This window comes from Cryobacterium sp. TMT4-31, from assembly GCF_004403385.1.
Lineage (GTDB): Bacteria > Actinomycetota > Actinomycetes > Actinomycetales > Microbacteriaceae > Cryobacterium > Cryobacterium zongtaii.
Window position 1 is genome coordinate 57,393 of record NZ_SOGI01000063.1, and the last position, 56,820, is coordinate 114,212.

At 68.3% G+C, this 56,820-nt stretch carries 54 protein-coding genes, 1 tRNA gene and 1 other RNA gene (2 of these 56 running past the window's edge); 41 read left to right on the forward strand and 15 right to left on the reverse strand.

Going from position 1 to position 56,820, the window contains the following annotated elements; all coding sequences use genetic code 11:
• The 8 genes from E3T19_RS14600 to E3T19_RS14635 form a co-directional block, all read left to right on the forward strand.
• A protein-coding gene (locus E3T19_RS14600; RefSeq protein ID WP_134409175.1) for a LacI family DNA-binding transcriptional regulator crosses the window boundary here: on the forward strand, positions 1-216 show its 3' end. The gene continues 798 nt to the left of window position 1, outside the view; only the last 216 of its 1,014 coding nucleotides appear in the window; its start codon lies off the left edge, out of view; the stop codon is at positions 214-216.
• Positions 217-347: 131 nt separating this feature from the next.
• Positions 348-2,687 carry an alpha-xylosidase gene (yicI, locus tag E3T19_RS14605; RefSeq protein ID WP_134409176.1) on the forward strand — a complete coding sequence of 780 codons (2,340 nt, stop codon included), beginning with the start codon at positions 348-350 and terminating at the stop codon, positions 2,685-2,687.
• The gene (locus tag E3T19_RS14610; RefSeq protein WP_134409177.1) at positions 2,684-4,141 is read left to right on the forward strand and encodes a GH1 family beta-glucosidase; all 1,458 of its coding nucleotides are present in this window, start codon (positions 2,684-2,686) and stop codon (positions 4,139-4,141) included. The genes yicI and E3T19_RS14610 overlap by 4 nt, the downstream gene beginning before the upstream one ends.
• Before the next feature lie 97 nt (positions 4,142-4,238).
• Entirely contained in the window at positions 4,239-6,254 is a 2,016-nt protein-coding gene (locus tag E3T19_RS14615; RefSeq protein WP_134409178.1) for a beta-galactosidase, read from the forward strand.
• A gap of 77 nt (positions 6,255-6,331) precedes the next feature.
• On the forward strand, positions 6,332-7,624 hold the full coding sequence (locus E3T19_RS14620; protein WP_166788889.1) for an extracellular solute-binding protein: 1,293 nt from the start codon (positions 6,332-6,334) through the stop codon (positions 7,622-7,624).
• Positions 7,621-8,580 carry a carbohydrate ABC transporter permease gene (locus E3T19_RS14625; RefSeq protein WP_134409180.1) on the forward strand — a complete coding sequence of 320 codons (960 nt, stop codon included), beginning with the start codon at positions 7,621-7,623 and terminating at the stop codon, positions 8,578-8,580. Before E3T19_RS14620 ends, E3T19_RS14625 begins: the two co-directional genes overlap by 4 nt.
• Positions 8,580-9,530 (forward strand): carbohydrate ABC transporter permease, encoded by a 951-nt coding sequence (locus tag E3T19_RS14630; protein ID WP_134409181.1) that lies wholly within the window; start codon positions 8,580-8,582, stop codon positions 9,528-9,530. The genes E3T19_RS14625 and E3T19_RS14630 overlap by 1 nt, the downstream gene beginning before the upstream one ends.
• Before the next feature lie 2 nt (positions 9,531-9,532).
• Positions 9,533-11,878, forward strand: coding sequence for a glycoside hydrolase N-terminal domain-containing protein (locus E3T19_RS14635; protein WP_134409182.1), 2,346 nt, complete (start codon positions 9,533-9,535; stop codon positions 11,876-11,878).
• A 12-nt stretch (positions 11,879-11,890) separates the two neighbouring features.
• Here the strand turns inward: E3T19_RS14635 and E3T19_RS14640 are convergent, their stop codons facing one another.
• Both E3T19_RS14640 and E3T19_RS14645 read right to left on the reverse strand, forming a co-directional pair.
• Positions 11,891-12,103, reverse strand: coding sequence for a twin-arginine translocase TatA/TatE family subunit (locus E3T19_RS14640; RefSeq protein WP_103459695.1), 213 nt, complete (start codon positions 12,101-12,103; stop codon positions 11,891-11,893).
• 48 nt (positions 12,104-12,151) lie between these two features.
• Complete coding sequence (locus E3T19_RS14645) at positions 12,152-15,034, reverse strand: glycoside hydrolase family 3 C-terminal domain-containing protein (RefSeq protein ID WP_134409183.1); 2,883 nt, start codon at positions 15,032-15,034, stop codon at positions 12,152-12,154.
• Positions 15,035-15,262: 228 nt separating this feature from the next.
• Here E3T19_RS14645 and E3T19_RS14650 point away from each other — a divergent pair, with 228 nt between their 5' ends.
• From E3T19_RS14650 to E3T19_RS14665, 4 genes are all read left to right on the forward strand, one after another.
• Positions 15,263-16,915 (forward strand): extracellular solute-binding protein, encoded by a 1,653-nt coding sequence (locus tag E3T19_RS14650; RefSeq protein ID WP_134409184.1) that lies wholly within the window; start codon positions 15,263-15,265, stop codon positions 16,913-16,915.
• A gap of 9 nt (positions 16,916-16,924) precedes the next feature.
• Positions 16,925-17,920, forward strand: a complete 996-nt coding sequence (locus E3T19_RS14655; RefSeq protein ID WP_134409185.1) for a sugar ABC transporter permease — start codon at positions 16,925-16,927, stop codon at positions 17,918-17,920.
• Positions 17,917-18,849 (forward strand): carbohydrate ABC transporter permease, encoded by a 933-nt coding sequence (locus tag E3T19_RS14660; RefSeq protein ID WP_103479835.1) that lies wholly within the window; start codon positions 17,917-17,919, stop codon positions 18,847-18,849. Before E3T19_RS14655 ends, E3T19_RS14660 begins: the two co-directional genes overlap by 4 nt.
• Positions 18,850-18,942: 93 nt before the next feature.
• Positions 18,943-19,962 carry a LacI family DNA-binding transcriptional regulator gene (locus tag E3T19_RS14665; protein ID WP_134409186.1) on the forward strand — a complete coding sequence of 340 codons (1,020 nt, stop codon included), beginning with the start codon at positions 18,943-18,945 and terminating at the stop codon, positions 19,960-19,962.
• 52 nt (positions 19,963-20,014) lie between these two features.
• Here E3T19_RS14665 and E3T19_RS14670 read toward each other — a convergent pair whose 3' ends face one another.
• Positions 20,015-20,860, reverse strand: a complete 846-nt coding sequence (locus E3T19_RS14670; protein ID WP_134409210.1) for an NAD(P)-dependent oxidoreductase — start codon at positions 20,858-20,860, stop codon at positions 20,015-20,017.
• A 190-nt stretch (positions 20,861-21,050) separates the two neighbouring features.
• Between E3T19_RS14670 and E3T19_RS14675 the strand changes: the two genes are divergently transcribed.
• The 15 genes from E3T19_RS14675 (at position 21,051) to E3T19_RS14735 (ending at position 31,985) form a co-directional block, all read left to right on the forward strand.
• The gene (locus E3T19_RS14675) at positions 21,051-22,205 is read left to right on the forward strand and encodes an ROK family transcriptional regulator (protein WP_241980256.1); all 1,155 of its coding nucleotides are present in this window, start codon (positions 21,051-21,053) and stop codon (positions 22,203-22,205) included.
• Between the two features lie 230 nt (positions 22,206-22,435).
• On the forward strand, positions 22,436-23,713 hold the full coding sequence (locus E3T19_RS14680; RefSeq protein ID WP_241980258.1) for a multidrug effflux MFS transporter: 1,278 nt from the start codon (positions 22,436-22,438) through the stop codon (positions 23,711-23,713).
• Positions 23,714-23,960: 247 nt separating this feature from the next.
• Entirely contained in the window at positions 23,961-24,713 is a 753-nt protein-coding gene (locus E3T19_RS14685; RefSeq protein WP_134409188.1) for a phosphatase PAP2 family protein, read from the forward strand.
• Positions 24,714-24,750: 37 nt separating this feature from the next.
• Positions 24,751-25,230, forward strand: coding sequence for a hypothetical protein (locus E3T19_RS14690; RefSeq protein ID WP_134409189.1), 480 nt, complete (start codon positions 24,751-24,753; stop codon positions 25,228-25,230).
• A 3-nt stretch (positions 25,231-25,233) separates the two neighbouring features.
• Positions 25,234-25,644 carry a hypothetical protein gene (locus E3T19_RS14695; RefSeq protein WP_134409190.1) on the forward strand — a complete coding sequence of 137 codons (411 nt, stop codon included), beginning with the start codon at positions 25,234-25,236 and terminating at the stop codon, positions 25,642-25,644.
• Positions 25,641-25,910 carry a hypothetical protein gene (locus tag E3T19_RS14700; RefSeq protein WP_134409191.1) on the forward strand — a complete coding sequence of 90 codons (270 nt, stop codon included), beginning with the start codon at positions 25,641-25,643 and terminating at the stop codon, positions 25,908-25,910. The genes E3T19_RS14695 and E3T19_RS14700 overlap by 4 nt, the downstream gene beginning before the upstream one ends.
• Positions 25,911-25,991: 81 nt before the next feature.
• On the forward strand, positions 25,992-27,269 hold the full coding sequence (locus E3T19_RS14705) for a saccharopine dehydrogenase family protein (RefSeq protein ID WP_134409192.1): 1,278 nt from the start codon (positions 25,992-25,994) through the stop codon (positions 27,267-27,269).
• A 143-nt stretch (positions 27,270-27,412) separates the two neighbouring features.
• Positions 27,413-27,850, forward strand: a complete 438-nt coding sequence (locus E3T19_RS14710) for a DUF805 domain-containing protein (RefSeq protein ID WP_088455116.1) — start codon at positions 27,413-27,415, stop codon at positions 27,848-27,850.
• Between the two features lie 47 nt (positions 27,851-27,897).
• A complete protein-coding gene (locus E3T19_RS19090; protein WP_166788890.1) occupies positions 27,898-28,041 on the forward strand; it encodes a hypothetical protein in 144 nt (47 codons plus the stop codon).
• 84 nt (positions 28,042-28,125) lie between these two features.
• Positions 28,126-28,557 (forward strand): DUF805 domain-containing protein, encoded by a 432-nt coding sequence (locus tag E3T19_RS14715; protein ID WP_134409193.1) that lies wholly within the window; start codon positions 28,126-28,128, stop codon positions 28,555-28,557.
• Between the two features lie 43 nt (positions 28,558-28,600).
• On the forward strand, positions 28,601-28,981 hold the full coding sequence (locus tag E3T19_RS14720) for a tetratricopeptide repeat protein (RefSeq protein ID WP_134409194.1): 381 nt from the start codon (positions 28,601-28,603) through the stop codon (positions 28,979-28,981).
• A 20-nt stretch (positions 28,982-29,001) separates the two neighbouring features.
• Positions 29,002-29,163: a hypothetical protein gene (locus E3T19_RS19095; protein WP_166788891.1), complete on the forward strand. Its 162-nt coding sequence runs from the start codon at positions 29,002-29,004 to the stop codon at positions 29,161-29,163.
• A gap of 105 nt (positions 29,164-29,268) precedes the next feature.
• Positions 29,269-29,712, forward strand: a complete 444-nt coding sequence (locus E3T19_RS14725; RefSeq protein ID WP_088455119.1) for a DUF805 domain-containing protein — start codon at positions 29,269-29,271, stop codon at positions 29,710-29,712.
• Positions 29,713-29,751: 39 nt separating this feature from the next.
• The gene (locus E3T19_RS14730; RefSeq protein WP_134409195.1) at positions 29,752-31,125 is read left to right on the forward strand and encodes an FAD-binding oxidoreductase; all 1,374 of its coding nucleotides are present in this window, start codon (positions 29,752-29,754) and stop codon (positions 31,123-31,125) included.
• Between the two features lie 77 nt (positions 31,126-31,202).
• Positions 31,203-31,985 (forward strand): GNAT family N-acetyltransferase, encoded by a 783-nt coding sequence (locus E3T19_RS14735; RefSeq protein WP_134409196.1) that lies wholly within the window; start codon positions 31,203-31,205, stop codon positions 31,983-31,985.
• 45 nt (positions 31,986-32,030) lie between these two features.
• Here E3T19_RS14735 and E3T19_RS14740 read toward each other — a convergent pair whose 3' ends face one another.
• Positions 32,031-32,585, reverse strand: a complete 555-nt coding sequence (locus tag E3T19_RS14740; RefSeq protein ID WP_103459712.1) for a hypothetical protein — start codon at positions 32,583-32,585, stop codon at positions 32,031-32,033.
• 179 nt (positions 32,586-32,764) lie between these two features.
• On the opposite strand from E3T19_RS14740, the gene E3T19_RS14745 reads away from it, so the two are divergent.
• From E3T19_RS14745 to E3T19_RS14755, 3 genes are read left to right on the forward strand one after another with little or no spacing between them, the layout of a single operon-like run.
• Positions 32,765-34,132, forward strand: coding sequence for a TrkH family potassium uptake protein (locus tag E3T19_RS14745; protein WP_174776278.1), 1,368 nt, complete (start codon positions 32,765-32,767; stop codon positions 34,130-34,132).
• Entirely contained in the window at positions 34,125-34,838 is a 714-nt protein-coding gene (locus tag E3T19_RS14750; RefSeq protein ID WP_241980260.1) for a TrkA family potassium uptake protein, read from the forward strand. Before E3T19_RS14745 ends, E3T19_RS14750 begins: the two co-directional genes overlap by 8 nt.
• Entirely contained in the window at positions 34,835-35,071 is a 237-nt protein-coding gene (locus E3T19_RS14755) for a ferrous iron transport protein A (RefSeq protein WP_088455122.1), read from the forward strand. The genes E3T19_RS14750 and E3T19_RS14755 overlap by 4 nt, the downstream gene beginning before the upstream one ends.
• Positions 35,072-35,167: 96 nt before the next feature.
• Here E3T19_RS14755 and E3T19_RS14760 read toward each other — a convergent pair whose 3' ends face one another.
• The 4 genes from E3T19_RS14760 to E3T19_RS14775 all read right to left on the reverse strand — a co-directional run bounded on the left by E3T19_RS14760 (position 35,168) and on the right by E3T19_RS14775 (position 38,723).
• Positions 35,168-36,511 carry an RNA polymerase sigma factor gene (locus E3T19_RS14760; protein WP_103479827.1) on the reverse strand — a complete coding sequence of 448 codons (1,344 nt, stop codon included), beginning with the start codon at positions 36,509-36,511 and terminating at the stop codon, positions 35,168-35,170.
• Positions 36,493-36,870, reverse strand: a complete 378-nt coding sequence (locus E3T19_RS14765; protein WP_088455124.1) for a YciI family protein — start codon at positions 36,868-36,870, stop codon at positions 36,493-36,495. Before E3T19_RS14765 ends, E3T19_RS14760 begins: the two co-directional genes overlap by 19 nt.
• A gap of 159 nt (positions 36,871-37,029) precedes the next feature.
• Positions 37,030-38,451, reverse strand: a complete 1,422-nt coding sequence (locus E3T19_RS14770) for an MFS transporter (protein WP_241980262.1) — start codon at positions 38,449-38,451, stop codon at positions 37,030-37,032.
• A gap of 184 nt (positions 38,452-38,635) precedes the next feature.
• Positions 38,636-38,723: transfer RNA gene (locus E3T19_RS14775), tRNA-Ser, on the reverse strand.
• A gap of 120 nt (positions 38,724-38,843) precedes the next feature.
• Here E3T19_RS14775 and ffs point away from each other — a divergent pair.
• The 7 genes from ffs (at position 38,844) to E3T19_RS14810 (ending at position 46,941) form a co-directional block, all read left to right on the forward strand.
• An RNA gene (gene ffs / locus E3T19_RS14780) (signal recognition particle sRNA small type) lies at positions 38,844-38,940 on the forward strand.
• Positions 38,941-39,107: 167 nt separating this feature from the next.
• On the forward strand, positions 39,108-41,579 hold the full coding sequence (locus E3T19_RS14785) for a phosphoketolase (RefSeq protein WP_103459713.1): 2,472 nt from the start codon (positions 39,108-39,110) through the stop codon (positions 41,577-41,579).
• A 2-nt stretch (positions 41,580-41,581) separates the two neighbouring features.
• Entirely contained in the window at positions 41,582-43,798 is a 2,217-nt protein-coding gene (pta, locus tag E3T19_RS14790; protein ID WP_088455127.1) for a phosphate acetyltransferase, read from the forward strand.
• Entirely contained in the window at positions 43,795-44,988 is a 1,194-nt protein-coding gene (locus tag E3T19_RS14795) for an acetate/propionate family kinase (protein ID WP_103432747.1), read from the forward strand. The genes pta and E3T19_RS14795 overlap by 4 nt, the downstream gene beginning before the upstream one ends.
• 181 nt (positions 44,989-45,169) lie before the next feature.
• The gene (locus tag E3T19_RS14800) at positions 45,170-45,586 is read left to right on the forward strand and encodes a YccF domain-containing protein (protein WP_134409197.1); all 417 of its coding nucleotides are present in this window, start codon (positions 45,170-45,172) and stop codon (positions 45,584-45,586) included.
• Positions 45,587-45,757: 171 nt separating this feature from the next.
• A complete protein-coding gene (locus E3T19_RS14805; RefSeq protein ID WP_088457841.1) occupies positions 45,758-46,081 on the forward strand; it encodes an ATP-dependent DNA ligase in 324 nt (107 codons plus the stop codon).
• Positions 46,082-46,221: 140 nt separating this feature from the next.
• A complete protein-coding gene (locus E3T19_RS14810) occupies positions 46,222-46,941 on the forward strand; it encodes a hypothetical protein (protein WP_134409198.1) in 720 nt (239 codons plus the stop codon).
• Between the two features lie 111 nt (positions 46,942-47,052).
• On the opposite strand, the gene E3T19_RS14815 is transcribed toward E3T19_RS14810, so the two are convergent.
• From E3T19_RS14815 to E3T19_RS14845, 7 genes are all read right to left on the reverse strand, one after another.
• Positions 47,053-48,021: a manganese catalase family protein gene (locus E3T19_RS14815; RefSeq protein WP_088455131.1), complete on the reverse strand. Its 969-nt coding sequence runs from the start codon at positions 48,019-48,021 to the stop codon at positions 47,053-47,055.
• Positions 48,022-48,077: 56 nt separating this feature from the next.
• Entirely contained in the window at positions 48,078-49,145 is a 1,068-nt protein-coding gene (locus E3T19_RS14820) for a YihY/virulence factor BrkB family protein (protein ID WP_241980264.1), read from the reverse strand.
• A gap of 47 nt (positions 49,146-49,192) precedes the next feature.
• Positions 49,193-49,771, reverse strand: a complete 579-nt coding sequence (locus E3T19_RS14825) for a DUF3618 domain-containing protein (RefSeq protein ID WP_088455132.1) — start codon at positions 49,769-49,771, stop codon at positions 49,193-49,195.
• Positions 49,768-50,184 (reverse strand): phage holin family protein, encoded by a 417-nt coding sequence (locus E3T19_RS14830; protein ID WP_103479822.1) that lies wholly within the window; start codon positions 50,182-50,184, stop codon positions 49,768-49,770. Before E3T19_RS14830 ends, E3T19_RS14825 begins: the two co-directional genes overlap by 4 nt.
• A complete protein-coding gene (locus E3T19_RS19570) occupies positions 50,177-50,905 on the reverse strand; it encodes a hypothetical protein (RefSeq protein WP_166788888.1) in 729 nt (242 codons plus the stop codon). The genes E3T19_RS14830 and E3T19_RS19570 overlap by 8 nt, the downstream gene beginning before the upstream one ends.
• A gap of 233 nt (positions 50,906-51,138) precedes the next feature.
• Positions 51,139-51,321: a hypothetical protein gene (locus E3T19_RS14840; RefSeq protein ID WP_134409200.1), complete on the reverse strand. Its 183-nt coding sequence runs from the start codon at positions 51,319-51,321 to the stop codon at positions 51,139-51,141.
• An 81-nt stretch (positions 51,322-51,402) separates the two neighbouring features.
• Complete coding sequence (locus E3T19_RS14845) at positions 51,403-52,392, reverse strand: LacI family DNA-binding transcriptional regulator (RefSeq protein ID WP_088457843.1); 990 nt, start codon at positions 52,390-52,392, stop codon at positions 51,403-51,405.
• 205 nt (positions 52,393-52,597) lie between these two features.
• Here E3T19_RS14845 and E3T19_RS14850 point away from each other — a divergent pair, with 205 nt between their 5' ends.
• From E3T19_RS14850 to E3T19_RS14865, 4 genes are all read left to right on the forward strand, one after another.
• Entirely contained in the window at positions 52,598-53,548 is a 951-nt protein-coding gene (locus E3T19_RS14850; RefSeq protein ID WP_088455136.1) for a carbohydrate ABC transporter permease, read from the forward strand.
• A gap of 1 nt (position 53,549) precedes the next feature.
• The gene (locus E3T19_RS14855; protein WP_121678465.1) at positions 53,550-54,497 is read left to right on the forward strand and encodes a carbohydrate ABC transporter permease; all 948 of its coding nucleotides are present in this window, start codon (positions 53,550-53,552) and stop codon (positions 54,495-54,497) included.
• Positions 54,498-54,577: 80 nt separating this feature from the next.
• Positions 54,578-55,930, forward strand: a complete 1,353-nt coding sequence (locus E3T19_RS14860; protein ID WP_088455137.1) for an ABC transporter substrate-binding protein — start codon at positions 54,578-54,580, stop codon at positions 55,928-55,930.
• An 81-nt stretch (positions 55,931-56,011) separates the two neighbouring features.
• Positions 56,012-56,820 carry the 5' portion of an alpha-N-arabinofuranosidase gene (locus E3T19_RS14865; protein WP_198415684.1) on the forward strand. 724 nt of this gene lie beyond the right edge of the window, so 809 of the gene's 1,533 nt are visible here — the first part of the coding sequence; its start codon is at positions 56,012-56,014; its stop codon lies off the right edge, out of view.

Consider the following 56,820-nt stretch of genomic DNA (forward strand, 5'->3'; position numbering starts at 1 on the left):
CCGAACGACCTCTCGGTCATTTCGGCCTGCTCCAGCTTCTCCACCGACCATCTCAACCCGCCGCTCGACGTGATCCCGCTACCCGCTGACCAGTCCTGCACCCGAGCAATCGAGCTCACGATGGCCCAGTTCGCCGGAGACGCCGAGCCCCACGTCGAGTACATCGAGCCGACCTACGTCGAGCTCGGGTCGACCGCCCCCGGCCCGCATCGATAGAACCTCGGAAATACCCTCAGAGTCTTCGCGCCGTCGAAACGTTTCGAAATGCGATCGAGAACCGTAGAGCCCAGCAGCACCACCCAACGCACCCTCACCAGGGGCATCACCGCAGGAGCAGTCAAGTAGACATGAAATTCACCGATGGTTTCTGGCACACCCGTCCCGGCGTCACCGCGTTCTACGCGCAGGAGGCCTACGACATCGAACAGGTGGGTGCCGCCCTGCGGGTCTCCGCCCCGACGAAGGTGATCGAACGTCGCGGTGATGTGCTCAACCGCGCCATGCTCACCGTGACGCTCTCGTCGCCGCTGGAGGGCATCGTCAAGGTGCGCGTGGAACAGCACACCGGGACCACAACCGGCCCGGGTTTCGAGCTCGTCGGCGCCGAGCCGGATGCCGGCGACATCGCGATCGACGCCACCGGCGGCACCCTCACGGCCGGCCCGCTCACCGCACGCATCGCCCCGGGTGCTCCGTTCAACCTCAGCTTCGAGGCCGACGGCCGCACCCTCACCGAGAGCGGCCACAAGTCGATAGGGCACATGCAGCTCGCCCCCGGGGCCCCCATCGCCGCCGAACCGGCCGGCGTCTCCGGCGTCACCACCACCGGGCTCGCACCGGCACCCAGCTACACGCACGCACAGCTCTCCCTCGGCGTGGGCGAACTGGTCTACGGCCTGGGCGAACGCTTCGGCCCGCTGATCAAGAACGGCCAGACCATCGACATCTGGAACGCCGACGGCGGCACCTCCAGCGAACAGTCTTACAAGAACGTGCCGTTCTACCTCACCAACCGCGGCTACGGCGTGCTGGTCAACCACCCCGAGCACGTCTCCTTCGAGGTCGGCACCGAGGCCGTCGAACGGGTGCAGTTCTCCGTCGCCGGTCCTGCCATCGAATACCTGGTGATCTACGGGCCCACTCCCAAGCAGATCCTCGAGCGTTACACCCGCCTCACCGGCCGCCCCGCGCGGGTGCCGGCCTGGTCGTACGGCCTATGGCTGTCGACCTCGTTCACCACCCAGTACGACGAGGCCACCGTGAACAGTTTCATCGACGGCATGGCGGAGCGTGACCTGCCACTTTCTGTCTTCCACTTCGACTGCTTCTGGATGCGCGAATTCAACTGGACCGACTTCGAGTGGGACCCGCGGGTGTTCCCGGACCCCGAGGGCATGCTCGCCAGGCTGCACGAGAAGAACCTGCACGTGAGCGCCTGGATCAACCCCTACATCGCCCAGCGAGCCGGCATCTTCGCCGAGGCCGCCGCCGCCGGCTACCTGGTGACGAAGGCCAACGGCGACGTCTGGCAGTGGGACCTCTGGCAGGCCGGCATGGCACTTGTGGACTTCACCAACCCCGCCGCCGTCACCTGGTTCCAGGACAAGCTGCGCGGCCTCTTCGCACAGGGCGTCGACGCCATCAAGACCGACTTCGGCGAACGCATCCCCACGGATGTGGTCTGGCACGACGGCTCGTCGCCCGAGGTGATGCACAACCTGTACACCCAGCTCTACAACAAGGCCGTCTTCGAGGTGCTCCAGGAGCACCGCGGCGAGGGCGATGCGGTGCTGTTCGCCCGCTCCGCCACCGTCGGCGGCCAGATGCAGCCCGTGCACTGGGGCGGAGACAACTCCTCCAGCTACGAGTCCATGGCCGAGACCCTACGCGGCGGGCTCTCGCTGGCCTTCAGCGGCTTCGGCTACTGGAGCCACGACATCGGCGGCTTCGAGGGCATGCCCGACCCGGCCGTGTTCAAGCGCTGGCTGGCGTTCGGCCTGCTGTCCAGCCACTCCAGGCTGCACGGGTCCACCAGCTACCGGGTGCCGTGGCTCTTCGACGAGGGCCGGGAGGAGCCCGGCCAGAGCGCCGTCGACGTCACCCGGGTGTTCACCAAGCTGAAGCTGACTCTGATGCCCTACCTCTACCAGGTGGGCCTGGAGGCACACCGTCTCGGTGCCCCGTTCATGCGGCCGATGCAACTCGAGTTCCCCGGCGACCCCGCCGTGGACTACCTCGACCGGCAGTACCTGCTCGGCGCCGACCTGCTGGTGGCCCCGGTCTTCAGCGAAGCCGGCGACGTGCAGTACTACCTGCCGGCCGGCACCTGGACGAACTACCTGACCGACGAGGTCGTCACCGGTCCCGTTTGGCGCCGGGAGACGCACGCGTTCGACAGCATCCCGCTGTGGGTGCGTGGGGGAGCGGTGCTGGCCACCGGTTCCCGCGACGACAGGCCCGACTACGACTACACCGACCAGACCCTGCTCACGGTCTACCCGGGCGAGTCGGCCGGCATCCGAACTGTCGAAGTTGCCAACCCGCTCGACGGCAGCTTTGTCACCTTCACCATCACAGTTTCCCGCGACGACACCGTCGTGACCAGCGATTCGGATGCCCCCTTCCGGGCCCGCCTCGCCGGCGGCGACATCCTCTCCTCCACCGACCGAAAGGCCACCCTCCGATGAGCATCATCGAGCAGAGCACCACGCAGGCCTCACCCGACTACCGCGACGCCGGCCTGACGTTCCCGGACTCGTTCATCTTCGGCTCCGCCACGGCCAGCTACCAGATCGAGGGCGCCTTCGACGAGGACGGCCGGGGCCCCTCGATCTGGGACACCTTCAGCCACACCCCCGGCAAGATCTGGAACGGCGACACCGGCGACGTCGCCTCCGGCCACTACCACCGGCTCGACGAGGACCTCGACATGATGGTGACGCTGGGCCTGCAGGCGTATCGGTTCTCCATCGCCTGGTCACGCATCCAGCCCACCGGCCGCGGCCCGGCCAACCAGGCGGGCCTGGACTTCTACGGCCGGCTGATCGACGGGCTGATCGCCCGGGGCATCAGCCCGATCGTCACCCTCTACCACTGGGACCTGCCGCAGGCCCTCGAGGACGAGGGCGGCTGGACCAACCGGGCCACCGCGTACGCGTTCGCCGACTACGCGGCGATCCTGGGCGCGGCATTCGGCGACCGAGTGGACACCTGGACCACCCTGAACGAACCGTGGTGCTCCGCCTACCTGGGCTACGGTTCCGGCTCGCACGCGCCCGGCCGCACCGACGGCGCCGAGGCGCTCACCGCCGTGCACCACCTCAACCTGGCGCACGGCCTGGCGATCCTGGCGCTCAAGCCGCTGGTGACCAACGACCCCGACTTCTCGATCACCCTCAACCTGCACGTGCTGCGCGGCGAGGGCGAGACCGGGCCGGAGGCCGTGCGGCAGATCGACGCCCTCGCCAACCGGGTGTTCCTGGGCCCTCTGCTGACCGGCGCCTACCCGGCGGATGTCTTCGAAGACACCAAGGACATCACCGACTGGGCGTTCATCCTGCCCGGCGATACCGAGATCATCCACCAGCCGCTGGACGTGCTCGGCGTCAACTACTACTCCACCACCCTGGTTCGGCTGTGGGACGGGGCGGCACCGCGCCAGAACGCCGACGGGCACAAGGATGTCGGTGCCTCGCCGTGGCCCGGCGCCGACAGGGTCGAGTTCCTCGCCCAGCCCGGCCCGTACACCGAGATGGGCTGGAACATCGAACCGGCCGGCCTCGAGGAGCTGCTCGTGGCGCTGCACGAGGAGTTCCCGGCGCAGCCGCTGATGGTCACCGAGAACGGTGCGGCGTTCGCCGACACGGTCGTGCAGACGGAGGACGGACCCCGCGTGCACGACGTGGACCGCACCGACTACCTGCGCCGGCACTTCACCGCCGCGCACCGCGCACTGGCCCGCGGCGTCGACCTGCGCGGCTACCAGGTGTGGTCGCTGATGGACAACTTCGAGTGGGGCTACGGCTATTCCAAGCGGTTCGGCATCGTGCACGTGGACTACGACACCCTGGTGCGCACCCCCAAGGACAGCGCCCACTGGTACGCGGCCCTGGTCGCCACCCGCACCCTGCCCCTCCCCTAACCCCACACACCAGCCCGCGAACTGTGAGCTTTGCCCCAGAAATCCTCGTTTTTCGAGGTACAGCTCACAGTTCGCGGCACGTACGGATGGATATACCTTGAGCGAGTTCGTGTACGGCGGCGACTACAACCCCGAGCAGTGGCCCGAATCGGTGTGGGCGGAGGATGTGCGCCTGATGCGTGAGGCGCACGTCAACCGGGTCACCGTCGGGGTCTTCTCCTGGTCGTCGCTCGAGCCCGAAGAAGGCCGGTACGACTTCGGCTGGCTCGACAGGGTGATGGACCTGATGCACACCAACGGGATCGGGGTGGTGCTCGCCACCCCCACCGCGTCGCCGCCGCCGTGGTTCACCTTTGCCCACCCGGAGGCCCTGCCGGTCACCGCGGACGGCGTGCGCCTGGTGCACGGCAGCCGGGACACCTACAACCCGGCCGCCCCGGCGTACCGGGATGCCGCGCGGCGGATCGCCGGCGCGCTCGCCGAACGGTACGGCCGGCATCCGGCGCTGCGAATGTGGCACGTGCACAACGAGTACGGCACGGTCTCGTACGGCCCCGAGACGGACCGGGCGTTCAGGCTGTGGCTGGCCGAGCGCTATGGCACCGTGGCCGCGCTGAACAGCACCTGGAACAGTGCGTTCTGGTCGCAGAGCTACGCCACCTTCGAGCACATCCTGGCGCCGCAGGCTACCCAGTACCTGCCGAACCCGGCGCACCTGCTCGACTTCAAACGGTTCTCCGCCGACACTCTCCGCGACGCGCTGCGCGAGCAGGTCGCGGTCATCCGCGAGCTGAGCCCCGGCGTGCCGGTGACGACCAACTTCATGCTGCCCAGCTGGAACCACTACGACCAGTGGGATTTCGCCGCCGAGATCGACGAGGTGTCGATCGACCACTATCCCAGCGCCCGCGACATCGAAGGGGAGACCCACGTGGCGTTCGGCGCCGACGTGGCCCGCTCGTTCAACCAGGGCCGACCCTGGGTACTGATGGAGCAGGCCACCAGCCTGATCTACGACTACGCCGCCGCGCGTCTGTTCGCCAAGGACCCAGGCCGGCTCGAGCGCAACACCCTGCAATACCTGGCCAGGGGCGCCACCGGCAGCCTGTTCTTCCAGTGGCGTTCGCCGCGGGTCGGCGCGGAGTTCTTCCACTCGCCGATGGTGCCGCACGCGGGGGAGGACACCCGGGTGTTCCGCGAGATCGTCGCCCTCGGGCACACCCTCACGTCGTTAGCCGAGATCGCAGAACCGCCCGCGGACGGCCGCCGGGTGAACGACGCCCGGGTCGCCATCGTCTGGGATTCCATCGCCTGGTGGGCCGCCGAGACGCGCGCCTTGCCCTCCGACGACCTCGCCTTCCTGCCCGCCGTGCGCGCCGTGCACCGGGCGCTCTGGTGGCAGGGCGTCTCCTGCGACGTGGTGCGGCTCGATCAGGACCTCTCCGGCTACGACCTGGTGCTGGTGCCGAACAAGATCGCCGCCTCCGACGCCGAGGCCGAGACGCTGCGCGCCTTCGTCACGGCCGGCGGTCACGCGGCGGTCTGGTTCTTCTCCGGCACCACCGACGAAAACCTCAGCGTGCGCCCCGGCGGCTTCAGCGGCGCCTTTGCCCCGCTGGCGGGCATCCGCGTCGAAGAGCACCACCCGCTCGCCGCCGGCGAGACCGTGCAGCTCTCCGACGGGTCGCTGGCGGATGCCTGGGCCGAAGACCTGCAGGTCACCGGCGCCGAGGTGCTGGCCACCTTCACCCACGCTCCGCTGGCCGGCGGGCCGGCGATCACCCGCAACCGGCTCGGCGCCGGCACCGTGCACTACCTGGCCACCCGGCTGGATGCCGCGGCGCTCGGCGACCACATCGGCCGCATCCTCGCGGAGGCCGGCGTGACGCCGGAACACCCGCAGGCCGGCGACGGGGTCGAAATCGTACGCCGCTACGCCGGCACCCGCAGCTACCTCTTCGTCTTCAACCACGGAGAGAGTCCCCGCACGGTCGACCTGAACGGCTACGACCTGCTCACCGACGCGCAGCTCTCCGGCGACATCGAGTTGGCCCCCGCCGCCTCGATCGTGCTCCGCGAGGATGCCCTGCCGGATGCCCCGCACCACCCCTGATGTCACCCAGCCAGGCGGTTCGCAGTCGAACCGCCTGGCACAGCCACAGTCCCGTGGCACACCCAGAAAGGATGCCAATGATGGCACTCAACCGCTCTCTTCGAACCTTCGGCTCCGCCGTCGCCCTCACGGCAGCGTCCGCGCTGTTGCTGGCCGGCTGCTCCTCCTCCGCCGGCTCCGACACCGGCGCCGTCACCCTCGAATTCTGGGGCTGGGCCCCCGGCCTTGAGACCGCGGTCGAAACCTGGAACGACACCAACCCCGACATCCAGGTCGAATTCTTCCGGATGACCGGCGACGACGGCGCGAAGATCCCTCCGGCCATCGACGCGGGCACCGCACCGGATGCCGTGCAGATGTCCGTTCACTCGCTGCCCGGCCACATCATCAACAACCGGCTGATCGACATCGGTGAGTACACCGACGGCCTCGACGCGTCGTTCACCGCCAGTTCCTGGAAGGGCGTCGAGTTCGGCGACGGCGTCTACGCCATCCCGCAGGACTCCGGCCCCACCGGTCTGATGTACCGCTCCGACATCTTCACCCAGTACAACCTCGCCGCGCCCACCACCTGGGACGAGTACCTGGAGACGGCCCGCGCGCTCAAGGCCGCCAACCCCGACATCTACATCGGCCAGTTCTCGCCGAACGAGATCGGCCTCTGGACCGAGCAGGTCTGGCAGAACGAGGGCACCTTCAACACCATCGACGGCGACGCGTGGACCGTGGAGGTCGACAACGACAAGAGCCAGGAGGTCGCCGCCATCTGGCAGACCCTCGTCGACGAGCAGCTGGTCAAGGTGGTCGACATGTGGACCCCGGAGTACTGGGCCGAGGTCAACGCGGGCACCATCGCGAGCATCAACTACGCCGCGTGGTTCCCGGCCCTGCTGGCCGAGAACGCCGCAGACCTGACCGGCAAGTGGTCGGTCGCACCGTCGCCCACCTTCGCGGGAAGCGATGCCGCCGGTGAAACCGGTGGTAGCGTCGACGTGGTTCCCACCGGAACCGAAAACGTGGAGCAGGCCGTGGAGTTCCTCACCTGGCTGAACAGCTCGGACGAATCCCTCGACATCCTGATCAAGGAGGGTGGGCTGTTCCCGACCGCGCTGGCCGGTCTCGACAATCCCGCCATGCTGACCGAGCAGGAGTTCTTCGGCGGTCAGGTCATCAACGAGGTCTTCATCGACGCGGCCAAGAACGTGCCGAGCAGCTGGGTCGACGGTCCGAACTACGACATCACCCAGGATGCCCTCAAGGACGAGTTCGCCAAGGTCGGCACGGGTGCGCAGACCTTCGCCGAGGCCCTGGACGCGGTGCAGGCGCTGACCGTGACCAACCTCAAGGACAGCGGTCTGAGCGTCAAATGACCTCCTCGACCCTGACGGCGCCTCCCGGCGCCCCCGCAGCATCCCCCCGCCGGCGCGGCACCCGCGCCGGCGGGGGGATGCGGGTGGCCCCGTATATCTTCCTCGCGCCCTTCATGCTCTCGTTTGTGGTCTTCATGATCCTGCCGATCGTGGTGGCGCTGTACACGAGCTTCTTCCAGGTCAAACGCAGCGGCCTCGGCTTCGGCGGCGACAACGACTCGATGTTCGTCGGCTTCGACAATTACGTGCAGGCGTTCGCCAACTCGGCCTTCATGGACAGCTTCGGCCGGGTGCTGCTCTTCGGCGTCGTGCAAGTGCCGATCATGCTGGCACTCTCCCTCCTGCTGGCGCTCCTGTTCGACTCCGCCGTGGTCAAGGCCAAACGGTTCTTCCAGCTCGCGGTGTTCCTGCCGTATGCGGTGCCGTCCGTCGTGGCCGCCCTGATCTGGGGATTCCTGTACCAGCCGCGGGTGAGCCCGATCGTGGAGGGTCTGGCAGACCTCGGCGTCTCGCTGGACTTCCTCGGCCCGGGCACCGTGCTCTGGTCGATCGCCAACGTGGCGGTCTGGTCGGTCACCGGCGTCAACATGATCATCCTGTTCTCCGCCCTGCAGACGGTTCCCCGCGAAATGTACGAGGCCGCCCGCCTCGACGGGGCCAGCGAATTCCGGATGGCCATGCAGATCAAGCTGCCGATGATCTACCCGGCCCTGATGCTCACCACGTTGTTCTCGATCATCGGCACCCTGCAGCTGTTCAACGTGCCGATGACCATGCGCTCGGTGACCTCGAACATCTCGGGCAGTTACACGCCGAACATGGCGATCTTCTCGGCCACCACCCTCGGCGGAAACATCAACCTCGGTTCGGCGATGGCCATCATCCTCGGGCTGGCGACCTTCGTGCTCTCGATCGTGGTGTCCATCATGACCAACCGAAAGAAAGGGAAGGCATGATGACGCAGGTCACAGTCACGTCCTCGCCGCCGCCCGTGCGTGAGGCACGCTCCCGGCGGGCCGCCCAGAAGGCCGGCTCCTCCCGGCCCTCGGTCCTGGCCGAGGGCGAACGCCCCAGTCGGGGCGCCCGCATCGCCGCCTGGATCTTCATGGGCGCGATCACCCTGTACTTCCTGGTGCCGGTGTACTGGCTGATCGTGGCATCCACCAAGAGCACGGCCGAACTGTTCAGCACCCCGGGTTTCGTGTTCTCGAACTTCAACCTGATGGAGAACCTCGTTGACCTGAGCACCTACAACGACGGCATCTTCTGGCGCTGGATGGGCAACTCGATGATCTACTCGGGGCTCGGCTCGATCGCGATGACGTTCGTCTGCCTGATCTCCGGCTACGCGCTGGCGATGTACCGCTTCAAGGGGCGCACCATGGTGCTCGGTGCGGTGCTGGGCAGCATGCTCATCCCTCAGACCGTGCTGGCCCAGCCCACCTACCTGTTGCTGGTGGAGCTCGGGTTGAACAACACCATCTGGGGCATCTTGCTGCCCAGCCTGGCCTACCCGTTCGGCGTGCTGCTCGCCTTCGTCTTCGCGCAGTCGGCTATGCCGATGGAGTTGCTCGAGGCCGCCAGGCTCGACGGTGCCAGCGAGTGGCGGGCGTTCTTCTCGATCGCCCTCAAACTGCTCAGCCCCGGCGGCGTCACCATCTTGTTGTTCGCGTTCATCGGCAGCTGGAACAACTTCATGCTGCCGCTGCTGGTGCTCAGCGACGCCCGGCTGCAACCGGTCACCGTCGGGCTGTCGGGCTGGAGCCAGGCCTCCATCACCATCCCCGGCCTGCAGACCCTCGTGGTGATCGGCTCCCTGGTGTCGATCATCCCGATCATCGTGGTCTTCGTGTCGCTGCAGCGGTACTGGAAAACCGGCCTGGCCGCCGGCGGGGTGCGGTTCTAGGGATGAGCGTGCTCTCCTACACCGACCAGAGCGGGAGCTGGCTGGACGCCCTCCCGCTCGGCAACGGCAGCCTGGGCGCCATGGTCGACGCCACCGACAGGTGCACCCGGCTGCACCTGAACGACGAAACCGCCTGGTCGGGCTCGACGGCCAGCGAACATCACCACGGGCAGGTGGATGCGGCGGTTGCCGCGGCCGCGCTGGCCGCGGCCCGTGCGCACCTCGCCGAGGACCGCGCGACCGAGGCCGAGGCAGAACTGGCGGTGCTGAGCGCCGAGTACACCCAGGCCTTCCTGCCGTTCGGCACCGTGCAGATCGACCTACCCGGCGGCCACGCCCTCACCAGGCGGTGGCTCGACCTGGCCGACGCCGTCCACCACATCCAAGGGGCCGGCCTCGAACAGACCAGCTTCGCCAGCCACCCCGACGGGGTGCTCGTGCACCACATCGTGGCCGACGCCGCCCTGTCCGACCCGGTCTTCACGGTCTCGGTCAGCAGCCCGCTCGCCGAACTCGGCCGCACGGTCACGACCGACGGCCTGAGTCTTCGGCTGCAGCTGCCGGCCGACGTGGCGCCGGGGCACCGGCCCGACCGGCCCGCCGCCATCTGGGAACTGGACGGCATCCAGCCGCTGCAGGGCGCCATCGTGGTGTCTGTGCGGCATGACGGTCACGCCGCACCCGACGGGTCAGGGGCCCTCCGCATCGAGGGTGCCAGGGAGATCCTGGTCTGCGCGGCCACCGAGACCACCTTCACCGCCGCCGGCCGGCCGGCCTCCGGCACCGCAGCGGATGGCGCCGCCACCGCCTCGGCCCGCCTGGGCGCTGTCGCCGGGGCATCCGTCGACGACCTCGCCGCCCGGCACCGGCTGGACTACACGGCCCTGTTCGACAGGGTCAGCCTGGACCTGCCCGGGCCGGCCGGTGCCGACGGCTGGACCGCTCCCGACCGGCTCGACCGCGCCGCCATCGACCCCCGCCCGGCCGCGCTGACCGATCCCGGCCTGTTGTCGCTCCTCTTCGACTACGGCCGCTACCTCTTGATAGCGTCCTCCCGACCTGGCGGGTTGCCCGCCACCCTGCAGGGCCTCTGGAACGACTCCATGCAGCCGCCGTGGAGCAGCAACTACACCCTCAACATCAACACCCAAATGAACTACTGGGGCGCCCACGTGGCCCGGCTCGGCGAGACCGCTGAGCCCCTGCTCACCTTTGTGGAGGCCCTCGCCGAGCGGGGCGCGAACACCGCCGACCGGCTCTACGGCTGCCGGGGCTGGGTTGCGCACCACAACTCCGACGGATGGGCGTTCAGCTCGCCGGTCACCGGCGACGCCTCCTGGGCGCAGTGGCCGATGGCCGGGGTCTGGTTGGTGCGGCAGCTCGACGAGGTGCGCCGGTTCGGCACCGCCACGCCCGACCAGCTAGCCCGGCTGTGGCGCCTCGCGGCCGGGGCCGCCCGGTTCTGCCTCGACTTCCTGGTGGAACTGCCCGGCGGCAGCCTGACCACCCGGCCCTCCACGTCGCCAGAGAACCAGTTCCTGCAGAACGGCCGGCCGGTCGCGGCCGGCACCGGGTCGACCATGGACCGCACCCTGCTGCGCGAACTGTTCGCGCTGCTGCCCGGCCTCGCCGCCGACAGCGGGCAGGGCGACGACCCGATCCTCGCCGAGGCGGCGGCCGCGCTGGTGCGCATCCCCGGCCCCCGAATCGGCAGCGACGGCACCCTGTTCGAGTGGGACCGGGAGCGCCTCGAAACCGACCCGCAGCACCGGCACGTCTCGCACCTGGTGGGGCTGTACCCCGGCGACGGTCTGAGTGCCGAGCACGCCCGGGCGGCGTCGGCCACCCTCGACCGCCGCGGTGACGACTCCACCGGCTGGTCGCTGGCCTGGAAACTGTGCCTACGCGCCAGGCTGCACCAGCCCACCAAGGTCGACGACCTGCTCGAGCTGGTGCTGCGGCCGGCCCGCGACGACGCCGGTCCCCATGCCGGCGGGCTGTACCCCAACTTCTTCGCCGCGCATCCGCCGTTCCAGATCGACGGCAACCTGGGCTTTGTCGCCGCGGTCTGCGAGCTGCTACTGCAGTCGCACACCGGCACCCTCGAGCTGCTGCCGGCGCTGCCCGCGTCAATGCCCGAGGGTCGGGTGACCGGGCTGGCCGCCCGGGGCGGCGTGCTCGTCGACCTGACCTGGTCCGACGGAACCCTGGTGAGCGTGACACTGCGCGCCCGCGCGGAGCGCTTCGCGGGCGCCAGGCTCGTCGGCTACCGCGGCCGCCGGCACGAGGTCGTTGTGCCCACCACTGGCATCCGTCTCTTCAGGGCACCCGACGGCACCCTCTCGTGACCGGGACGGGGGTTAGGGCTTGGGCTTGTCGAGCGTCGTTGCGGCGGGGGCGGTGGCCGGCTTCTCGTCGGGCACGGCGGCGTCGGTGGGCGCCAGCTCGGTCTTGAGGATCTTCATCGACTGGCCCATGCTGCGCGCCAGTGCGGGCAGTTTGGGTGCGCCGAAGAGCAGGAGAACGACGAAGAGGATGATGATGAAGTGCCATCCGGTCAGATTGCTGAGCATGATGTCCCGTCTAGTCGGTGATGCTGATGGTGAATGGATGCGGCGAATCTAGGAAAGCGCGATGTGCGGCCCGCCGAGGAACGCGAGCTGCACCCCCCGCGACAGAGTGACCCGAAGGTCGGCCGGTGCGGCGTTGGTGCCCGCACCCTCGAGACGAATCGACACGGTCTTCCAGTCGAGCGTACCGACCTCGGCGCTGCCGAGCGGTGACCACAGTCCATCGCGGCGGCTCTCCAGGTCGATCCGGCCGGTGCCGCGGGCCTCGACCGCGAGCACCCCGGCCAGGGCGGCCAGGTCCACCGTCAGGTAGACCAGGCGGGCGCGCCGCGCATCGGCGGCCACCGCCACGGCGGTGCCGGCCAGCGGTGTGTACGCCACCAGCTCGCTCCGCACGGTGTCGCTGTGCCCGGTGTGGTCGAAGGAATCGGCGCCGAACCCGGCGACAGGGTTGCGGGGTGCGACGGAGACACCGTCGACGTGCAACAGCAGCCGGTGGTCGATGCTCTCGGCCGAGCGGCCGACGAGCATCTCGTAGTCGCCGGTTTCCACGATGAGGCGTTGGGTGGTCACGTCCCAGACCATCAACGCGGCAGGGTCGAGGGCGATGGTCAGCTCTGCGGCACCGCCGGCCGCGACGCTCACCCGACCGAAGCCGGCCAGGCGGCGGCGGGGGAACGGCAGCCGGTGCGCGTTCGCCGCGACGTAGAGCTGCACGGTGGCAACGGCCGGCCCCGCGGGCTGCGCGTCGCCGGGGTCGCCGATCACTCCGACGGTCACGGTGACCGGAGTCAGTCCGGTCTCGTCGGTCCACCGAACCCGGCTGGCGGACAGCGTGGCGGCCGACACGGATGCCCTGGCGTAACCGAGCCCGTGGCCGAAGGCGAAGTCGGGTGTTGCCGAGGAATAGAGGTAGGTACTGGCGCTGGTGATGATGTCGTAGTCGAGCACGTCGGCGAGGTCGGACTCGCCGGACCACCAGGTCTGTGCGAGACGCCCGGTGGGCTCCACCGCGCCGGTGAGCACGTCGGCGAGGCCGTGGCCGAGCGCTTCGCCGGCGTGCGACGACCACAGGATGGCCGGGGCCTTCTCGAGTGCCCCGCCGAGGGCGAACGGGTAGGAGGAGATCACCAGCAGCGCCAGGTGCGCATTGGCATCGGCGGCCGCGCCGACAAGTTCGGCCTGGTGCTCCGGCAGCGCGAGGGCCGGACGGTCCTCGGTCTCGCGGCCGCCCAGGTGCGGGTCGTTGCCGACGGTGACGATCACGGTGTCGGCCTCGGCGGCCACATGGGCGGCGTGGGCGAGCCCGGAGCGCAGCACCCGGAGGCCGAATCTGTCGGCCGTGGCCTCGGAGGCCGGCTGGGCCAGGATGGCGCCGTTGCCGAGGTCGGCGTGCAGCCAGAGGCCGGAGCCGCGGTGCTGCAGCGACACGCTGCCGTCGTCGTGGCGGAGCAGGCGCAGGTCTTCCTGGGCGACCCAGCCGCCCACCCGGGTGGCGGTGTCCTCAAGATAGCCGTGCGCGCCGCGGGTGACGAGGCGGTCGGTTGCGGTGTTCCGCAGGGTGACGTGGCCATGACCCCACTCGGTCAGTTCAAAGGTCTGCGCGTCGCCGACGGTGTCGCTCGCGGCGTGCAGACGCCCGCCGTCGGGTCCGCCGGAGGTGAGGTAGCGGCCGGTGCGCGGGTCGCGGAGCGCGATCAGGTCGCTGCCGCTGGCGACGGTGACGCCACCGCCGGTGGCGGCCAGCGCCGTGGCCAGCCCATCTGTGAGGCTCACCGGGGCGATCAGACTGCCGCTGTACCAATCGGCCAGGACCCGGTCGGCGAGCGGCCCGAGGAGGGCGACCCGGGACGCCGGGGCCAGCGGCAGCACCGGGGTGCCGGCGACAGGGTCGTTCTTCAGCAGCACGGTACCGGCCGCGGCTGCCTCCCTCGCCAGGGCCAGGTGGGCGGGTGAGCCGATCACGTCGGCGGTGATGCCGGCGTATTGATGCGGTTCGGTGTCGAATTCGCCGGTGCGGGCGCGGGCCGTGAGCAGGCGCAGCACCGCGGCATCCACGTGCTCGATGCCGATGAGTCCCTCAGCGAGGGCTTGGCGTATGGCCGAGACCGTGGGTTCGGTGTTGGTGTCGTTGTCGGTGAAGCTGTCGACGCCGGCGATCAACGCGGCGGCGTGAGCGGCCACGGGTCCGTCGAAGAACTCCTCGGACACGAAGAGGTTGGTGGGGGCGGCGGCGTCGCTGACGATGAACAGGTCGGCACTGTCGGCCACCCAGGTGCGCAGGTGTGCCGCGACGAGGTCGGAGACGTGCGCCGGGTGGCCGTTCACCAGGTTGTAGGAGAGCATCGCGGCGCCGGCGGCGCCCTCTTCGATGGCCGGGCGGTAGGCCGGCAGCTCATACTCGTGCAGCACTCGCTGGCGCAGCTGCGAATTGGTCGTGGAGCGGTCGACCTCGTTGTTGTAGCCGAGGAAGTGCTTGAGGGTGGGCACCGTGCGCCAGCGCACGGGATCGTTCCCGCGCAGGCCCCACGAGTAGGCGCAGCCGAGCAGACCGGTCAGCCAGGAGTCCTCGGAGTAGCCCTCCTCGTTGCGGCCCCAGAGCGGATGCCGCAGCGGGTTCACCACCGGCGCCCACACGTTCAGGCTCACCGCGGGGGAGTCGGCGTGCTTGCCCCGCACCTCGATGCCCACGGCTTCGCCTACCCGACGCACCAGGTCCAGGTCCCAAGAGGCGGCGAGGCCGACCGGCTGCGGGAACAGCGTGGCCTCGCCGAGCCAGGACAGGCCGTGCAGGCCCTCGGTGCCGGTGGAGAAGGCGTCCAGCCCCAGGCGCTCGATGGCGGGATTGGCCTGATGCAGCAGGCTGAGCTTCTCCTCGACGGTGAGCTGGTCGAGTAGGTGGTGTGCCGTTGCGGCGTCGGTGCCGTGCGTCATCAAGTTCTTCCTGGTTCGGTGACCGTCGAAGCGTTTCGACAGTTGTCGCGAAAACTACGTCGACATGCCGAGTCTAGGTCACAATTCACGATTTGTGGTTGCCTCCGCGTAATTCCTCCCTGTACACTCCCGATTGTCGAAGCGCTTCCGCAGGGAGTTGGACTTGGGGGCAAATCTTGCTTTTCCAGGCCTCGGCAAGAACAGCAACTTACGAAGAAGTGAGGCAGCATGAGCATCCAAACGGCCAGTTCTGATCTGAGAGCATTCGCCAAGAAGCCGCTGAACCGGAGGTCCTTCCTGGGCTTCGTAGGTGCCGGAGCGGCCGCAGCCACTCTCGCCGGCTGCAGCACAGGAACGGCCAGCACGTCGGGCGGCTTGTTCAGCGCCGAGGACATCGCCGGCGTCATCCCGAACTACTATCCGGTGGACTTCGCGGTCCCGGACCTGGTCAGCGTCAACGGCTCCACCGCCGGCTACCTGAAGCTGCCCACCACGCTGCGCAAGTCCGTGGCGAAGGTACCGGGCGCCGGCGGGTCGTACACCGCGCTCTCCCCGGCCTGGTGGACCATCCCCAGCTCGAACAACGACTACTTCAAGGCCGTGAACAAGGAACTGGGCGCGACGATCAAGTTCCAGGTCTCCGACGGCAACACCTACGGCGAAAAGATCCAGGCCGTGCTCGCCTCGCCGAACAACGTGCCGGACATGGTGGTCATCCCGTCCTGGAACCTGCCGCCCAAATTCGACCAGGCCGTCACCTCCCTGTTCGCCGACCTCAGCCCCTATCTCGCCGGCGACAAGGTGAAGGACTACCCCAACCTGGCCAACATTCCGACCGACTCGTGGAAGTACTCGGTCTTCCAAGGCAAGCTCTTCGGGCTTCCGTACCCGGGTGAGGTCATCCAGAACGCGTTCTTCTACCGCAAGGACATCTTCGACGAGCTCGGCCTGCCGCTGCCCACCGACGCCGAGAGCTTCATCACCATCCTCACCGAGGCGACGGATGCGTCCAAGAACCGCTGGGGTGCCGATGACCTGTGGAACGCCGGTCAGATCATGTTCGGCGTGCCAGACAAGTGGACCGTCGCCGACGGCAAGCTGGTGCACAAGTTCGAGACCGACCAGTACCGCGAGGCCCTGGACTGGCTGACCCGCCTGTTCAAGTCCGGTGCGGTGCACCCGGACGCCATGGCCGGCAATGACCAGCAGGCCAACAGTCGCTACGAGGCCGGGAACACACTGGTCAAGAGCGACGGCGTGGGCGGCTGGGCCGAGTCCCTCGCCAGGGTGCTGCCGTCCAACCCGCGTTACAACACCCAGGCCATGGACTTCTTCGCGGCCGACGGCGGCGACCCCACCCTGTACAAGGGCAGCCCCACCAACATCTTCAGCTTCATCAACAAGAAGGCCGACGAAAAGGCCATCAAGGAGATGCTCGCCGTGGCCGACTTCATCGCGGCACCGTTCGGCACCGCGGAGTACCAGCTCCTCAACTCCGGGGTTCAGGGCACCCACTACGACCTGGACGCGAACGGCGCCCCGGTGCTCAACGCCAAGGGCCAGGCCGAGGTCACCTCGACCTACTCGTTCCTGGTGCACCCGCCGGTCGTGCAGGCGCACGTGGAGTACCCGCAGTTCGTGACCGACTACTGCAACTGGAGCGCCCGGATGAGTGCCTTCGCGGCCGACCCGGTGCTCTACGGGGTGCAGATCCAGGAACCGGCCAAGTTCGGTTCGCTGGGCAAGCCCTTCGACGACCTCAAGGCCGACGTGGCCAACGGGCGCAAGGAACTCTCGGCCCTGGACGGCGCGATCGAGACCTGGAAGTCCAACGGTGGCAACGAGCTGCGCAAGTTCTACCAGAAGTACCTGGACGCGTAGGCCGGGCCGATGACCTTAACCGACGAGCGGCGCCCCACTCCGGAGGCGCCGCCCGCAGACCCCGCCACCCTGAAGGCCGCGACGGCGAAAAAGCGGAAGAAGCGCCGCGCCCTGTTCAAGCGCGACCGCACCCTGTTGATCATGGTGCTGCCGGCGCTGCTGCTCACCGCGTTGTTCGCCTACGTGCCGATCGTCGGCAATGCGATCGCCTTCCAGGACTACTCGCCCTACGTGGGAGCGTTCGAGAACCCGTGGGTCGGCTTCGCCAACTTCGAACGGGTGCTGGCCGACGAGGCCTTCTGGTCGGCGGTGCGCAACACCCTCACCATCACAGCGTTCCAGCTGGTCTTCTTCTTCCCGGTGCCGATCATGCTGGCGATCCTGTTTCAGGGGCTGCTCAGCCCGCGGGTGCGGTCGCTGTTCCAGTCGATCGTCTACCTGCCGCACTTCCTGTCCTGGGTGATCGTGATCTCGATCTTCCAGCAGATCCTCGGCGGGGCGGGGCTGCTCAACCAGTTCCTGCGCGACAACGGCATCGAGGCGGTCAACCTGATGACCCAGCCAGACACCTTCCTGATCCTGGTCACCTCTCAGGCGCTCTGGAAGGACGCCGGCTGGGGAATCATCGTGTTCCTCGCCGCGCTCAGCGCCATCGACCCGAGTCAGTACGAGGCTGCGGCGATGGATGGCGCCGGCCGGCTCAAGCGGATGTGGCACATCACCCTGCCCGCCCTGCGGCCGATCATCATCCTGCTGCTCATCCTGCGCCTGGGGGATTCCCTCACCGTGGGCTTCGAGCAGTTGCTGCTACAACGTGACGCGGTCGGAGCGGGTGCGGCGGAGGTGCTGGACACCTTCGTCTACTACTCAGGCATCCAAAACGGCGACTGGAGTTACGCCGCCGCCGCAGGCCTGATCAAGGGCGTGATCAGCGTGATCCTGGTGCTGGGCGCCAACAAACTCGCGCACCTATTCGGAGAAGCCGGGGTCTACCAGAAATCATGAGTATCACCACCAAACCACGCGCCTCAGCGCGCTCCCGTCCTCCCCGGGTCATCCGGCCGGCTTGGGAGGAGCCCCGCGCTCCGCTCGAAGCCGGTGCCCGCGGCATCGTGCTCTTCGGCATGGCCGCCCTGATCGTCATACCCCTCTACATCGTCGTGCTCACCAGCTTCTCCTCGCAGGCCACCATCACGGCGGCCGGCGGCATGGTGATGGTGCCCGGCGAGCTCACCTTCTCCGCCTACGAACAGATCCTCTCCGGCGGAGTGGTCACCCGGGCCGTCATGGTCAGTGTCGGCATCACCGCGGTGGGCACCCTGATCAGCCTGGTGGTGTCGGTGATGGCCGCCTACGGGCTCTCCAGGCCCGGCTCATACGCGCACCGGCCGATCCTGTTCTTCCTGCTGATCACCATGTTCTTCGGTGCGGGCATGATCCCCAGCTACCTGCTGGTGAGCAACCTGGGCCTGATCAACTCGTACTGGTCGCTGATCCTGCCCAGCTGCATCAGCGTGTTCAACATCTTCCTGATGCGCGGCTTCTTCATGGGCATCGACCAGTCGATCATCGACAGCGCGCGCATCGACGGCGCCGGCGACTGGCGCATCCTCACCAAGATGGTGCTGCCGATGTCACGCTCGGTGATCACCGTGATCGGCCTGTTCTACGGCGTCGGCTACTGGAACGCGTTCTTCAACGCCACCCTGTACATCAACGACAGCGAAAAGCTGCCGCTGCAGGTGATCCTGCGCTCCTACGTGCTCCAGGGCGTCTCGGTGCCCGGCCAGGTGAGTGTGGGCAGCGGTGAGGTCGCCACCCTGGCGGTGCAGATGGCCGTCGTGATCATCGCGCTGGTGCCGGTGCTGATCGTCTACCCGTTCCTGCAGAAGCACATCAGCTCCGGAGTCATGATCGGCGCCGTCAAGGGCTGATTCCAGTACCCAGCGCCCGGGCGGCAGCCGGCCGGGCGCTGGGTATTCTTAGCAGTGACGCACTGACGGCTCCATCCAGGTATCAGAGGACGCATGGCAACTATCAACGACGTAGCCCGTCTCGCCGGGGTGTCGATCAGCACGGTGTCGTACACGCTCAGCGGCAACCGCTCCATCGCCGAGTCCACCAGGAACCGGGTGGTCAGCGCCATCCAGGAGCTCGGCTACCGGCCTAATGCCGGGGCCAGGATGCTAGCCGGCACCCGCACCCGCATCTTCGCCCTGACCGCCCCCGTGCGCCCCGACACCCAGGCCGGGGTGCTGATGTCCTTCGTGCTCGCCGTCGCCACGGCGGCCCGCAAGATCGACTACGACGTGCTTCTGCTCACCGCCGACGAGGCCTCCACCGGGCTGGAGCGGGTGACCTCGAGCCGACTCGCCGACGGCATCATCGCGCTGGACGTCTCCCTGGACGACGAGCGGATGCCGCTGCTGCGCGCTCTCAACATCCCCGCCACGGTCATCGGCGTGCCGGCCGACACCTCCGGGCTGGTCTGCGTCGACCTGGACTTCGAGGAGGCCGCGCACCTGGCCGTCGGCCGGCTCGCCGACCTCGGGCACCGTTCGATCGGACTTCTCGGCATGTCACGCCTGACCTATGACTGGGGTGCGAACTACCCGCTTCGGTTCCGGGACGGGTTCTTCGCCGCGTCTGACGACCATGACATCGCGACGGCCTTCGTGATGCCGGACGGCGACATGGACAGCATCCGCCGCGGTATCGACGAGCTGTTCAGCGCCATGCCGACCATGACGGCCCTGGTCATGCACGCCGGCGAATCCGTGCAGGTCACGGTGCTGGAGATCCTCGCCGCCCGGGGGATCTCGATTCCCGGCCAGCTGTCGGTGATCTCGGCCTGCGCGGTCTTCGACACCTCGGCGTTCAGTCCGCCGCTGGACGAGATCCCTTTGTCCGCGGAGGACTCCGGAGTACGTGCGGTGGAACTGACCATCCGCCAGATCACCGGCGACCGAACCCCGCACGTCGACCTGCTGCCGCCGCGTTACGTCGAGCGGGGTTCGACCGGCCCCGCCCCGGTCCGCGAACCGTGAGTAAAGCCCCAGAAATCGAGATTCTGGGGCTTTTCTCACAGGTCACGAGGGGTCAGCGGGGGTCTTGCCAGGAGTGCTCGGGGGAGTAGCCGAGCAGGCGCCGGGCCTTGTCGATGGAGAGCAGGGTGTCGGTCCCGGGGACCAGGCGGGTGGGCTGCACGTTCGGGAAGACCTCGGCGGCGAGCTCGGCGCTGGGCCGGCGCATCACGGTGTCCGCGGCGGCGATGATGAAGCGTTCGAAGCCGGGCGGGGCGGTCTGCAGCGCCTTGAGCACGGCTTGGGCACCGTCGCGGCCGTCGATGTAGCCCCAGAGGTTCCACTTGCGCAGCGTCGCATCCGTCTGGAACCCGTCGAACCTGGCATAGTCCTCCGGGTCCATCACATTGGAGAACCGCAGCGCCGTGATCGAGAGCTCGGGATCCCAGCGCACCAGCTCGATGGCCATCTGCTCCTCGAGGTGCTTCACCAGCGAGTATGTGCTCTCCGGCCGGGCCGGGTACTCCTCGTCGACCGGGATGTAGGGCGGGTCGACGTCGAACGGCAGGCCGAGCACCGTCTCGCTCGACGCGTACACGATGCGCTTGATGCCATTGCGGCGGCCGGCCTGGAACACGTTGTAGCTGGAGAGCATGTTGTTATGGAAGGTGGCGACATCGGGCGCCAGGCCCGGCGCCGGGATTGCGCCCAGGTGCACCACGGCGTCGAAGCCGTCCACCTGGTCGTTGACGCCGGCGAAGGCGTCGACCACCTGTCCGAAGTCGGTGAGATCGATGCGCACGAAGCCGGCTTCGCGGCTGCCGGCCAGGTCGAAGTTGATCACGTGATGGCCCTCGGCGCGGAGCCGGGCGAGCACGGTCCTGCCGAGCTTGCCGCTTCCGCCGGTGAGGGCAATTCTCATGCTGGGGAATTCCATGGACTTCCTTGTCTGGGTCGATTTGTAGCGTTCTGCAACGTATCACGCCGGGTCGGGGGAGATGCCGGGTATTCTGGGGGCCAGAGTGACTCACGCTCGCAGAATCGGGCGTCAGCCAGACGGAGGAACCGTGCAGGGCAGCAGCCATGACGACGTGCGCAGACACAACCTGTCTGTGGTGTTGCGACTCGTGCACCGCAGTGGGGCGGCGTCGCGGTCCCAGCTGACCAGGGTCACCGGACTGAACCGGTCCACCATCGCCGCCCTCGTCGCCGAGCTGGTCGATCGCGGGCTGGTCGTCGAGCGCGAACCGAGCTCCACCAATCAGGTCGGCCGGCCCAGTCCCATCGTCAGTGTCAGCGAGCAGGTCGTGGCGCTCGCCGTGAATCCGGAGATCGACGCCGTCACCATCGGCATCGTCGGCCTCGACGGTCAGGTGCACCGCCGGGTGCGCTACCCCACCGACCAGTCCCCTAGCGTGCTCGAGGCCGTCAACATCGCCGCAGCCGTGATCGACGGCATGCGCGGCGAACTCGAGGCCAGGTTCAAGGTCGTGGGAATCGGCGTGGCCGTGCCCGGCCTGGTGCGCGCCCACGACGGACTCGTACGGCACGCGCCGCACCTGGGCTGGATCGACGAACCCCTCGCCGAAATGCTCGAGGCCGCGACCGGCTACCCGGTTCTCGCCGCCAACGACGCCAGCCTGGGCGCCATGGCCGAGCGGTTTTTCGGCGCTGGCAAGGGCATCACCGATCTCATCTACCTCAACGGCGGTGCGAGCGGCATCGGCGGCGGCATGATCGTCGGGGGTGCGCCTGCCGGCGGCATCGCCGGATACGCGGGCGAGTTCGGGCATACCAGGGTCAGTGACAGTGAACGGGTCGACTCCGCCGGCATCCGCGGCACCCTGGAGGCCGAGGTCACCCGGCGCGAGCTGCTCGAGGTGCTCGGCCTGGCCGGAGCGGATGCCGACGAGCTCGAACAGGCGCTGCGGGCATCCACGTCACCGGAGGTACGCGCCGAGGTCAACCGTCAGATCGACCACCTCGCGGTGGCGCTGGCCGGGGCGATCAACATCCTCAACCCACAGGTGGTGGTGCTCGGCGGGTTTCTTGCCGCGCTGCTGGCGGTGGATGCCGACAGGTTGCGCTCCGCCGTGGCGAAGCACTCGCTCGACGCCGCCTTCGGCACCGTGCGGCTCAGCGCCGCGGAGCTCGGTTCGAACCTGCTGATGATCGGCGCCGCGGAGCTGGCCTTCGAGGGCCTGCTCGACGACCCGGCCGGACTCCCGGCAGGTGTGCCCGCCGGCACGCCCGCCGAGTCTCCCTAACCCTGCCCCCCTGCCGACCCCGACCCCGACTGGATGGCATAACTCCAAAGTTGACCAGGCCGGGCGGATTCAGACGCACCCGGCGCCCGGGAACGTGCAGAAAAGGCCGGATCCGCGCAATCTTTGCCGGGATGCCGCTGAGGTGGAATAGAACTGAGCGGCGCACGCTTTTCGCTACTGGGCGATCGCCCGCACTCCTTTCGCACGACTCCGACCGAGGACTCTTCAACGTGACTACTGCCGTCATCCCCGTGATCTCTGAGGCGCAGCTCGCCTCCACCGCCCGGCACCCGGGTGACGCGCTTTCCCGCGGGCAGCGCATCGTCTATATCATCATCCTCGGCGCGCTCACGGCCCTCGGCCCGTTCACCATCGACCTGTACCTGCCCGCGTTCCCCACCCTCGAAAGCGAACTCGGGGTCTCGGCCGCCGCCATCCAGCTCACCCTGACCGGCACCATGATCGGCTTCGGCTTCGGCCAGCTGATCGTGGGCCCGTGGAGCGACAAGGTCGGCCGCCGGTTGCCGCTGCTGCTGGCCACGGGTTTCCACGTGCTCGCCTGTGTCGGCGCCGCACTGTCGACCGAGATCGTGACGCTGGGCATTTTCAGGGTGCTGCAGGGCTTCGGCGCCGCGGCCGGCGCGGTCGTGGCCATGGCCATGGTGCGCGACCTGTTCGGCGGCAAGCCGCTGGTCAAAATGCTCTCCCGCCTGGCCCTGGTCAGCGGCCTGGCGCCGGTGATTGCCCCCGTCGTCGGCTCGCAGCTGCTGCTCGTGATGCCGTGGCGCGGCATCTTCTGGGTACTCGCCGGTTACGGCATCGTGGTGATGGTGGCCGTCGCGATCTGGATCGTGGAAACCCTGCCGCAGGATCGTCGCACCGTGCCGGGCCACTCGAGCCTGGGCCAGCGCTACCGGGCCGTGCTCAGCGACCGCACCTTCGTGGGCGTCGCGATCATCGGGGCGATGACCTTCACCGGGCTGTTCTCCTACCTTTCCTCCTCACCGTTCCTGTTCCAGCAGGTCTACGAGTTCAGTGCCCAGCAGTACGGGGTGCTTTTCGCCGTCAACTCTCTCGGCATCGTCGTTGGCGTGCAGACCAGCTCGCGGCTGATGCACCGCTACAACGTGGGGCCGCAGAACATCCTGATCGGCGCCACCGCGGTACTCGTGATCACGTCGGCAGCGATTCTCACCCTCGACCTGCTGGGCGCGGGCCTGTGGGGCACCCTCATCCCGCTGTGGTTCTTCATCGCCGGTTGCGGGTTCACCTTCCCCACCGTGCAGGTCATCGCCCTCAACTCGCACGGCAGCGAGGCCGGCACCGCCGCGTCCGTGCTCGGCGCCGCCAACTTCGGCATCGCCGGGCTGATCTCCCCGGTCGTGGGCCTGCTCGGGGTCGGCACCGCCGTCCCGATGGCCTCGGTGATGGGTGTCTGCGCGATCATCTCCATCCTCAGCCTCTGGTTCATCGTGCGCCCGCGAACGGTGTCGGCGCTCACGCACTGACCCGGCTGCGGCACCCGAGGCCGCACTGCTCATCGGCCAAGCGGAGACTCGCCCGCTTTCGCTAGTTGCAGCGCCTGCTGCACTGGCGAATCCGGGCAACTCACCACTCGCTTCAGCAAGGCTGCCCCATTTTTGCTAGTTGTCGGGGTCGGGCACTAGCGAAAGTGGGCCAGTCATGGGGTGGTCGGGCAGGCGGGCGGTCCGGGGCAGGGCGCCCCGCCCGCGGCGTCCGATCTACCATGGGTTGATGGACCCCTCCCGAAACCCCGAGACTGAGCCCACCCCACCCGCTCCCGGCCGGGCCGAGGCCGCGGCGGATGCGCCCGCCCGCCGGGTCGCCCGGCGGTGGCCCCTGATCAGCGGTGCGGTCGCCGTCGTCCTCGCGTTCCTGCTCGGCGCCCTGATCCTCACCCGCGGCAACGGCCGCCCGATCGAGGCCGACGCGGAGTGGATGGAGGAGATCCTCGAGCACCGGTCCCCGGTCTGGGAGGTTCCGGCGCTGGTGATGAACTTCCTCGGCGCCGGCATCGCCGGGGTGTTCGTGATCCCGATCGCCATTGTTGTGCTCCTGCTCGTGTTGCGCCGGCCCTGGGCGGCCGGGTACTTCGTGATCGCCACCATCGTCAGCGCCGGTCTCGTCCAATTGCTGAAGACCCTCTTCGGCCGGGCGCGCCCCGAAGACATGCTGATCACCTCCGACTTCGGATCGTTCCCCTCCGGGCACGTCGCCAATGCCGCCACCATGGCCGTCGCGCTCGGGATCATCTTCCCGTGGCTGTGGGTGTGGATAGCCGGCGCCGTGTACACCGTCGCCATGATGGTCAGCCGCACCTACCTCGGCGCGCACTGGCTCACCGACACCATCGGCGGGCTGCTGCTCGGAGCGGGCGTGGCCGTGGTCCTGTGGGCACCGCTGGCCGCCAAGCTCGACGGCGAGAACACCATCGCCAGGCGGCGGGCCGCGTCGCCGAACGAGCGAACGCGCCCGGCACCCCGGTGACCCGCCGCGACTGACGAGCACCCACCCGGTCCGACGGATGACCGAACCCGGTACCGACGCGTCCGACCAGTTCGACGACTCGCTCACCAATCCCTCGGGCATCTACGTCTTACGCGAAAGGAACGTACCCGGCGGCCGCATGGAGGTCTCCGGGTACGCCAATTTCCAGGGCATGCGGCTGCGGGTGCGCGGTGTCAGCAGGGATGGCCGGGTCTCGGTGGCCGGTGACCTTCCGCTGTCCGGGGTGTTCGGGCGTGAACAAGACCCCCGGGTGGGCGTGGCGTTCGGCCGGGTGGACTTCGGTTGGCTGAGCCGATTCTGGCTGACCCGCACCACCAGCTTCGACCTGATCGACGAGACCACGCCGCAGCCCGGACTGATGGCATCCATCGGCGGGCTGACGGTGGGCCTGGTTGACACCGACGGCACCGTCAGCGCGGCCGGGGTGCCTCAGCTGCAGCTGATCTGGTTGGGCGCGGTCCTGCCCACGGGCGAGGGCTGGGCGCCGGATGGCTAGGGCATGTTCACGAGGCTGGTGGACCGGAGCCTCGTTGCCGTGGTGCATCGGGTGGAGTGGACGGCGATCTGGCGGGATTTCACGGTGCAGATCGCCGCGGTCCGCAACGGGCGGGCGGTGATCTTCGTCGGGGGAGGCGGGGAGCCGCCGCTGACCGCGCCGGAGGTTGTGCTCGGAGGAGGCCGCCGCACGAACGGTTGGTCTGCCGTGGTGCCGCTGGCGCAGCTGAGCCTGCGCGGCTGGACCCTCACCGAGAGCCCGTTGGGCGTCGGCGTCGTGGCCGCCTGCGTGGGAACGTTGCGCGGCCGCACCGCGTCGATGGTTCGAGTGGGGGGCCCCATGTGGCCGGCGAGGAGCCGGTGGCTGCCCCGGGCAGAGCAATCGTCGTCAAGAAAGACCGGGGTGACACCGTGACCGACGAATTCGTCCTGGCCGCGTCTTCCCTGCACTTCTGGACGTGGCGGGTGACCGTCGATGAGAGCGAGGTATCCGACCTCCGGCAGGTGACCGCCACCACCACCTGGAACGGGCAGACTCATCCCGTCCAGTGGCGCGATGACGGTGCGGGACTTGTGTACCTCGACAGCTCCACGGTGGACATTGCGGACACAACCCCCTTCATCTACACGGTCCAGCCCATTGATCGGAGCGCTCTGCCCGTCGACTCCAGGGCGTTGTAGCCCCGACGAGCCCGGGCTCGCGGGGCACGGATGTTGGCTGTGGGGCTGACATTCGCGGTGGCCGCGCGCTAGCGTCGGGTCATGAGAATCCTCCTCGTAGGTGCGGGTGGCGTCGGTGACGCCTTCGCGAAGATCATTGCCCGCCGTTCCTTCTACGAGCACGTCGTGGTGAGCGACTACGACCTGGGCCGGGCGGAGCGCACGATCGCGTCGATCGCCGCCCGCCACGGCGGGGAGACCGCCGCCCGGTTCACAGCGGCGCAGATCGACGCATCCGACCCCGAGGTGGTGACCCGGGTGGCACGCGAGCACGGGGTCACCCACGTGATGAACGCCGTGGAACCGAAGTTCGTGCAGAGCATCTTCACGGGTGCGCTGGCCGCCGGCGCCGACTACCTCGACATGGCGATGAGCCTGAGCGAGCCGCATCCGACCGACCCGCACGCGCAGACCGGCATCAAGCTCGGCGACGACCAGTTCGAACAGGCGAGTGATTGGGAGACCAGCGGCCGGCTCGCGCTGGTGGGCATGGGCGTGGAGCCCGGCCTGAGCGACGTCTTCGCCCGGTACGCGTCCGATCACCTGTTCAGCGAGATCGACGAGCTCGGCACCCGGGATGGCGCCAACCTGGTTGTGCGCGACGAAGCCGGAAACGAGATCTTCGCGCCGTCGTTCAGCATCTGGACCACCATCGAGGAGTGCCTGAACCCGCCGGTGATCTTCGAGAAGGACCGCGGCTGGTTCACGACGCCGCCGTTCAGCGAGCCCGAGGTGTTCGACTTCCCGGAGGGCATCGGCCCGGTGGAGTGCGTGAACGTGGAGCACGAAGAGGTGCTGCTGATGCCGCGCTGGCTGGATGCGAAGCGGGTCACCTTCAAGTACGGCCTCGGCGAGGAGTTCATCGGGGTGCTGCGCACCCTGCACCTACTCGGCCTCGACAGCGTCGCGCCGGTGCGGGTGCGCACCGCGGACGGCCCGGCGATGGTCGCCCCGCGCGACGTGGTGGCCGCGAGCCTGCCCGACCCGGCCACGATCGGCCCGCGGATGACGGGCAAGACCTGCGCCGGCGTCTGGGTGACCGGCCTGGGCCTGGATGGTGCGCCGCGGGAGGTCTACCTCTATCACGTGAGCGACAACGAGTGGACGATGGCGGAATACGACGCCCAGTGCGTGGTCTGGCAGACCGCGCTGAACCCCGCGATCGCCCTGGAGTTGCTCGCGACCGGGGTATGGACCGGCACCGGGGTGCTCGGCCCGGAGGCCTTCGACGCCCAGCCCTACCTCGACCTGATGGCCGCTCCCGAACCCGCCGGCTACGGCCAGCCCTGGGGCTTGGAGGAACGTACCCCCGCCGCCTGACCCGCCCGGGCTCGCCGGCATCCGCAAGTCAATCGCAGCAGGCCGCGGATGCCGGGGCCGGGCCCGTTCGGCGCCGCTGCTAGGGTGATCCCCTGCGGTCGTCCCCTCTGGACGGCCTATCAAATGGGGGATTTGAGAACACCATGCTGACTCCGCAAGCGGCCATTAAGTCTGTTTTCCGCAACTACGCCACCCTGGCCGGGCGGGCTCCGCGCAGCGAATTCTGGTGGTTCGCCCTGTTCCAGGCCGTGCTGTTCACCGTCGTGGTCCTGCTCGGCGGTCTCGGCATCGGCACACCCGAGCGCGGCGAGATGCCCGTGTCGATGGGTATCGCCATTGGCGTCACCCTGCTCCTGAGCCTGGGTCTCGCCATCCCGAACATCACGGTGTATGTGCGTCGCCTGCACGACGGCGATTTCTCCGGTTGGCTCTACTTCCTGGCCTGCATCCCGTACGCCGGTGTTCTGGTCGTGCTCATCTTCGCCCTGCTGCCCAGCCAGCCGGCCGGCGTCCGATTCGACGCCGTCGAAAACACCGGCAGCGCCACGCCGGCGTGGAACCCGAGCAAGACGCTCTCCTGACGTCGGCCGCACAGGCCACGCCCGAGCTGCGGCGCTAGAGTCGCCCCATGAATGACAACGACGACTACGACGGCCGCCCGGTCGGCTTCATGGGCAAACTCCGAAACTTCAAGGGGCTCACCTGGGTGTTGATCCTCTCCCTGGTCGCCATCACCGTCGGAGCCACGACCCTGCTGTTCCTCTTTCAGTAGACCGGCTACCGGTAGCCTGAGCGTGGGGGCGCACGGCCTCCGTCGGCCTGCGCCGACTTCTTGAAGCCGACGAAAGAGACCCCCATGCTGACACCCGCCGCGGCGATTGCCTCCGTTTTCCGCAAGTACGCCGACTTCACCGGCCGGGCGCCGCGCAGCGAATACTGGTGGTTCGGGCTGATCCTCTGGGTCGTCTTCGTGGCGCTTTCGCTGCTGCAGCTGATCCCGACCGGCACCGACCGCAACGGGTATCCCTCGCACAACTTCGAGCTCGTCTTCATGCTGGTGGCCCCGATCGTCGCGATCGGCGTGCTGCTGCCCAGCCTCGCGGTGCTCGTGCGGCGGTTGCACGATGCGAACTTCTCCGGCTGGTTCGCCCTGCTGGCCCTGTTCCCGCTCGTGGGAGCCGTCGTTGTGCTGGTCTTCACGCTGCTGCCCAGCAACTCCGCCGGCGCCCGGTTCGACCGACAGCCCAGCGTTCCCGGACTCTCCTTCCAGGGCTCGGGCCTGCGCTAATTCGCTGGGCTCGGGGTTCGGCTCAGTTCAGGGGGAAAACGCCATGCCAGACAGCTCAGTTATCGACCTGATCGGGCAGTCCGTCGCCGCATCGCCCGACAACGCCGCACTGCGGATGCATCTGGCCGGCCTGCTCCTGGATGCCGGCCGTGCCGCGGCGGCGCGGGTGCACCTCGCGGAGGTGCGCCGGCTCGACCCCGCCGACGCCGCGTTGCCCGCCCTCGAGGAGCGTGCCGCTGCCAGCGGCGACGCGTTCGACTGGGCGGATGCGGAGGCCCAGATCGGCGACATGGCGCGGCCCGCCTTCGTACAGAACAGCTCGTCTGACAGCGCGGCCGCAGCTGCCGGCGCGAGCGTGTCGGAGGAGCCGGAGACCTCTTTCGCACCCCTGCCGCCGACGGCACCCGAGGCGGCGCGGCGATAGCACTGGTCCTACAGGGCATCGTGGCCCTCGCTGCGGTCGGCGCTGTCCTCGTGGGGCATCCGCTGCTGCTGGCGCCGGCGATCTTCGTGATCCCGTTCGCCGGATGGATCTTCCAGCAGTCGATGTTCCCCATGGTCGAGGCGGGCGAGAAGGCGTTCGGCCTGCCGGCCGACCTGGACTGAACTGCGCGTCGGCGCCACCGCGCGGCGAGCGGGCTGATGCCCTGCTAGGGTGAGCCACGCGATCGCCTCGTCCGAGGCACAGCGCGACATCCTGGGGGATTCACAATGCTCACTCCGAAAGCGGCCATCGTGTCGGTTTTCCGCAACTACGCCACCTTCGCCGGACGGGCCACACGCAGCGAGTACTGGTGGTTCCAGCTCTTTCAGGTCGTGGTAGTTCTGGTGATCTTTGCCGTCGGGTTCCTCCCCGTGATCATCAACCCGCCGCCGTTCGAGGAACCGAAACCCACCGCCATCGTCGGCGGCCTTCTCATCCTGGTGTTCGGCCTGGGCGTGATCATCCCCAACATCTCGGTCTTCGTGCGACGGCTGCACGACATCGATTTCTCCGGCTGGTTCTACTTCCTCACCGTCATCCCCGGCTTCGGCCCCCTGGTGGCCCTGGTTTTCGCCCTACTCCCGAGCAAGCCGGCCGGCGCCCGGTTCGACCCCGTCGAGAAGCTGGGCTCCAAAACCCCGGCCTGGCAGCCCACGCAGACCCTGTCCTGAGCCCGGCCCCGGTCAACGGATGCGGTGAACGGTGCGGCCATGATCAACGGAGACGTCTCCTTCTGGTGGAACCAGATCGGCCGGCCGGCGCCGCGGCCGCCGCTGCCCGGTTCCACCCGCGCCGACGTGTGCATCGTCGGCGCCGGGTACACCGGCCTGTGGGCCGCCTACTACCTCAAGAAGGCTGCCCCGCAGCTGCGCATCGTGATCCTCGATCAGCGTTTCGCCGGCTACGGCGCGTCCGGCCGGAACGGCGGCTGGCTGACCAACTCGGTCACCGGTGGGTGCGAACAGTACCTGCGGAGCCACGGCCGTGACGCGGTCGCCGGTTTCCAGGCCGCCATGAACGACACCGTCGACGAGGTGATCAGGGTCGCCGCGGTCGAGGGCATCGACGCGGACATCGTCAAGGGCGGCGAGTTCACCGTCGCCTACGACAGGCCGCAACAGCGACGCCTCGAGGCCGCGGTGCGGGCCGAGCAGGCCTGGCCGCACACGGATGTCGAGCTACTGAGCGCCGAGGCCGCCACGGCGCGCATCAATGTCGCCGGCAGCACCGGCGCGATGTGGCACCCGCACTGCGCGCGCATCCAGCCGGCCAAGCTGGTCGCCGGGCTCACCCGCGCCGTCCTGGCGCTGGGCGTGGAGATCTACGACGACAGCCGGGTGAGCGAGATCACCCCGCAGACCGCCCGCACCCAACACGGCACCGTGCAGGCCGAGTTCATCGTGCGCGCCACCGAGGGCTTCACCGCGGGCCTGGCCGGACTGCACAGGGCCTGGCTGCCGATGAACTCCTCGTTGATCGTCACCGAACCGCTGCCCGCCGCCGTCTGGGCCGGCATCGGCTGGGACGACCGGGCCACCCTGGGCGACATGGCGCACGCTTACATGTATGCCCAGCGCACAGCGGATGACCGCATCGCCATCGGCGGCCGTGGGGTGCCGTACCGGTTCGGCTCCCAGACCGACTCCGACGGCCAGACCCCGGCGAGCACCATCGAGGCGCTCACCGGCATCCTGCACAGGTTCTTCCCCGGCACCGCGGATGCGGCCATTGAGCATGCCTGGAGCGGCGTGCTGGGCGTTCCCCGCGACTGGGCCGCGACGGTGGGCCTGGACCGGCAGACCGGTCTGGCCTGGGCGGGCGGCTACGTGGGCACCGGCGTGGCGACCACCAACCTGGCCGGCCGCACGCTCACCGACCTGATCCTCGGCCGCGAGAGCGCCCTGACGGCGCTGCCGTGGGTGAACCACCGGGTGCGCAACTGGGAGCCGGAGCCGCTGCGCTGGCTGGCCGTGACCGCCCTGTACCAGGCCTACACGCACGCCGACCGGGCCGAGCTCACCCGCCGCCGCAGCACCTCGCCCCTGGCGACCCTCGCCGACCGGGTCTCCGGCCGCGGCCACTAGCTCGGCATCCGCCCGCCGCCGGCGCCTCGCCCCCGCCGGCCCTCGATTCAGGCGCCGTCCTGTGGTGTACTCGTGGAATGAGCGTTGCTGAGCAGAGCGTGACCGAGGCCTACAGGCTGGCCACCATCGCCGCGGCGTCGGCCGCGGTGACGGTGCGAGCGGCGGAACCGCGCGACCTCGACGGCATCATCGGCCTCTTCGAACGCACCTGGGGGGTGGGGCGCAGCCCCGACCGGGCGATGCTGCTCGCGCTCGACTTCGCGGGAAACCCGGTGCTGCTGGCCACCCAGCACGGCAAGCCGGTCGGCGCGACGCTCGGGTTCCTGGGCTGGACCGACGGGGTGCACCTGCACTCGCACATGGCCGCGGTGGTGCCGTGGCACCGGGGCGGCGGCGTGGGCTACGCCCTCAAACTCTTTCAGCGTGCGCTGTGCCTCGAGCAGGGCATCACCGAGATGCGCTGGACCTTCGACCCGCTGATCCGCCGCAACGCGCACTTCAACCTGGTCAAGCTCGGGGCCGAGGTGACCGGGTTCCTACCCGATTTCTACGGCCGGCTCGACGACGTCATCTCGGGCAGCGACCGCAGCGACAGGTTCGAGGTGCGCTGGAGTCTGAACTCCCCAAGGGTGCTGCACGCTCTCGCCGGCGGACCCGTCCGGGACTGGACCGCCGTGACCAGCTGGCCGCTCGACGTGGATTTCGAGCAGCTGCGGGCCGACGACCCTGTCGGCGCCGCCCGACGCCGGGAGGACTCCAGGCTGGTCTTCGCCGAGGCGCTCGGCCGCGAACTCCGCCCCGAGCTCACGGCGGACAACGACTACGTCTTCACCACCGACGCCAGCGACCCGCTCGGCTAGGGTCCGGCCGCCGCCGCACTTCAACCCGGGGGAATGGAGGAACCGTCAACGGCCGAGGTCGGCGCCCGGGTCGAAGTCTTGCGGTGCCCGGCCGGTGATCCGGCGTTCGAACCAGTACAGGAGTTCGGGGCGCAGCCGGTTGAGCTCGGTGAGGGTCATCGGGTCCGGCACACGCACCACGGGGGCGCCCAGCTCGTCCACGACCGTGTCCATCGCGCCGCGAGAATAGAACTGTCCGCGCATCCGCACCAGGAGCTGACCGTCGGCGCCGGTCACGAAAAGCTGCGGGTGCGTGTCGATCGCGCCGCTCTGGTACAGCTCGAGAACCACGACACTGGCGACCTGCTCCACCGGAAAACTTGTCACCTGGCCGAAGAAGCCCCGCTCGGAGATGCCGGTGTCGTCGACCCAGACGCAGGTGCGCAGAAAACCGACGATGCCGACGGCGGCCCCGAGCATCACCAACAGCTGCACGATGAGGACCGGAATCCACTCCCCGAGGGGGATGGTGAGCCAGTAAAGGACTGCGAAGACGGGGGCGAAGAAGGCCAGTATCGAGAGGGTCGTCTGACGCAGCAGATGCCCGTGGGGTCGCAGCACTTGCACACGCAAGGCCGTACCCGTGATTTTGCCCACCCTCGTATCCCCTCCCCCCGGTGTACTACAGAGTATGCCCCATGCCCCGGCAACCCAGTAGACACCGTTCGGGGGGTACGCGCGATAGGGCAGGGCGAAAATCTCGTGCGCACGGGGTCGCCCAAGGGTCGTAGAGTGACACAGTGAACTCGCGGGCGAAGACGGGGCCGGGCCTCGGCCGGCCGAGATTCCGCCTGCACCCCGCCCAGGCGGTGGCCGCGGGTTTCGCCCTCACGATCCTCCTCGGCACCGGACTGCTCTCATTGCCGATCGCCAAGGTCGGCCCCGGCGGGGCGTCGTTCGCGGAGGCGATCTTCACGGCCACCTCCGCGGTCTGTGTCACCGGGCTCACCGTGGTCGACACCGAAACCTTCTGGACCCCGTTCGGCCAGGTCGTGATCCTGGTCCTGATCCAGATCGGCGGATTCGGCGTGATGACCTTCGCGTCGGTTATCGGGCTGGCCGTGGTGCGACGGTTGTCGTTGCGCTCCCGCGTCACCGCCGCATCCGAGGTGCGCAGTGTGGGCCTCGAGGACGTCAAGGGCCTGGTGCTCGGTGTCGTCACCATCTCGCTGATCGTGGAGGGTGTCGTAGCGGTGCTGCTCAGCCTGCGGTTCCTGTTCGGCTACGGCGAGCCGCTCGGCCGGGCGATCTGGTTCGGGGTGTTCCACGCGGTGTCTTCGTTCAACAACGCCGGCTTCGCGCTGTTCAGTGACAACCTGATCAGCTACGCCGTCGACCCGTTCATCTGCCTACCGATCGCGGCGGCCGTGATCCTGGGCGGGCTGGGCTTCCCGGTGATCGTGCAACTGCGGAAGCACCTGCGGTCGCCGCTCCTGTGGAGCATGAACACCCGCATCGTGCTCGCCGGCACCATCACCCTGCTCGTGGCCGGCACGGTGTACATCACCGCCGTCGAATGGTCCAACCCGGCCACGCTCGGCCCGATGGACTGGCCGGCGAAGATCCTGGTCGGCTTCTTCCAGTCTGTGCAGACCCGTACCGCCGGGTTCAACAGCGTGGACATCGGGGCGATGGACTCCGCCAGCCTGCTCGGCATGGATGTGCTGATGTTCATCGGTGGCGGCCCGGCCGGCACCGCCGGTGGCATCAAGATCACCACCTTCGCGGTGCTGTACTTCATCCTCGTCGCCGAGATCCGCGGCGACGGTGTGGTGAACGTGTTCGGCAAGCGGCTGTCCAGGGCCGTGCACCGACAGGCCATCTCGGTGGTGCTCCTGGCCGTGTTCGTGGTCGTCGCGTCGACGGCCGTTCTGATGGTGCTCACCGACCTCACCCTCGACGTGCTGCTGTTCGAGGCGATCTCGGCGTTCGGCACCGTCGGGTTGTCCACCGGCATCACGGCGAATCTGCCGCCGGCCGGTCAGGCCATCCTGATCATGCTGATGTTCATCGGCCGGCTCGGGCCGATCACCTTCGCCTCCGCCCTCGCCCTGCGCGAGCACCCGGTAACGTACGAACTCCCGAAAGAGAGGCCCATCATTGGCTAAGTTCAGGTCGTCATCGTATTCCCTGTTCGGCCAGCGGCAGACCGCCCGCCTGGCCGAGGAGGACTCCGTGGTGGTCATCGGCCTCGGCCGATTCGGCAGCGCCCTCGCGCTGGAACTGATGGACAGCGGCACCGAGGTGCTCGGCATCGATGGCGACGAGGAGATCGTGCAGGCGCACAACCGGCTGCTCACCCACGTGGTCCGGGCCGACTCCACCAAAGAGGAGACCCTGCGGCAGCTGTCGGTGCCGGAGTTCAGCAGCGTGGTGGTCGCCATCGGCAGCGACATCCAGGCGAACATCCTCACGGCGTCGCTGCTGATCAAGATGGGCATCCCCAACATCTGGGCGAAGGCGGTGAGCGAACCGCACGGCGAGATCCTGCGTCAGCTGGGGGTCAAACACGTGATCTCCCCGGAGAAAGACATGGGCAAGCGCGTCGCGCACCTGGTGCGCGGGGTGATGCAGGACTACATCGACATCGGTGAGGACTTCGCCCTGGTGAAGACCGCCCCGCCCCAGGAGATCCTCGGCAAACCGCTGAGCGAGACCAGGGTGCGCACGGTGCACGGGATCACCGTCACGGCGTTCCACCGGGCCGGCCAGGGCTGGAGCTACGCCACCATGCAGACCGTGATTCTCGCCGGCGACATCATCCTGGTAGCCGGGCAGACCGAGCGCGTCGAATCGTTCAGCCGACTGCCGTGACGGGTCCCGTCGAGTTTCTCACCGGCACCGCCCTCGGCACCCGGGTCGTGGTGCGCACCCGCATCGCCGGCGGCTACACGGATGCCCTCGGCTACCTGCGTTCCTGCGACACCACGCACTGCACAGTGGAGACCAAGCGCGGCACACTGACGCTGGCGCTCGCAGAGGTCGTCGCCGCCAAAGAGGTGCCGCCGCCCCCGCCACCCCGCCCCCGCCGCCACGTCGGCGAGTAGCCCCGCCCGACAACTGTTGCCCGTGCGCAGAAGCCCGCTTCGGCAACAGTTGCTGCCGGGGCGTGAACTGGGCGCGGCCCGCGGACGGGTTGCGGCTCAACCGGGCGGCAGGGCCCCGGCCCGACGCCGCAATGCCGCGCGCAGCCGCTCATCACCGGCCAGCTCCACCGCCCGGTCGTACGCGGCGCGGGCATCCCCCACCCGCCCGGCCTCGGCGCACAGGTGCGCCCGGGTGGCCCAGAACGGCTGGAACGACGCCGTGTCCGGGCGGTCCCGAGCCACCGCGTTGAGCACGTCGAGCCCGGCCGTCGGCCCGTCCACCTCGCCGATGACCGCGGCCAGCGCCACCCGGGCGCCCGCGGTGGGGGAGAGGCGCACCAGCGCGGTGTGCAGGGTCCTCAGCGCCGCCCAGTCCGTCACCCCCGAGCGGGCCCGGTCGCAGTGCGCCGACTGGATCGCCGCTTCCAGCTGGAACCGGCCGATCCGGCCCAACGGTTGGGCTCGCCGCAGGTAGCGCTCCCCGCGCTCGATGAGGGCGGTGTCCCACAGAGCCGGGTCCTGGTCGTCGAGGGCGACGAGCTCACCCCTGCCGCTCATCCGGGCCGGCAGCCGCGCGATCGAGAGAGCCAGCAGGGCGGCCAGGCCGAGCACCTCCGGCTCCTCGGGCAGCAGCGCGGCGAGGGTCTCGGCCAGGTACAGTGCTTCGCCGGCCAACGAGTCCGGCACGGCACGGGCATCCGGCTCGGCGCTGGCCCAGTCGATCGCGTAGGCGCCATAGACAGCCTCGAGCACGGCGGGCAACCGCTGGGGCAGGTCGGTGAGCGACGGCAGCACGAACGGGATGCGCGTGGCGCGGATGCGCCGCTTGGCCCGCACCAGCCGCTGCGCCATGGTCTGCTCCGGCACGGCGTATGCGGCGGCGATGTCGGCCGCGGTCAGGCCGAGCACGGTGTGCAGCATCAGCGGGGTGCGCACGGCCCGGTCGATGGCCGGGTGCGCGCACACGCAGAGCAGCTCGATGCGCTTGTCGGGAATCGCCTCGGTGTCGAGGGACTCGAGCGCATCAATCCCCACCGTGCCGGCGCTGCCGACCCAGGCGTCCGGCCCCGTGCGCCCGGGTCCGTTTGCTGTCGATCGGGCGCCGTCCCGCGCGGTGCCGTCGAGCGCGCCCTCCGCCAGAGGGGCACTCAGCCGCACCGCCGCGGATTTCCACAGGTCCCTGAGCCGATTGCGGGCCACGGTGAGCAACCATCCCTCCGGATTGTGGGGAACACCATCGCGTGGCCAGGTGATGAGCGCACGCTCGAAGGCGTCCGAGAGCGCGTCTTCGGCGGCCGCGATGTCGCCGGTGGGCGCGGCCAGCACGGCGAGCAGGCGCCCATAGGAGGCGCGGGCGGCTAATTCCGCCCGCGCCAGGGCGGTCACGCTACCTGGTGCCATTCGCCGTCGGTGAACACGATCGCCGACGGGCGCACCTCGATCGCCCCGTACTGGGCGGCGGGGCATTTCCCGGCCCAGTCGAGGGCGGCGTCGAGGTCGGGCACCTCGATCACGAAGGTGCCGTTCAGACGTTCCTTGGTGTCGGCGAACGGGCCGTCCTGAATCTGCAGGGCGCCATCCCGCAGCGACACCGTCGTCGAGGCCGACACGGGCTGCAGGATGTCGGCGGACACGAGCACGCCCGCCGCGTCGAGGGCCTTTCCATAGGCGTCGAACGCCGCCCGGCCCCATTCCATGTCCTCTTCGGTGATTCCGGCGTCCCCGGACTCCTGGCTGATGACGAGAAGCGAATATTGCATGAGCTGTCCTTTCACGCGTTACGGATACTGACACCCCTATGACGACTGAACCAGTCCCCAATCGACATCCGCCCCGCAACTGTTGCCCGTGCGGACATTTGCGCCCGGCGCACCGGGACCATTTGTCCGCTTCGGCAACAGTTGCTGCCGGCGCGCGGCTCAGGCGGACGGAACCGCAACGGTCGCGGGCGCCGCGTCACGCCCGACCCGGCCCACCAGCAGCAGGCCGCCCACCGCAAGCAGTGCCGAGAGCGTGAACGAGGCCGTGTAGGTGGCGGTGCCGCCCAGCGGCGCGAAGGCCACGAACACCACGGCCGTGGCCGCCAGGGCCAGCGCCGCGCCGATGGAGTCGGCGATCAGTAGCGCGGAGGAATTGAAGCCCTGCTGCTGGGGCGCCGACAGCCGCAGCACCCGGCCGCTCTGCCGCGGCACAAGGGTGCCCATGCCGGCCCCGGCAACGGCCCAGCCGGCGATGGCGACAGCGGGCGCCAGGCCCAGGGCGCTGGTCAGCGCCGACGCGGCGATCGCCACCAGCAGCAACGCGCTGCCCAGCAGCATGCTGCCCGCATCGCTGAGCACCGTGGCATACCGCCCCTGCAACCAGGACGCCAGCGCCCAGGTGACCCCCGCGCAACTCAACGCCAGCCCGGCCAACACGGGGGAGAGCCGGTACTCGCCGGTGAGCAACGCCGGCAGGTACACCTCGGTGGAGAGGAACGCCCCCGACACCAACCCGCGGATCGTCATCACCACGGGCAGTCCACGCCGGCCGCGGAGCGTCCCGGCCGGCAGCAGCGGACGCAGCGCCACCCCGGCCAGCACGAACGCGGCGCCGGTGCCCACCCACAGCAGCGCGCCGGGCAGCTGCGCCGCCATAGACGCGCAAAGCACCGCCGCCGCCGCACCCAGCGACCACAGCGTGCGCGACAGCCGCCACGGTTCCCGCACACCGATCGGCCGCTCCCGCTCCGCCGCCGCGATCGCAACCAGCCCGGGCCGCAGCATCCCCATCGCCGCCGCTACCAGCACCACCACGCCGAGGAACACCCACCGCCAGCTGGTGTACTCGGCCACCAGACCCGCGATGAACGGCCCGATCAGCGACGGCACGACCCAGGCGCCGGCGAAGGCGCCGAAGATCGCCGGATGCATCCGCTGCGGATACACCCGTGCGACGACCACGTACAGCGACACGCTCAGCGCCCCGCCACCGAGGCCGTGCACCAGGCGTCCCACGATCAGGGCGGGCATGGATGCGGCGGTGCCGGCGATCACCAGGCCCACCACGAACAGCACCACGGCGGTCAGCACCACGGGCACCGGCCCGGCGCGGTCCGCCCAGTTGCCCGCGGCCACCATGCCCACCACGCCCACGGCGAGCGGACCGGAGAACGCCAGCGCGTACAAGGAGTTGCCGTCCAGCGCCGCACTGATGATGGGCATCACCGTGGTCACGGCCAAGGCCTCGAACGCGGCCAGGAAGATCAGCGCGAGGATCCCGACGGTGACCCAGACGTACTCCCGGCCGAAGATCGAGGCCGGGCGCAGGGGGACCGAAGGCGGCGAGGAGGGGATGGGCACGAGAGCGATAGTAAGACCTCAACCGTGCTTGAGGTCAACCCGAGCGGATGCGGCCCCAACGCTGGCCGACAGTCGACAGCGGCTCGCCGCACACCCGCCGAACCGTTCCGGCTCGCACTGACTGTTGCTTCGGCAACAGTTGGGCGTTAAAACGGAAACGCCCACTCGAAAGCGGGCGTTTCACTGGCGGAGAATGGGGGATTCGAACCCCCGAGGGCTTTCACCCAACACGCTTTCCAAGCGTGCGCCATAGGCCACTAGGCGAATTCTCCTGAGCCGATCGATTCGTGAAGACAACGACCAGGGAAAATCTTACCTGCTTCCGGGGGTCCCGAGTGACACGTCACCAAACCGCCGGTTTTGGGCCCGGGGCCCGGACGCCCTAAACTGGCAATGGCTCCTCGCGTGGCGCTATCTCAGCCAACTCCCCCAGGACGGAAACGTAGCAAGGGTAACTGGGCTCTGGTGGGTGCGCGAGGAGTTTTACTTTGCCCGGATGCTGCCCGGATGCGCCCCCGAGTGCGCCCCGGATGCGAACCGGTCAGCCTAGCCCTATCGCCGGCGAGCAAAGGGGACCAACGTCCCCCCGGAGCAGGAATCGTCGCTCCTAGACTTGAACGGCGCCTGTGGCGCCCATAGAGCACTTGGAGTCCGTGATGGTTCATTCGTCCAACGCCACCTCATTCACCTGGCCCAGCCGCCTGCCGCACGCGTTGAGCGCCGAAGCTCTCGCCAGCGTCGACGCGTGGTGGCGAGCCTCGAACTACCTCTCGGTCGGGCAGATCTACCTGCTCGACAACCCGCTGCTGCGGGAGCCGCTCCAGAAAGAGCACATCAAACCGCGGCTGCTCGGCCACTGGGGAACCACCCCCGGCCTCAACTTCCTCTACGCGCACCTGAACCGGGTCATCCGCGAACGCGAGATCAGCACCCTCTACATCACCGGCCCCGGCCACGGCGGGCCCGGCATGGTCGCCAACGCCTACCTCGACGGCACCTACTCCGAGGTCTACTCGAGCATCGACCAGTCCGAAGACGGCATCAAGGGCTTGTTCCGCCAGTTCTCCTTCCCCGGCGGCATCCCCAGCCACGCCTCACCCGAGACCCCCGGCTCGATCCACGAGGGCGGTGAGCTCGGCTACGCGCTCAGCCACGCCTACGGCGCCGCGTTCGACAACCCCGACCTGCTCGTGGCCGCCGTCGTCGGAGACGGCGAGGCCGAAACCGGCCCGCTGGCCACCAGCTGGCACTCCAACAAGTTCGTCGACCCGCTGCAGGATGGCGTCGTGCTGCCGATCCTGCACCTCAACGGCTACAAGATCGCCAACCCCACCATCCTGGCCCGCATCCCCGAGAGCGAACTGCTCGAACTCATGCGCGGCTACGGCCACAACCCGCACATCGTCTCCGGCGGTTTCGACGGCGAAGACCCCCTCGCCGTGCACCAGCGCATGGCGCAGACCATGGACGAGGTGCTCAACGAAATCGCCTCGATCAAGCGCGCCGCCCTCGCCGGCGATACCAGCCGGCCGCGCTGGCCGATGATCATCCTGCGCACCCCCAAGGGCTGGACCTGCCCGCCCGTCATCGACGGCGTGCAGGTGGAAGACTCCTGGCGTTCGCACCAGGTGCCGCTCGTCAACGCCCGCGACACCCAGTCGCACACCGACGTGCTCGAATCCTGGCTGCGTTCGTACCGTCCGGAGGAACTCTTCGACGACGCCGGCGCCCCCGCCGCCAACATCACCGCGCTCGCCCCGCACGGCGACCTGCGCATGAGCGCCAACCCCGTCGCCAACGGCGGGCTGCTGCGCCGCGAGCTCAAGCTGCCCAACTTCCGCGACTACGCGGTGGAGGTGCCGACCCCCGGCGCCACCGTCGACGAGGCCACCAAGGTGCTCGGCATCTGGATGGCCGACGTCATCCGCCAGAACCCGGACAACTTCCGCATCTTCGGACCGGACGAGACCGCATCCAACCGGCTCGCACCATCCGTCTACGCCGCCACCGACAAGCAGTGGAACGGCGAATACCTGCCCGAAGACACCAACCTTGCCCGCGCGGGCCGGGTCATGGAGATGCTCAGCGAGCACCAGTGCCAGGGCTGGCTCGAGGGCTACCTGCTCACCGGCCGGCACGGCGTCTTCAACTGCTACGAAGCATTCATCCACATCATCGACTCGATGTTCAACCAGCACGCCAAGTGGCTCAAGGTCACCCGCGAGATCCCGTGGCGCCGCTCCATCTCGAGCCTGAACTACCTGCTCTCCTCGCACGTCTGGCGCCAGGACCACAACGGATTCAGCCACCAGGACCCCGGTTTCATCGACCACGTCGTGAACAAGAGCGCCGACGTCGTGCGGGTGTACCTGCCCTTCGACGCCAACACCCTGCTGTCGATCTACGACCACTGCCTGCGCAGCGTCGACTACGTCAACGTGGTCGTCGCCGGCAAGCAGCCGGCGCCGAACTGGCTCACCATGGATCAGGCCGTCGCGCACTGCGAGCGGGGCCTGGGCATCTTCGAGTGGGCCGGTACCGAGATTCCCGGCACCGAACCCGACGTGGTGCTCGCCGCCGCCGGCGAGGTGCCCACCCTCGAGGTGCTCGCCGCCGCCAAGATCCTGCGCGAGGCCATGCCCGACCTCAGCGTGCGCGTGGTCAACGTGGTCGACCTGATGCGCCTGCAGAGCGAGGACGACCACCCGCACGGCCTGAGCGACCGGGAGTTCGACGCCTACTTCACCGCGAACAAGCCCATCGTGTTCGCCTACCACGGCTACCCGTGGCTGATCCACCGGCTCACCTACAAGCGCCACGGCCATGGCAACCTGCACGCCCGCGGGTACAAGGAGAACGGGACGACGACGACGCCGTTCGACATGGTCATGCTCAACGACCTCGACCGGTACCACCTGGTGATGGATGTCATCGACCGGGTGCCCGGACTCGGAGCCCGTGCCGGACTGCTTCGCCAGCAGATGCAGGATGCCCGCCTGCGTGCCCGGCAGTACACCCGCGATCACGGAGAAGACATTCCCGAGGTCACCGACTGGGTGTGGGCTGGGAACGATGCCGCGGCAGCCGCTGCGCGCGCACTAGATACCACCGGCGGGGATAACGTATAACCGTGGCTCGAAGCATTTACATCACCTCCGCCGAGGGAAATACCGGCAAATCTACTATCGCCCTGGGTGTTCTTGACACCCTGTTGCACTCCATTGAGCGGGTGGGTGTCTTCCGTCCGATCGCTCGCTCCAAGCACAAGCCCGACTATGTGCTGGAACTCCTGCTCAATCACCTGCAGGCCCGCAAGCCCGTCGGTACCCACTCCGTCGCGCAGCCGGCGCTCAGTTACGACGAGTGCGTCGGCGTCACCTACGACGACGTGCACGCCGACCCGGATGCCGCGCTGGCGCGCATCGTGGCCCGTTACAAGGCCGTCGAAGCGCAGTGTGACGCCGTCGTGGTCATCGGCAGCGACTTCACCGACGTCGGAAGCCCGACCGAACTGGCCTACAACGCCCGCATCGCCGCGAACCTCGGCGTGCCGGTGTTGCTCGTGCTGGCCGGCCGGGTGGCCTTCGGTCAGGGCGAGGGGCTCAACCAGAGCGACCAGCTCGGCCAGAGCGAACCGCGCACCAGTGACGACATCCGCCAGCTCACCGATGTGGCCCTGACCGAACTCGCGTCAGAGCACGTCTCGCTGCTGGGCGTCGTGGTCAACCGCGCCGACCCCGCCAACCTCAACGGCCTCATCGCCGCGGTGCGCGAGGGCGTCGACAACACCCCGGCCACCGCGGATGCGCTGCACGCCGCCGTTGTGCCCGTCTGGGCCATCCCCGAGGACGCGTTCCTCGTGGCCCCGAGCATGAAGACCATCCTCGAAGCCACCCACGGCACCCTGGTGCAGGGTGACCCGGAGCTGCTTTCCCGTGAGGCGCTCAGCGTCGTTGTGGCCGCCATGTCGATGGTCAACGTGCTGCCCCGCCTGGCCGAGGGCGCTGTCGTCGTCATCCCCAGCGACCGCCCCGAGGTGCTCCTCGCCGCCCTGATGGCCAACTCGTCCGCGACCTTCCCGTCGCTGGCCGGCGTGGTTCTCGTCGGTGGTTTCGCGCTGCCCGAGTCGATCGAGCAGCTCATGAAGGGCCTCGCCCCGTCGGTGCCGATCATCCGCACCGACCTGGCCTCCTACGAGGCGGCCCTCCGTATCACCCACACCCGCGGCCGCCTGGCCGCCGACTCGCAGCGCAAGCACGACACCGCCCTGGCGTTGTTCGAGCAGCACGTCGACGGTGCCGCCCTGCTCGACCGGCTCAAGGTGAGCCGCGCCGACGTGGTCACCCCGCTGATGTTCGAGTACACCCTGCTCGAGCGTGCCCGGCAGAACCGCATGCGCATCGTGCTGCCCGAGGGCGACGACGACCGCGTGCTGCGCGCCGCCGCCACCCTGCTGGCCCGCGATGTGGCCGACCTGATCATTCTCGGCGAAGAGTTCGAGGTGCGCTCGCGCGCCATCGGCCTGGGCCTGGACATCGCCAAGGCGCAGGTCGTCAGCCCGTTCGACGACGTGCTGCGGATGCGTTTCGCCGAGGAATACGCGCGCCTGCGCTCCCACAAGGGCGTCACCATCGACCAGGCCCGCGACGTCGTCACCGACGTCTCGTACTTCGGCACGATGATGGTGCAGCTCGGCCTGGCCGACGGCATGGTCTCCGGCGCATCGCACACCACCGCGCACACCATCCGGCCCAGCTTCGAGATCATCAAGACCCGCCCCGGTGTGTCCGTGGTCTCCAGCGTGTTCCTGATGGCCCTGGCCGACCGGGTCCTCGTCTACGGCGACTGCGCGGTCAACCCCGACCCCACCGCCGCACAGCTGGCCGACATCGCCATCTCGGCGTCGGAGACGGCCATCGAGTTCGGCATCGAGCCGCGCATCGCGATGCTGTCGTACTCCACCGGCGTCTCCGGCAACGGAGCGGACGTCGAAAAGGTGCGAGAGGCCACCGCGATCGTTCGCGAACGCCGCCCCGACCTCGCCGTCGAAGGCCCGATCCAGTACGACGCCGCAGCGGATGCCGCCGTGGCCGCCGCCAAGATGCCGGATTCGGACGTGGCCGGCAAGGCCACCGTCTTCATCTTCCCCGACCTCAACACCGGCAACAACACCTACAAGGCGGTGCAGCGCAGCGCTGGCGCCGTGGCGATCGGCCCCGTCCTGCAGGGCCTACGCAAACCCATCAACGACCTTTCCAGAGGAGCCCTCGTGCAGGACATCGTGAACACCGTGGCGATCACCGCCATTCAGGCCGCATCTCTCGCAGCGGTGGTGGCAGCCGTATGACCGCCATCCTCGTCATCAACTCAGGTTCGTCCTCGTTCAAGTACCAGCTGATCGACATCGACACCGAGACCGAACTGGCCGGCGGACTCGTCGAGCGCATCGGTGAGGCCAGCGGACACGCCCGGCACACCAACACCGCCTCGGAGGCCGGCCGCCAGGAAGCGAACCTGCCGATCCCCGACCACACCGCCGGTTTCGACGTCATGATCGCCGCGTTCGCCGAGCATGGCCCGCAGCTGTCCGACGCCAACCTCATCGCCGTGGGCCACCGCGTCGTTCAGGGCGGGGCCATCTTCACCGGCCCCACCGTGATCGACGACGCCGTTCAGCAGCAGATCAGCGACCTCGCCGACCTCGCCCCGCTGCACAACCCTGCCCACGTGCAGGCCATCGTCGCCGCCCGCACCAACTTCCCCGACGTGCCGCACGTGGCCGTCTTCGACACCTCGTTCCACCTCACCATGGCGCCGGCCGCGTACACCTACGCGATCAACACCGAGCTGGCCGCCAAGCACGACATCCGTCGTTACGGTTTCCACGGCACGTCGCACAAGTTCGTCTCAGAGGCCGCTGCCGAGTTCCTCGGCCGTCCCCTGAGCGAGCTGAAGACCATCGTGCTGCACCTCGGCAACGGTGCGTCCGCTACCGCCGTCGACGGCGGCAAGTCGATCGACACCTCGATGGGCCTCACCCCGTTGCAGGGCCTGGTCATGGGCACCCGCTCCGGCGACATCGACCCCGCCGTGCTGTTCCACCTGCACCGCAAGGCCGGCCTGTCGATCGAAGAGCTCGACACCCTGCTCAACAAGAAGAGCGGCATGCTCGGTCTCACCGGCAACGGTGACATGCGCGACGTCGAAGACGCGGCCGTGGCCGGCGACGCCGTGGCCCAGGCCGCGCTCGACGTCTACTACCACCGCATCCGGGGCTACGTAGGCAATTACATGGCCCAGCTCGGCGGCCTCGACGTGATCGTCTTCACCGCCGGTGTCGGCGAGAACTCCGGCATCATCCGCGAGGGCGCCCTGCGCGGCCTCGAGGGCCTCGGCATCGAGATCGACCCGGCGAAGAACGACCCGTTCTCGCGCGTCGCCCGTGTTGTGTCGACGGATGCGTCTCGCGTCACCGTGCTCGTCATCCCCACCAACGAGGAGCTCGAGATCGCCCGCGAAACCCGCGCGGTCATCTAACTCTTCGGCCGCTGGACGAGCTCGGCCGCTGGTCGAGCTCGTCGAGACCTAAAGGCGGAGATTCACCCGACACGCCGCACCGCTACCACGCAGCGCGGCGTGTCCCGAGAATCTCCGCCTTTGCTGTCGGTCTACGCCGAGCAACGGATGCCGACGGGCCGACCGCGAGTAGAATTCCGGCGTGCGCACACTCCTCAACCTGATCTGGCTCGTCCTCTCCGGCTTCTGGCTGTTCCTCGGCTATGTCGCCGCCGGCATTGTGCTCTGCATCCTGATCATCACGATTCCGTGGGGCATCGCGTCGTTCCGCATCGCCGGCTATGCGCTCTGGCCGTTCGGCCGCACCGTCGTCGCCAAGCCGTCGAGCGGAGCCTTCTCGTTCCTCGGCAACGTGATCTGGGTGATCCTGGCCGGCTGGTGGCTCGCCCTGGCCCACATCGTGTCGGGCATCGCACTCTGCATCACCATCATCGGCATCCCGCTGGGCATCGCCGACTTCAAGATGGTGCCGATCTCCCTCGCGCCGCTCGGCAAGGAAATCGTGCCCATCGGCGGCGGCGCGTTCGACCAGGCCCGGGCCCAGCGCACCCCGGCCTAGCCGAACCACCCCGGCGGGCCAGCGCAAGCCGCGCGTCCGGAGGCACCGGACCGCCGTGCCCGGTGGGCGATTTTCCGATTCGGCGTGACGTTTGACGACCCGCCACCGTCCTACCCATAGCGGTGCCCGCCATCCAGGACACGGCAGCGAGAGCCCTAAGGGGAAATGGACATGGGAAAGCTCATCTCCGGCGCCACCGAGGTCGATTTCGAGGACCGCGCGCTGGTGCACTTGCAGAGCGTCATCGGCTCCAAGCTTCGCCGCGGCGAGAGCTTCGCCCTCTTCTGGAGCGACCCGGCCGCGCCAGACGAGGCGCAGCCCAGTCTGTGGCTGCACCCCGGCATCCCGCTGTATTTCAAGTTCACCGGGACCACGACCCCCGGGCTCAACCGGGCCTGGATAGAGGTGCTCGCGACGTCGGCCGACAGTGCAGACGGGTTGCTGTTGAGCAGCGAACCGCGTGGTCAGGATGCCGACCAGAATCACACCGACTGACCAGGCCGGAGTGAGATTTCTTCACGCTGGAGCATGACAGGTGCGGGGTTCGGACCGTCTTAGAAGCAGCAGAGCATGTCAGGCGGATGCCCGACAGGATTTCCCACCGCACCCCGCACCATCCTTCAGAGGAGAACATCATGACGTCAGCACCCAACGACCCGCGCCCCATGACACCCAACGACCAGCGCCCCACGGCACCCAACGACCAGCGCCCCACGGCCCCCCACGGCTCGCGTCCCACGGCACCCGACCCCGTCGAACCCGTCGCATCGCCGGCGACCTCGGGCACCACCATCCGCCAGGAAGTCGTCGCCAAGCAGAAGGCGCAGTTCGGCGGCATGAAGTTCGGCACGGCCTTCTTCGGCTGGCTCACCGCCACCGGCGCAGCCGTGCTCCTCACCGCGCTGGTAGCCGGTGCCGGCGCAGCCGTCGGCCTCGGAAACCAGGCCGACCCCGCTCAGACGGCGGATGCCGCGGCCGAGAACGCCTCGACCGTCGGCCTGATCGGTGCCATCGCCCTGGCCGTCGTCGTCTTCGTGTCCTACTTCTGCGGAGGCTATGTCGCCGGCCGAATGGCGCGGTTCAGTGGCGCAAAGCAGGGCATCGCCGTGTGGCTGTGGGCTCTGATCGTGGCCGTGGTTCTGGCCATTGTGGCCGCTATCGCGGGAAGCCAGTTCAATGTGCTCGCCAACCTCAACAGCTTCCCGCGGATCCCGGTCCAGGAGGGCGACCTGGCCCTGGGCAGTATCCTCACGGCCGTTGCGATCGCCATCGTCAGCCTTGGCGGCGCGATGCTCGGCGGCCTCGCCGGCATGCGGTTCCACCACAGGGTCGACAAGGTCGGCCTCGGCAAGTGAGCGGAACCCGCTCACACTGAGCTGATTCGCCCACCCTGGCGAGAGTGAAGGGCCCCGGTGACACAGTCCCGGGGCCCTTTGGTCTGCCGGCCGGTAAGGCGGCATCGGCTCTTACTTGGTCTTCGGCGCGGCCTTCGCCGGGCCGAACGACACGTCCACCTCGGCCATCTCCATGTCGGCGGTGGCTTGGATCAGCTCCATCAGAGCCGGATCCAACCCGGGGGCGAACTCCTCCATCCTTTCGCCGGCGATCACCGACGGCACACCCTCAGGAGCCTGTTCGTCGGCGACCAGGTTCGTGCCGTCCTTGGAGGGGGACATGCCCTGGAAGATCTTGCCCGCCTCCGACTGGCCGGCGAGGTCGAAGGTGTACTGCTTGCTGTGCAGGTTGAGGTCGAGCAGCTTCTTCACCTCGGGGAACTTCTCCGCGTTGGTCTTCGGGATCGGCAGCAGAGTGTTCCAGTGCACACCCAGGGTCTCGAGCGCCTTGGCGTACGCGTTCTCGTGAGCCTGGTCCCGCACGATGAGGTAAGCGATGGTGGAGCGTGCAGTCTTGTTCGCGGTCATCTCGTAGATGCGGCACTTCTGCAGTCGGCCGGTGGACTCCAACATCAGGTTGTAGAGCAGGTCGAGCACCAGGTTGCCGGAGTTGTACACGTAGCTGCCGCTCCACGGGTTGCCCACGGCGTCCACCGGCAGCGCACCCTGCGCACCCACCAGGTAGTGGTGGATGTTGCCCTGGTCGAGGGCGATCTCCAGCGGGATCGCTCCGCCCGAGCCGGCCTTGTCCAGCGGGTCGGTGACCTTGCCCTGGTAGCGCGGCGAGCCGTCCACCAGACGGGAGATGGTGGTGCCGATCAGTTCCACGTGGCTGATCTCTTCGGTGCCGATGCCCTGAATCAGGTCGCGGTACGGCTTCGCCGCGGGCCCACGGAAGTTCATCGACTGGAACAAGTACTGCATCATGGTGCGCATCTCGCCGAACTGGCCGCCGAGGCCCTCCTGCAGTGCGTTGGCCGCTGCCGGATCCGGCTCGTCCTGCGCGATGTCGTGGATGAGTCGTTGCACGTGGAAATACATAATTGTCCTTTCCTGGGACGTGGTGGATCAACGGTCGGATGCGGATGGTGTCGGGATCAGCTCTTGGTGTCGTGGCGTTCCGCGCTGTCCTCGCGCAGGCGCCGCCCCGCAATGATGTCGGCACGTTCCTTCTCGGCGGTTTTGTCGCTCTTGCGGGTGTCCCGCGGTGGCAGCTGAATGTCTTCCTCCGCCTTGATACCCGCCTGCAGTTGGCGGGTCCGCTCGAGTTCGGCGTCGAACTCGGCGCCGAACAGCAGGGCAAGGTTGGCGATCCAGAGCCAGAGCAGGAACACCACGACACCGGCGAGCGAGCCGTAGGTGCGGTCGTAGTTGGAGAAGTTGGTGACGTAGAGACCGAACAGGAACGACGCGATCACCAGGGCCACCAACGCCAGCAGCGCGCCCAAGCTGATCCAACGGAATTTCGGCTGCTTGGCGTTCGGGGTGGCGTAGTAGAGGATTGCGATGATCAGCACAGCGGCCAGAGCCAGGATCGGCCACTTGAGGATGGACCACACTATCTGCACGGTTTCGCCGAGGCCCAGGGCACTGCTGACGGCATCGGTGACGGGCCCCGACACGATCAGGACCACGACCATGATGAGGATCAGCAGGATGGTGACGATGGTCACCACCAGCTGCATCGGGCGCAGCTTCCAGAACGGCCGGCCCTCCTCGATCTCGTAGATCCGGTTCATGGCCCGGCTGAACGCGCCGACGTAGCCGGATGCCGACCAGATGGCCAGCACGATGCCGAAGACCAGGGCGAACCCGGCGGCCGGTGACGAGCTGAACTGTTCGAGCGGTTCGCGCAGTACGTCGGCCGTGCCGCCGGGGGCGACCTCGTTGACGAGGTCGAGGATGGTGTCGGTGGACCGCTCGCCCTGACCGAACACGCCCAGCAGAGAGATCAACGCGATCAGCGCCGGGAACAACGCCAGCACCGCGTAGTACGTCAGCGACGCGGCGATGTCGGTGCATTGGTCGGCGGTGAATTCGCGCATGGTCTTGCGCATCGCGTACTTCCAGGACGGCTTCTTCACCTCGCCCGGCGAATCCGGCTTGCGTGGATCGTCGGGCGAGGGAGCGCTGTTCCTCTTGCTACGGGCGTCGTTGCGGGCCACCGGTACTACTCCTCGTGATCATCTAGCGGTTGGTGCGGGTGACTCCGTCAGCCGACGGTGCCCTGCCCGGCGTGCTTGGCGGTGTCGCGCACCTCGTCAGCGGACGACCCCGTCTCGGACTTGACGGTGTCGGCGGCATCCGTGGCCGTGCCCTTGACAGCATCGGCGGCGTCGGCGAGGGGCTGCTTGAGGTTCTCGCCCATCTGCTTCGCCGCGTCGGTGACCTCCTGGGTCAGTGGCTCAGCGGCCTCCTTCACGTTCGCCGCGACCTTCTTCTCGACGGTGCTGGCGGGCAGGAGAGACGACGCGAGCCAACCCACGCCGAATGCGATGAGACCCACCGCCAGCGGGTTGCCCTTGACCTGGGAGGCCGCGTCGTGAGCGGCGCCCGATACGTTACCGGTCGCTCCGCTCACCGAACCGCCCAGGTCGGAAGCGGTGCCCATGACCTTGTCCTTGGCCGAGCTGAACACGCCCCGCACCTTGTCCTTCTGGCGGTCCATGATCTTGCTGGGCGTTACCTTGTCGGCAAGGGCGTCGACATCGGCGCCGAGGCCCCGTCGGGTGTCTTCGATTTGGCTCCGAAGAACCTCGGGGTCGGTGCTGGATTCGTCATAGGTGCTCATCGGTTTTCCTCATTTCGTTTTAGTGCGTCAGGAATCTGCTTCAGGGAATCGACTGTCTTGGGCGCTCCCGTGATGGTCTTCATCTCTTTGCGCCCGCGCGAGTAGAGCACGGCGGCCACGATGCCCCAGACGACGGCAACGATCACGGCCGCCCAGGCGATGTCGATGACGTGTCCGAGCCCCCACCAGGCCGCGAACGACAGGAACAACACCGTCAGGTGGGCGGCATAGCCGGCTCCGCCGAGCAGTCCGGCTCCTTTGCCGGCGCGAGTGGCCGACTGCCGTAACTCGGCCTTGGCCAGTTCGACCTCCTGGCGCATGAGAGTAGACACGTCGCGTGTCACCTCACTGAGCAGATCGCCCAGCGAGGTCTCTTCGGCCTTGCGTTCAGAAGGCGTGGGCATGTCAGTCATTGCGGTTCTCCGTGTAATTCGGGTACTCCGCCGTGAGCGGGGTGCCTACGCCGGTGGCGGTGCCGGTGGGCGTGGTGGGGGTGTCGAAGGCCGTGTCGATTCCGGTGGTGGCGCCGGTGCCGAACTCGGTTCCGACGCCGGTGGGCGCGGTGGCCGGGGTACTGCTGCCCGTCGAGGCGGTCTCGGAGGAGTCCTTGGCCTCGGCGATGACCGAGCGGGTCAGGCGACCGGCCACTACACCGGCGACGGCGGCGATGCCGATGAACATGCCGGGGCTGCGCCGGGCGTAGCCCTTGACCTCGTCGAGGAGGGCGCCCGGGTCGCGCTGGTCGAGCCAGTCGGCGATTCCGGCAGCACGCGAGGCGGCCTGGTGGGCGATATCGCTGGCTACACCCTGAGTATCGGACTTATCGGCCATCGCACCCAGCTCGTCGCCCAGGGAACGGAGACCGGCGGCGACCCGCTTCTGTTGTGCGGCCGCCTGGTCGGCGAGTTCGCCCTGCGTCTGGCGATAGAGGTCCTTGGCTTGCTGCTTGGTCTCGCTGCCGACCTTGTGCAACTCGTCCTTGGCGATGCCGGCGACGTGCTGGCCAGCGGCGACCGAGGTGTCCTTCACCTCGGTGGCGCGTTCTTTGGCATCGGGGCCGGCTCCGCTGTCGGACGCCGTGCTGGTGTCCAGGTCGGGGTTTCCCGGGACGGATGCTGGGTATGTATTCGACATGACTCTCCTAGATAGATCGGGGTGTGCACGACGCCCGGCATCGACGTCAGTGTCGTGTTCGGGAATATCCTTTGTCTTGCGAGCCGCGATTACAAGCACTCTGAGAGAACCCGCGAAATTAAGTTTTTTCCGTGACGAATCGCTGATTTTGCCGTCTATTTAAGGGGTGCGGGACTTTACGCAGCAACGTTGGAGGGGGTAGCGGATACCCCACAATGGGGGGTATCCTCCCGTCACTCCAGCGGGCGCTCGTGTCGCCTCTGTTGCTCCCGCTGAGCATCCTCGACGACGCGCTTGATCACGAGGAACGTGGTCTCCCACTCGTCGAGAATGTGGCGCTGCGTGAGCCGCAACACCCGGCGACCGAGCCCCTCGTAGAGGAGGTAGCGGGTGGAGAAATTGCGGACCCGCCGCATCCGCCGGCCCGTGGCGCGGCGTGCCCCGCAAAACTCCGCCTTTGCGGGCGCGCGGCCGCCCGGGACCCCCGGGCCGGGTGCCTAGCGGGGCGGTGGCGCGGTGCTCGCCCGCACGACGAGGTGCGTGGGCACGATTGTCGTACCGGGGCCTACGGCCGCGGGGGAGTCGATCTGGCGCAGCAGCTTCTCGATGCAGAGCCGCCCCACTTGGCCGAAGTCCTGGTGCACGGTGGTCAGCGGCGGCCAGAAGGCATCCGCCTCGCGCATATCGTCGAAGCCGACCACGCTCACGCCAGCCGGAACCGAGCGGCCGGCCTCGTGCATCGCCCGCATCACGCCGAGGGCCATCTGGTCGTTGGAGGCGAAAATCGCCGTCACCGACGGGTCGGCGGCCAGCGCCACCCCGTGCCGGTAGCCGCTCTGCGCGCTCCAGTCGCCCTCGAGCACGGGCGGCACCGGGGCGCCGGCCGCCTTCAACGTGGCCCGCCAGGATGCCGTGCGGCGCCCGGCCGAGAACGACGACTCCGGCCCGGCGATGTGCCAGACCGTGCGGTGCCCGAGGTCGAGCAGGTGCTGGGTGGCCAGCCGAGCACCCTCGGTCTGGTCGGTGTCGACCACCGTGTAGCGTTCGCCGGCATCGGAATCGACGATCACGACGGGCAGCCCGGTCGGCACGGTCACGTCGATCCGGTCCAGGATGTGCGCTTCCATAATGATCACGATGCCGTCCACGGCCTGCTCGGCGAGCCGGTTCACAGCGCCGGCGACGGCGCCCTGGGTGGGCAGCGCCACCGGGATCAGGGTGATCGAGTAGCCGGCCTCGGCGGAGGCCGTGGCAACAGCGTCGAGGGTGCGCATGTTGCCGAAGCTGGACAGGCCGAACATGATCACGCCGATGGTGCTGAACTTGCCCGACTTCAGCGCGCGGGCGGCGCTGTTGGGCCGGTAGCCGATCTCGTCCATGGCGGCGAGCACCCGGTCGCGGGTGTCGGCGTCGACGTTGCTGCGACCGTTCACCACCCGGGAGACGGTCTGGGAGGAGACGCCGGCCAGCGCCGCCACATCCGCCATCGACGGCAGGCGCTGCGCGCGGGCCGTGGGAGCGGCCGAAGAACTGTCTGTCGTGCTCGCCGTTGCCACGTGCCCTCCCCGGTCCCGAAAAAAGATCTCCGTATGTTTACGTAAACATGCTAGCGTGCTTACACGTCATGTTTACGTAAACATGCCGTCAGATTCACCGTCCGTTGCATCACCATACCGAGTCAGAGAAAAAGGCATGACGACGCTGTCAACACTCCCCCCCAGTGGCCAGACACGCAGTGCACGGGCCCAGCCGAACCGCCGCAAGCCCAAGCCCCACGTGCAGAAGCGCGACTGGACCGGCTGGAAGTTCATCGGCCCGTTCATGATCGTTTTCGCCCTCGTGCTGATCGCCCCGGTGCTGTACTCGATTTACCTGTCCTTCTTCAAGGACCAGCTCGTCGGCGGCAACTCCTTCGTCGGCTTCGAGAACTACGGCCAGGCGCTCACCGATCCCAAGTTCTGGGAGTCGATGGGCCGGGTCACCCTGTTCTTCGTCGTGCAGGTGCCGATCATGCTCGGCATCGCACTCTTCGCCGCCCTCGCCATCGACAGTGCCCGCCTGCACCTGTCCAGCTTCTTCCGCATCGCGATCTTCCTGCCGTACGCGGTTCCCGCCGTGGTCGCAACGCTCATGTGGGGCTTCATGTACGGCACCAAGTTCGGCCTGGTCGGCAATCTCAATGAGTTCTTCTCGATCGCCATCCCCAACCCGCTGGGCAACACCTGGGTGCTCGCCGCGATCGGCAACATCGTCACCTGGGAATTCATCGGCTACAACATGATCCTGTTCTACGCCGCCCTCCGAGTGATCCCCACCGATCTCTACGAGGCCGCCTCGCTCGACGGCGCCAACGCGTTCCGCATCATCCGCAGCATCAAGATGCCGGCGCTCCGCCCCGCCATCGTCATCGGCGGCATCTTCAGCGTGATCGGTAGCTTCCAGCTGTTCAACGAGCCCAGCATCCTGCAGTCTCTGGCACCCAACACCATCTCCACCTATTTCTCGCCGAACATGTACGCCTACAACCTGTCGTTCTCGGGTCAGCAGTACAACTACTCGGCCACCATCGCGATCATCGTCGGCCTCATCACCGCCGTGATCGCCTACATCGTGCAGAACTCCGGTTCCAGGAAGGAGGCCTGACATGTCGACGACTGACCAGACCCACGCCCCCGCCGCACGGGCGAAAGCCCCGCGGATGTCCCGCTACACCAGCGAGAAGAAGGCCGGCAAGTCCACCCAGGGCCTGCACACCAAGAAGTCCATCATTCTCACCATCATCATGGGCGCCCTGCTGATCTACAGCCTGCTGCCCCTGTTCTGGCTGTTCGTGAACTCCACCAAGACCCAGGCCGAGCTGCTCAACTCGTTCGGCCTCTGGTTCTCGGGCGACTTCGCCCTCTGGGACAACATCGTCGCCACCCTCACCTACAACGACGGCGTCTTCGTGCGCTGGTTCGGCAACACGGTGCTCTACGTCGTCGTCGGCGCCGGCGGCGCCACCTTCCTCGCGGCGCTCGGCGGCTACGGCCTGGCCAAGTTCAACTTCCCCGGCAAGAAGGCCGTCTTCGCGGTCGTGCTCGGCGCCGTGGCCATCCCCGGCACGGCCCTGGCGGTGCCGACCTTCCTCATGTTCAGTCAGATGGGCCTCACCAACACCCCGTGGGCGGTCATCCTGCCCTCGCTGATCAGCCCGTTCGGCCTCTACCTGATCTGGACCTACGCCATGGACGCGGTGCCCACCGAGGTTCTCGAGGCCGCGCGAATGGATGGTTCGGGCGAGTTCCGCACCTTCTTCACCATCTCGCTCAAGCTGCTGGCTCCCGGCCTCGTCACGGTGCTCCTGTTCACCCTCGTGGCCACCTGGAACAACTACTTCCTGCCCCTGATCATGCTCAGCGAACCCACCTGGTACCCGCTGACCGTGGGCCTGAAGCAGTGGAACATGCAGGCCCAGACCGTGGGCGGCGACGTCATCTACAACCTCGTCATCACCGGGTCGCTGCTCACGATCGTGCCGATCGTCGTGGCGTTCCTGTTCCTTCAGCGCTACTGGCAGTCCGGCCTCGCCGCCGGCTCCGTCAAGTCGTAGCCCCACTACCGTTCCACCCCCGCACCATCCGTCATCCGCAGCACCGAACATCCGTTTACAAGGAAGTGAAAGGCACCCCAATGAAAGCACCACACAGCAACACGCGCCTGCGCCGCACCGCACTCGCCGTCGCCACCGGACTCGCCCTGAGCGTCTCCCTGGCCGCCTGCGCCTCCACCGGCGGAGGCGGAGCCGAGACCGGCACCGCCGCCGACATCGAGGCCGCTCTGCAGGAGGAGACCACCCTCACCGTCTGGGCCTGGGCCCCGGCCGTGGAAGACATCGCCACCGCATTCGAAAAGAAGTACCCCAACGTCACGGTCGACGTGGTCAACGCCGGCACCGGCAACGACCAGTACATCAAGCTGCAGAACGCCATCAAGGCCGGCTCCGGCGCACCCGACGTGGCCCAGATCGAGTACTACGCGCTGCCGCAGTTCGCTCTCTCCGAGGCCCTCGTCGACCTGAGCGACTTCGGTCTGGACTCCCTCGAGGACCAGTACACCGCCAGCACCTGGGGATCGGTGAACCTCGACGGCGGCGTCTACGCCCTGCCACAGGACTCCGGCCCCATGGCCATGTTCTACAACCAGGCCGTGTTCGACCAGTACGGCCTGACCGTGCCCACCACCTGGGACGAGTACATCGCCACCGCCGAGAAACTCCACGCGGCCAACCCGAACGCCTACATCACCAACGACACCGGCGACGCGGGCTTCGCCACCAGCATGATCTGGCAGGCCGGCGGCCAGCCGTTCACCACCACCGACTCCACGAACGTCGAGATCAACCTGCAGGACGAGGGGTCGAAGAAGTTCGCCGACACCTGGAACCAGCTGATCGAGAAGGACCTCATCGCACCGACCACCAGCTGGAGCGACGAGTGGTACCGGGGTCTGGGCGACGGCACCATCGCCACCCTCAACATCGGCGCCTGGATGCCCGGCAACCTGGAATCCGGCGTGCCGGAAGCCTCCGGAAACTGGCGTGTGGCCCCGCTGCCCGTCTATGAGGCCGGCGACACCGCCAGCGCCGAGAACGGTGGCGGCGGCGACGCCGTGCTCGCCCAGAGCAAGAACAAGCTCGCCGCGGCCGGCTTCGTCGAGTTCATGAACTCCGGTGAAGGCACCCAGATCTCCATCGACGCCGGCGGCTTCCCCTCCACCGTCGCCGACCTCGAGTCCGAGGAGTTCCTCGGCGCCGAGAGCGAGTACTTCGGCGGCCAGAAGATCAACGAGGTCCTCGTCCAGTCCGCCAAGGACGTCGTCGAAGGCTGGAGCTACCTGCCGTTCCAGGTCTACTCGAACAGCATCTTCTCCGACACCGTCGGCCAGTCCTACGCCGACAAGTCCGACCTCAACACGGGCCTGACCGACTGGCAGAAGGCCATCGTCGCTTACGGCAACGAGCAGGGCTTCACGGTCACCGAGTAACGCAGCGGCACAGGGTGGGCCCGTCCGACCGGACGGCCCACCCTTTGCGCACCATCAGCTTCCAACCAGAGGATCTCCTTCGTGTTTCACGCCCGGCTCAGCATCTCCCGCGACGACATCGTGGCCCCCGTCTCACCCCGGCTCTTCGGTTCGTTCGTCGAGCACATGGGCCGTTCGGTGTACACGGGTATCTACGAACCCGGGCACCCCACCGCGACCGCGGATGGCTTCCGCCAAGACGTGCTGGACCTCGTGCGTGAGCTGAACCCCAGCCTGATCCGCTACCCGGGCGGCAACTTCGTATCGGGTTTCCGCTGGGAAGACAGCGTCGGACCCGACCGCCCCACGCGCCTGGACGTGGCCTGGCACTCCGTGGAGACCAACGAGGTTGGCCTGCACGAATTCGCCGACTGGGCCGAGAGCGCCGGCGTCGAGATCATGCAGGCCGTGAACCTGGGCACCCGGGGCATCACCGAGGCCGCCGCCCTGCTCGAATACTCCAACCACCCGGCCGGCACCGCGCTCAGCGGCCAGCGCCAGGCCAACGGCCGCACCGAACCGTTCGGCATCCGCGTCTGGTGCCTGGGCAATGAGATGGACGGCCCCTGGCAGATCGGCCACAAGACCGCAGAGGAATACGGCCGCCTCGCCGCCGAAACCGCCCGCGTGATGAAGTGGGTCGACCCCACCATCGAACTCGTCGTCGCCGGCAGCTCCAACGCCGAGATGCCCACCTTCGGCAGCTGGGAACGCACCGTTCTCGAGCACACCGCGGAGCTCGTCGACCACATCTCCCTGCACGCCTATTACGAGGAAAAGCCCGGCGACCTCGGCAGTTTCCTCGCCTCCGGCGTGGGCCTTGACCGCTTCATCGGCGACGTCGCCCACAT

What these genes read in the sequence shown, in the direction of transcription:
- E3T19_RS14635 (WP_134409182.1), top strand. Translation starts at nt 9,533, where the DNA reads ATGAGCGTGCTCTCCTACACCGACCAGAGCGGGAGCTGGCTGGACGCC.
- E3T19_RS14840 (WP_134409200.1), bottom strand. Translation starts at nt 51,321, where the DNA reads ATGCGGCGGGTCCGCAATTTCTCCACCCGCTACCTCCTCTACGAGGGG.
- E3T19_RS14785 (WP_103459713.1), top strand. Translation starts at nt 39,108, where the DNA reads ATGGTTCATTCGTCCAACGCCACCTCATTCACCTGGCCCAGCCGCCTG.
- E3T19_RS14825 (WP_088455132.1), bottom strand. Translation starts at nt 49,771, where the DNA reads ATGAGCACCTATGACGAATCCAGCACCGACCCCGAGGTTCTTCGGAGC.
- E3T19_RS14850 (WP_088455136.1), top strand. Translation starts at nt 52,598, where the DNA reads ATGACGACGCTGTCAACACTCCCCCCCAGTGGCCAGACACGCAGTGCA.
- E3T19_RS14830 (WP_103479822.1), bottom strand. Translation starts at nt 50,184, where the DNA reads ATGACTGACATGCCCACGCCTTCTGAACGCAAGGCCGAAGAGACCTCG.
- E3T19_RS14735 (WP_134409196.1), top strand. Translation starts at nt 31,203, where the DNA reads ATGAGCGTTGCTGAGCAGAGCGTGACCGAGGCCTACAGGCTGGCCACC.
- yicI (WP_134409176.1), top strand. Translation starts at nt 348, where the DNA reads ATGAAATTCACCGATGGTTTCTGGCACACCCGTCCCGGCGTCACCGCG.
- E3T19_RS14855 (WP_121678465.1), top strand. Translation starts at nt 53,550, where the DNA reads ATGTCGACGACTGACCAGACCCACGCCCCCGCCGCACGGGCGAAAGCC.
- E3T19_RS14720 (WP_134409194.1), top strand. Translation starts at nt 28,601, where the DNA reads ATGCCAGACAGCTCAGTTATCGACCTGATCGGGCAGTCCGTCGCCGCA.
- E3T19_RS14610 (WP_134409177.1), top strand. Translation starts at nt 2,684, where the DNA reads ATGAGCATCATCGAGCAGAGCACCACGCAGGCCTCACCCGACTACCGC.
- E3T19_RS14810 (WP_134409198.1), top strand. Translation starts at nt 46,222, where the DNA reads ATGACGTCAGCACCCAACGACCCGCGCCCCATGACACCCAACGACCAG.
- E3T19_RS14725 (WP_088455119.1), top strand. Translation starts at nt 29,269, where the DNA reads ATGCTCACTCCGAAAGCGGCCATCGTGTCGGTTTTCCGCAACTACGCC.
- E3T19_RS14795 (WP_103432747.1), top strand. Translation starts at nt 43,795, where the DNA reads ATGACCGCCATCCTCGTCATCAACTCAGGTTCGTCCTCGTTCAAGTAC.
- E3T19_RS14760 (WP_103479827.1), bottom strand. Translation starts at nt 36,511, where the DNA reads ATGGCACCAGGTAGCGTGACCGCCCTGGCGCGGGCGGAATTAGCCGCC.
- E3T19_RS14640 (WP_103459695.1), bottom strand. Translation starts at nt 12,103, where the DNA reads ATGCTCAGCAATCTGACCGGATGGCACTTCATCATCATCCTCTTCGTC.
- E3T19_RS14815 (WP_088455131.1), bottom strand. Translation starts at nt 48,021, where the DNA reads ATGTATTTCCACGTGCAACGACTCATCCACGACATCGCGCAGGACGAG.
- E3T19_RS14625 (WP_134409180.1), top strand. Translation starts at nt 7,621, where the DNA reads ATGACCTCCTCGACCCTGACGGCGCCTCCCGGCGCCCCCGCAGCATCC.
- E3T19_RS14665 (WP_134409186.1), top strand. Translation starts at nt 18,943, where the DNA reads ATGGCAACTATCAACGACGTAGCCCGTCTCGCCGGGGTGTCGATCAGC.
- E3T19_RS14710 (WP_088455116.1), top strand. Translation starts at nt 27,413, where the DNA reads ATGCTGACTCCGCAAGCGGCCATTAAGTCTGTTTTCCGCAACTACGCC.
- E3T19_RS14695 (WP_134409190.1), top strand. Translation starts at nt 25,234, where the DNA reads ATGTTCACGAGGCTGGTGGACCGGAGCCTCGTTGCCGTGGTGCATCGG.
- E3T19_RS19090 (WP_166788890.1), top strand. Translation starts at nt 27,898, where the DNA reads ATGAATGACAACGACGACTACGACGGCCGCCCGGTCGGCTTCATGGGC.
- E3T19_RS14620 (WP_166788889.1), top strand. Translation starts at nt 6,332, where the DNA reads ATGATGGCACTCAACCGCTCTCTTCGAACCTTCGGCTCCGCCGTCGCC.
- E3T19_RS14860 (WP_088455137.1), top strand. Translation starts at nt 54,578, where the DNA reads ATGAAAGCACCACACAGCAACACGCGCCTGCGCCGCACCGCACTCGCC.
- E3T19_RS14705 (WP_134409192.1), top strand. Translation starts at nt 25,992, where the DNA reads ATGAGAATCCTCCTCGTAGGTGCGGGTGGCGTCGGTGACGCCTTCGCG.
- E3T19_RS19570 (WP_166788888.1), bottom strand. Translation starts at nt 50,905, where the DNA reads ATGTCGAATACATACCCAGCATCCGTCCCGGGAAACCCCGACCTGGAC.
- E3T19_RS14630 (WP_134409181.1), top strand. Translation starts at nt 8,580, where the DNA reads ATGACGCAGGTCACAGTCACGTCCTCGCCGCCGCCCGTGCGTGAGGCA.
- E3T19_RS14645 (WP_134409183.1), bottom strand. Translation starts at nt 15,034, where the DNA reads ATGACGCACGGCACCGACGCCGCAACGGCACACCACCTACTCGACCAG.
- E3T19_RS14690 (WP_134409189.1), top strand. Translation starts at nt 24,751, where the DNA reads ATGACCGAACCCGGTACCGACGCGTCCGACCAGTTCGACGACTCGCTC.
- E3T19_RS14660 (WP_103479835.1), top strand. Translation starts at nt 17,917, where the DNA reads ATGAGTATCACCACCAAACCACGCGCCTCAGCGCGCTCCCGTCCTCCC.
- E3T19_RS14650 (WP_134409184.1), top strand. Translation starts at nt 15,263, where the DNA reads ATGAGCATCCAAACGGCCAGTTCTGATCTGAGAGCATTCGCCAAGAAG.
- E3T19_RS14670 (WP_134409210.1), bottom strand. Translation starts at nt 20,860, where the DNA reads ATGAGAATTGCCCTCACCGGCGGAAGCGGCAAGCTCGGCAGGACCGTG.
- E3T19_RS14730 (WP_134409195.1), top strand. Translation starts at nt 29,752, where the DNA reads ATGATCAACGGAGACGTCTCCTTCTGGTGGAACCAGATCGGCCGGCCG.
- E3T19_RS14805 (WP_088457841.1), top strand. Translation starts at nt 45,758, where the DNA reads ATGGGAAAGCTCATCTCCGGCGCCACCGAGGTCGATTTCGAGGACCGC.
- E3T19_RS14655 (WP_134409185.1), top strand. Translation starts at nt 16,925, where the DNA reads ATGACCTTAACCGACGAGCGGCGCCCCACTCCGGAGGCGCCGCCCGCA.
- E3T19_RS14845 (WP_088457843.1), bottom strand. Translation starts at nt 52,392, where the DNA reads ATGGCGGATGTGGCGGCGCTGGCCGGCGTCTCCTCCCAGACCGTCTCC.
- E3T19_RS14715 (WP_134409193.1), top strand. Translation starts at nt 28,126, where the DNA reads ATGCTGACACCCGCCGCGGCGATTGCCTCCGTTTTCCGCAAGTACGCC.
- E3T19_RS14765 (WP_088455124.1), bottom strand. Translation starts at nt 36,870, where the DNA reads ATGCAATATTCGCTTCTCGTCATCAGCCAGGAGTCCGGGGACGCCGGA.
- E3T19_RS14685 (WP_134409188.1), top strand. Translation starts at nt 23,961, where the DNA reads ATGGACCCCTCCCGAAACCCCGAGACTGAGCCCACCCCACCCGCTCCC.